Origin of the sequence: Hymenobacter roseosalivarius DSM 11622 (assembly GCF_900176135.1) — a bacterium.
Classification (GTDB): Bacteria; Bacteroidota; Bacteroidia; order Cytophagales; family Hymenobacteraceae; genus Hymenobacter; species Hymenobacter roseosalivarius.
In genome coordinates this window covers 1-56,613 of sequence record NZ_FWWW01000046.1, presented here as the reverse complement: position 1 = coordinate 56,613, position 56,613 = coordinate 1, and the positions used below count along the sequence as shown (strand labels likewise).

The window sequence follows — 56,613 nt, the reverse complement described above, 5'->3', positions numbered from 1 at the left end:
AGTTGGTTCCTTCCCTGAATACGCACCCACTTTGGGTAGAGGCTGTGACTGATATGATTCGTCAGAACTAGCAGGTACGCTAGCCTAAGAAAGTAACCTCTATGCCGCGGCAGCTAATAACTGCTGAGGTATAGAGGTTTTTTAGCGTTTTCAGTAAGCAGCAACGTGGCGTTTAGTGTACTATTGAGTATGAATGTGTTGACGCTTGCTATTTCCTGGGAGCATATATGGGAGATGGTCAGCAGTGCCCAGACATTCTACATTTTCGTCGCTATTGGGTTTGTGGCCCAACTCATTGACGGGCTCTTGGGCATGGGCTATGGGGTGGTGACGGCTATCAGTCTGATGTCGTTGAATATGTCGCCGGCTACGGTGAGCGCGAGCATTCATACGGCCGAAGTGTTTGCCAGTGGCGCTTCGGGCTACAGTCATTATCGGCTGGGCAACGTCAATCGGCGCTTATTTCGGGCGCTGCTGGTGCCTGGCGTGCTGGGAGCCGTAAGCGGGGCCTTTCTGCTTTCTTACTTTGGCGAGCATTTTTCAGCCTGGGTGAAGCCCACCCTGGCGGTATACCTACTACTGCTAGGATTGCGCATTCTGCGTCAGGCTTTTCAACAAATTGGCCCTTCCCGCCCCGTAAAGCATATCGGCTGGCTAGCCGGTGCGGGGGGCTTTTTAGACTCATTTGGGGGCGGCGGCTGGGGGCCTTTAGTAACCAGCACCTTGCTGATGCGGGGCCGCGCACCCCAATATGTTATTGGCTCAGTCAGCCTGACCGAGTTTTTTGTCACGTTTGCCAGCGCCCTCACCTTTTTTGCTACTCTCGGCTTTACGTACTGGCAAGTAGTGCTGGGCCTGATTGTGGGGGGCGTGGCCGCGGCTCCATTGGCTGCGCGCCTGGCGGGGCGTTTGCCCGTGCGCTGGATGTTTGTGGGCGTAGGCCTGATTGTTATCGTCTGGAGCCTTTGGGCCTTGTATAAAGCCTTCGGTTAGGTAACCATTGCGCCCAGTAAAATACCCCCCAGCACTAGCTAAAGGACATTATTATTCTGATCGCGGCGGCGAAAAGCATTTAGTTCAGCCGGCCGACGGTTTTGGTAGAAATGCTGCTCATCGTACGAAGACTGATTGTAAAAGCCTTCCGAACCGGCCTCAGGCAATGGCAGCTTCAGGGCCCGAAGCATGGCCTCTTCGTAGCCGCGGCTGATTTGAATCTCGGCATAAGGCGGATACTCCAGCACCGTTTCCAGCGTGAGAGCCGGCACAAACACATTGTCGCCTTCCTCATCCAATGCCGCAACGCCCACGGGCAGCAAAATATGACGTTCATGCTTGTTCACGCGCAGGTTGCTGCTCAACTCTATATCGAGGTAGCGTACTTTCAGCGCTTCTTCCTCCACTATCAGCTCCGCCACCTCGCCGAATTTCTGTCCATCGGCTCCGCGCACGCTCCAGCCGCGCACATCGGGGCTGCTATCGGCTACTTCGAAGTCGGCTAAGTCGCGCAGACGGCGCAGGTGCATCCCCTCGGCAGGTGGAATAGGGGTAGAAATTGGTTCCATCGGGAAAGAAGTGAGAGTCAGGTAAGGGAGTAAGATAATCCTGGGAAAAGCCTTTAGGCTATTCTTTAGGCATAATCAGGCAGCGGGCTTACTTAAGGTTCCGACCACGTCGGCGGCCCGCACCAGGAACTCGCGCACTGTGGGCACCTCGGCAGCCGTAACCTGATTGGGCAGCTCATCGGCTCGCTGTACCAGATCCGCAACCGGGCGCGCCAGCGCGGGATAGGCTTTTTGCTGCATTGCCTGCATTAGAGCGGCGGCGGCTACAAAGCCGGGCCGCAGGCTGGCATTAGCGTTGTCGGTCAGGCGGATGGTAGCACTGGTCAGGTCGTTGCGCTTTTCATTGATGTTGTTATCGCGCAAGTCGTCGCGGTCGGCTAGATCAACGAGAGTAGCCGTGAGCAACTGCAGGCCCCGACGCCCATAATTGGGGGTATCGTCCTCATCGGCCGCAAACCGGGCCAGCTCCTCAGCCGACGCTGGCGTTTCTTCGGCGGCCATATCTGTTACGGCCTGCGTGCCGCCATCGGCGGGCGGTGGCGTAGCGCGCGCTTGTGCCTCGGCATCAGCATCCGCAGGAGTGATGGCACCCGTTGCAGGCGGAGCGGTAGTGGCAGGCTCCGAGTCGGTGCGGAACAGAAAGTAAGCTCCTACCGCCAACGCCGCTAGCACCAGCAAAATCAGCAGCCACGGACTAAGTGAATTCTTTTTGCGCTGGATATTTATTTCGGCCATGAGTCAGGATAAAGCAAGTCTGTGGAAAACAGTACGAACGGCAGCCAAAATAGGTAATGAATGCAACTGGCAGTCATTAGCGTCCTGCCTTACCTTTAGTATTAACTTATTGCAATACCTATCCTTTCTGAATATACACTCGAAACCAGTAGTAAAGCAAAAAAGCCCCCTATGTGTACCTGGGGGGCTTTTTTGATTCAATAGGACACTATCAGTTTAAGCTGGCACCTTGCGGTACATCTTAGCCAGCTGCTCTACGGCAAATTTTACTTCTTCCGCCGTATTGTACTTACTCATGGAGAAACGAATGGCCCCCCGGCTGGGGTCACAGTTCAGCGCGCTAAGCACATGAGAACCCGCATTAGCCCCGCTCGAACACGCCGACCCGCCAGATACCGATACCCGATTAATATCAAGATTGAAGAGCAGCATCTCATTTATATCTGAAGGCGGCAGGCTTACATTCAGCACCGTGTACAGGCTTTGATCAGCTTCAGCTGACGTTCCGTTGAACTGCACATCCTCGATTTCCGCCCGTAGAGCGGTAATAAAGAGGTCTTTCAAGCCCTGAATATGACGCTGGTGGTTCGCCATATCGCGGTAGGCTATTTCCATAGCTTTGGCCAGTCCCACGATGCCATAGACATTCTCGGTTCCGGCCCGCACGTTGCGCTCCTGCGCGCCACCATGAATAAGGGGGGTAACCTGCGTACCGGAGCGGGTATACAGAAATCCCACCCCTTTTGGCCCATGAAACTTATGGGCCGACCCGACCAGAAAGTGCGCTTTGAGTTGCTGCACATCGTGGCGGTAATGTCCTATGGTCTGCACCGTATCGGTATGAAATATGGCATCGTGCTGCAGGCATAAGTCGGCAATGGCTTGCACGTCATTGATGTTGCCTATCTCATTATTAGCGTGCATCAGGCTGACAAAAGAGCGCGGCTGCGTGGCCAACAGCTCATCCAGATGTACCATGTCCAGACGGCCACGTTCATCGTGGCGCACATAGCTAAGCTGTATGTCGCCCGATTTTTCTAAAGCCTGCAAGGTGTGCAGCACGGCATGATGCTCCAGCGGAGAGGTAATAGCGTGGCGCAGGCCCAGCGTGCGAATACTCCCGAAAGCCGCGTAATTATCAGCCTCTGTACCGCCCGAAGTAAAGGAAATCTCCGCTGGGGCCGCATTAATCAAATGCGCTATAGTCTTGCGCGCGTTCTCGATGGCAGCTCGTACCTGTCGTCCGTGCCCATGAATGCTACTTGGGTTGCCGAAGTGATTTTGCAGAAATGGCATCATAGCCTCCAGCACCTCAGGGTCGAGGGACGTGGTAGCGGCGTTATCGAAATAAACGGCTTGTTGAGACATGAGTGCTGAGAGGTGAGTACGGAGAAGCGAGAAGGGAAACTCGTGGAGGCTCATGCAAGGCCAAAAAGCACAAAGAGTCTCACTTCTCCCCTCTCTGTACTCATGTCTGCTTCTACGCTTTAGCTGAAAGAATCTCTTTGATGTCCCCAATGATCTTGTTTGCCAGATGATCGGCGGTGGCGTTGGAATCGGACTCCGCGTAAATGCGGATAATGGGCTCCGTATTCGATTTACGCAGGTGTACCCACTCTTTATCAAACTCAATTTTGACGCCGTCGATGGTATTAATAGGCTGCTTCGCGTAGCGCTTTTGTACCTGCTCCAGAATCTTGTCGGTATTAATATCGGGCGTCAGCTCAATCTTGTTTTTAGAGATATGATAATTGGGATACGATGCCCGCAGACGCGTCATGGTAAGCCCGGATTTGGCCAGGTGAGTCAGAAATAAAGCAATTCCCACCAAGGCGTCGCGGCCGTAGTGCAACTCGGGAAAAATGATACCTCCGTTGCCTTCGCCCCCAATAATGGCGTTGGTTTGCTTCATCATGTTTACCACATTCACCTCGCCAACAGCGGCGGCGGCATAATTGCCCCCCAGCCGCTCCGTTACGTCGCGCAGGGCGCGGGTGCTGCTCAGGTTGCTCACCGTATTGCCCCCACCGCTCTGCTTGAGCACATAATCGGCGACGGCTACCAGGGTGTATTCCTCACCGAACATTTCGCCGTTTTCACTTACTAATGCTAAGCGGTCTACATCAGGATCCACCACAATGCCGAGGTCGTAGCTGCCTTTTTCGAGCACCCGGGCAATATCGCGCAGGTTTTCGGGCAATGGCTCGGGGTTGTGGGCAAAGTCGCCGGTGGGCTCGCAGTGCAGCTTCTCAATTTTTTCGACGCCCAGCGCTTCTAACAAGAGTGGAACCGCCAAACCGCCACTGGAATTCACGCAGTCAATTACTACCCGAAAATTCTTGGCGCGAATGGCCTCAGCATCTACCAACGGCAAGGCCAGCACGGCTTTCACATGCTTTTTAAGGAAGCTGGAATCAGTGCTGTACTGGCCCAGCTTGTTTACCGGCGCAAAATTAAATTGCTCTGCATCGGCCAGGGCTAATACCTGCTGCCCATCCTGATCCGAAATAAACTCGCCTATGTTGTTGAGCAGCTTCAGCGCGTTCCACTGCTTTGGGTTGTGGGAGGCAGTCAGGATAATACCGCCGCCAGCTTTTTTGGCGGGCACGGCAAGCTCCACGGTAGGCGTGGTGCTCAGGCCTAGGTCGATTACATGAATACCTAATCCCTGCAACGTTGCAGCTACCAGCTTGCTCACCATTTCGCCCGAAATGCGGGCATCACGGCCGATAATGATAGTATTGTTCTGCGTAGTGTCCAGCACCCACGTTCCGAAAGCGGCCGCGTACTTTACTACGTCGATAGGAGTAAGCCCATCTCCGGCTACGCCCCCGATAGTGCCTCGAATACCCGAAATTGATTTTATCAGTGCCACAAGCAATGGTTATTTTAAGTCGCAAAAGTAGACAAACGCGCTGCTTTCTCTATGAAAGTAGTTTTAGGGCAATGACAATTTTTAGTCCTTAAATACTTTCTTAACGCTGCAGCCTAGCGTTCTGGCCCGTGCTACGACTACCTTATGCAGAAAGTGACCGTATATTTGACTTAATGGAAAAGTCTTCTCCTTCCCGTCGTCCTGAGCAATTAGCTGCATTCAGCCGCTTACTGGATGTGCTTGACCGCCTGCGGGCTGAGTGCCCCTGGGATCGTAAACAAACCATGCAAGGCTTACGGCACCTTACTATTGAGGAAACATATGAGCTTTCTGACGCTATTCTGCGCGATGACTTAGCGGATGTGCAAAAGGAAATCGGAGATGTTTTTTTGCATTTAACTTTTTATTCAAAAATAGCCGCCGAAAGCGGACGCTTCGATATTGCCGATGTGTTGAACGCGCAATGCGAAAAACTAATTTTTCGTCACCCGCATATTTATGGCGACACGCAGGTGACAGACGAGGAGGACGTAAAGCGCAATTGGGAACAACTGAAGCTGAAAGAAAAAGGGAATACGTCGGTGCTGGGGGGAGTACCCGTATCATTGCCAGCGCTGGTGAAGGCCATGCGTATTCAAGAAAAAGCCCGTGGGGCTGGCTTCGACTGGGAAGAGCCAGCCCAGGTATGGGAGAAAGTACAGGAAGAACTAGGCGAGTTCGGAGCTGAATTTGCCCCCCAAAACGCTGATTCCATCGATTCTGAGCGTGCGGCGAGCGAGTTTGGCGACTTATTATTTTCGCTCGTAAATTTTGCCCGGTTCGCCGGAATCAATCCTGAGGAAGCATTAGAACGTACTAACCGAAAGTTTATTCGCCGTTTTCAATACCTTGAAACCGAGGCCGCCCGCGAAGGACATCGTCTCTCTGATTTAACCTTGGCCGAAATGGACACGTACTGGGAAAGAGCTAAAAGTTTGCCCGATTCCTCTGCCCCGTAAATAGCGAGAAATAGCTTTTTTTTAAGCCGCGCACCGTTTTAAACCGTTTAAACCCATATTCCATTTGGCGGCACGCTGGTTTTTATTTAGGTTTGCCAAGCATAGACCTTCTGAGAAACCAGGCCCCGCGCACGAGCAGACCCATATTTTATTCCCATACTGGGGGCAAATATGCGGGTGAGCGGGGCCGCCGTCGTCTTTGGGCTATTCTTTTTTTCACCCAATACCCTCTTCATTTTCTCCTTTACCTCTTCAACCTTTCACTACCAACCCCCTAATCCTCCGGCACAATGGAACAGAAGAATGCCATGAACAAGAACGTGCGGCCTGCCGCTCCCGCTGCTCCTACGGAAGAAGCGAAAGGCGGATCAGCGTTCGCCGCCATCGTAATTCCGTTGGCACTTGTAGTCTCGATTATTATTTACCTGTTCGTATTCGGCAATGGTGCCAACTTCCAGGGCGGTAATAATGAGAACAACCCGATTGAGGGTAACTATCTCGGCATCGTGTACAAAGGGGGCTTTATCGTGCCCATTCTGCTCACGTTGTTCCTGCTTGTTATCACTTTCTCCATCGAGCGCTATCTGACCATCGGCAAAGCCCGCGGCACGAAAAGTATCGAAAGCTTCGTTCGATCGATCCGTCAGAAGCTGAACGTGAACGATATCACCGGCGCTCTGGCGGTTTGCGATCAGCAGAAAGGCTCGGTAGCTAACGTGGTAAAGGCTGGCCTGCTGAAATACCAGGAAATGTCGCGTGAGCGCGGCATGGACAAAGACCAGAAGATCCTGTCAATCCAGAAAGAGATTGAAGAGTCTACTGCCTTGGAATTGCCTATGCTGGAGAAAAACCTGGTTATCATCTCAACAATCGCCTCTATCGCTACGCTGGTAGGTCTGTTGGGTACGGTAGCGGGTATGATCAAGGCCTTCTCGGCTCTGGCACAAGCTGGTAACCCCGATGCTACAGCACTCGCTAACGGTATCTCGGAAGCCTTGATTAACACGGCCCTCGGTATTCTTGGCTCAGCGCTGGCCATCATCTCCTACAACTTCTTTACAAGCAAAATCGACGAGCTGACGTACAGCATCGACGAAGCTGGCTTCAGCATTATTCAGACGTTCGCCGCTCAGCACGGCGAAAAGGAAACTTACACGGCATAAGTTGCAGTTAACGCACTAAAGCCTAGGCTTCCTACGTTTCTGAATTCAAACTAACTAAGCCAGAAATGCCTAAAGTTAAGCCCCATAGAACGTCCCCCTCGTTGGATATGACCCCGATGGTGGACTTGGCATTCCTGCTGGTGACATTCTTTATGCTCACCACCAAGTTTGCTCCTGAGGAAGTCGTTATGGTGGACACACCATCCTCTACCTCGGACCTTAAGCTGCCCGACACCAACCTGATTACTATTTCGGTTGATAAGGATGGCAAGACCTATTTCGCGCTGGACAGTGAGCCCGCCAAAGTGCTGATGCTGGAAAAAGTAGGTGCCAAATATGGTGTCTCTTTTACCCCTCAGCAAAAGAAGCGCTTCGGCCAAATGACTAGTTTTGGTGTACCGATTCAGCAGCTTGGCTCTCTTCTCGACCGTGATAAGGAGGAAGTAAAGAAAGTTCAGCAGCCAGGTATCCCAACTGACTCCACGAACAATCAAATCATTGATTGGGTGATACAGGGAAGAGCTGCTAACCAACAGCTTTTCAGAAAGCCGGTTTACATCGCCATTAAGGGTGATAACAACGCGGATGTACCGACGGTTCGCAAACTTATCAAGTACATGCAGGATAAGGATATTAATCGCTTCAACCTGATTACTGATTTGGAGATGAAACCCAAAACAGTAGCCGGAAACTAACCTCCCGTAGCGAAATGTCAGAAATACAACAAAAAGCCGACTCCGGAGGAAAAGGCGGGAAGAAACGGGCCAAGAAAATGTCGACCAAAATCGACATGACTCCCATGGTTGACTTGGCCTTCCTTCTTCTTACCTTCTTCATGCTCACAACTACGTTCAATAAGCCGAACGTAATGCAGGTGACGATGCCGGTAAAGCCTAAAGACGGTGACCCACCATCCGAGATTAAATCGTCGAATGCTATGACGGTAATTTTGGGCGAAACCAACAAAGTGTATTACTACGAAGGCCTGTTGGCCGACGACGTAAAGCCTGAGTTGAAGGTTACTAACTATGCGGCAACTGGTATTCGTAAGGTGTTGCTCGATCGTATGCGTGCCAATCCGAATACTGTAGTACTGATTAAGCCAGCACGGAAATCAGTCTACAAGAACATGGTTGACATTCTGGATGAGATGAACATCACTAACCAGAAGAAATACGCGCTGGTGGATATTGCACCAGCTGACACTGTACTTATAAGCAAGTCAGGGCTATGATGGACAACACACAACTGGCCCGTGCTTCCTTCGACGATATCGTCTTTGAAGGTCGCAACAAGGCCTACGGAGCCTTCGTACTCCGTCGCTTGTACAGCAAGCACTTAACCCGTGCTCTGCTCATCGGCATCGCCATCTTCGCGGTTCTGGTAAGCTTCCCTATCATTGCCCGCATGTTTGAGGGTAGCAGAGCAGAGGAAGATGCTAAGAATTTGAAGGTGAATGAGTTGATGGAAGCACCGCCGCTTGATAAAGCGGTACCGCCACCGCCACCGCCCCCACCACCGGAGGCACCGCCACCGCCGCCACCAAAGCTCTCCACGATTAAGTTTACGCCTCCCGTCATCAAAAAAGATGAAGAGGTAGTAAAGGAGGAAGAAATTCCGGATCAGGATGAGCTGAAGGACAAGGTAGTTGCTACCGTGACGGTAAAAGGTAACACCAACGAGGTGGACTTAAGCGGCTTGGAAGGTGACGGCAATGCTGCAGTAGCTGAAGTAGTAGACACGAAAGTGTATACCTACGTAGAGCAGATGCCGCAATTCCCGGGTGGTAATGATGCTATTGTTGGCGCTATTCAAAAAGCCATCAAATACCCAGCATTGGCACTACGCAACCAAGTGGAGGGCAAGGTTTTCGTAAACTTTACCGTAAACCCCCAGGGTGAGGTAACGGATGTGAAAATCACCAAAGGTATCGGAGCCGGCTGCGACGAAGAAACCGTTCGTGCCGTAAAAACCCTACCTAGGTTTGCTCCTGGTAAGCAAAATGGCCGTGCAGTAAGCGTATCATTCACTGTTCCGGTAACCTTCGCTATCAAGTAAGATTCTTGCTTTTCGAAGCTAAAAACCCCAAGCGGCCGCTGTGTCGCTTGGGGTTTTTATGTATATAAATAATTTTTGTCGGCATGCATACTAGTTAATATATATAGTGCGTTGAGAGTTCGAAAGCCAGAGCGGAAGTAATGGGAAGAGGATAGTGAATGGCTTGGGTAATGCGCGTTGCGGCCTTCTTTCACCTTTTAGCCTATACAACCCATGAAAACCCTCAATCTGCTCACCGCTACCCTCGACGACATCGTCTTTGATGGCCGCAATCAAGCGTATGGCGCATATCTGCTGCGCCGCCTTTATAAGCGGCACTTGGCTACCGCTTTGGCCGCCACACTGGCGCTATGCCTGGTGCTGTTTAGCATTCCCATGTTGGTGCAACGCCTCTCCCCAACTGTCGCCGATGCGGTTCTACCCGTAGATCGAGGCATTATTGATCTTGAGCTTATTACAATTTTGCCCCCCACACCCCCGGCAGTAGCTCCTCCAGTGGCACCACCCCCAACACGAGCAGTAGTGACAAAGGCAAATCCAGCTGATGTGATTTCGCGAGTGGTACCAGATGAGCTGGTCACAAAGCCCATCTCAATGGAAAAGGTTATCGGTGAGACAACCACGCCTGGGGCGGTTGTTGGTCCAGTCGCCATTCCAAGGAATAATACCGGCGTCGTCACCGACATTTCAAGCGCAGGTACTGATTCGGGCAAGACGGGCGCGGGTGCAATTACGAAGCCCTTCCTAACGGCAGAAGTAATGCCTGACTTTGTGGGTGGCCCGGAGGCGCTGCGCCGCTATATGCAGCGCAACCTGCGCTTCCCGAGCCAAGCGGCAAGTGCCGCGGTTTCTGGGCGTGTCTATATTTCTTTCACGGTAAATGCCGATGGCTCTATCTCTGATGTAGCCGTCATTAAAGGGCTAGGTTATGGTACGGACGAAGAGGCAATACGCGTAATAAGCAAAATGCCCCCCTGGTCGCCTGGCCGCCAAAACGACCATGCAGTTCCGGTGCGCTACACAATGCCTATTACCTTCCAGTACCAGTAAACCATTGCAGCAGCAAACAGGCTGAAATCAGCAAGAAATGCAGCTTTCTTACCAGACAGAAAATCCAGGGGGCAAAATTGCGCTTCCTGGATTTTCTGTATTCACTTGACCTCAAAATATCCGAGATGATATATATTTTGGGCAGTGAGGCGAACAATCTACCTACATTTATACGTTAAGGCACTAACTGAATACTTTTCCCCGTTAGATCACGCTTATGTTGAATCGCCAAACCACGGATGAACGCTTAGGAAAGCGCGGCGCTACTAATGTGATGCGCTACTTTTCGCTGTTCATGGCCTTCGCTTACATCAGCTTGGGCATTTTCCTTTGGTTTGCCTCACCTGAGGCTTTTTCGTTGTCGCCAACAGTACAACGTACACTGGGGGGCATTTTTGTCCTCTACGGAATTATTAGATTTGTCCGCACCTACCAGCAACATTTCAAGAAATCCAATGACAGTTCTGCGCGCTAACTGGCGAGCAGCCGGCGCTTTACTTCTGCTCTCCGGCTTACTCACTACAGGTTGCAACCAAGGAAATCCGGCTGACAGAGACACGCCTACGAGCGGCCGCCTCAATATCAGTGTGGACGAAACGTTTGAGCCTATCGTGCGGTCACAGGTCGACACTTTTCAGAAACTCTACCAGTCGGCTACCGTCACGGCAGTATATAAGCCGGAAGAAGCCGTCATGCAGGACTTGCTTGCCGATAAGGTTCGGGCGGTGATTGTATCGCGGCAGTTGACTGATGCTGAAAAAGCAACCTTTAAGCAGCAAACTATTACCCCCCGCGTCACTAAGATTGCTACTGATGGCTTGGCCATCATCGTGCATCCCAGCAACCCTGACTCGCTGCTAACAATGGCTCAGCTTCGGACTATTTTCACCGGTCAAACTGAGAAGTGGGCGCAGGTAAGCGGCAAAAAAGGCTTGGGAGATATTAATGTAGTGTTTGATGCGAACCGCTCCAGCACCACCCGTTATGTTCAGGATTCGGTAACGCAGGGAACGCCTTTAACCAAGCGCGTGTTCGCGGCAAAATCGAACCCTGAACTCCTTGATTACGTTGCTACGCATCCCGACGCAATCGGCGTGGTGGGAGCCAACTGGATAAGTGACCGTGACGACTCGTCGGTACAGAGCTTTCTGCGCAAGGTGCGGGTAGTGGGCATAAGCGCCCTCGACAACCCTAAAACACCTGACGACTATGTGCAGCCGTATCAGGCTTATTTGGCTCTTAAAACGTATCCTCTGCGCCGCGAGCTATTCGTTATCAACCGGGAGGCTCGTACGGGCTTAGGTAGCGGATTTGCCTCTTTTGTGGCTGGCACCAAAGGCCAGTTGATCATTCTGAAGTCGGGATTGATGCCGGCCATTGGCCAAACCCGCATCGTGACGACCTCAACCAAGTAGATTTTAACTCTTTTACTCACTCTTCTTCACTAACCCTTTTGCTCATGAACTTCAAGCCCTGGAAACTTTCGTTCCTCGTTGCCTTGTCGGTTTCCGGCTCTGCCGCTTTCGCTCAGAGTGCGCAGACCGCCCAAAAGTCACTCGAACTGGAGCGCTATAATGAAGCCCGTGGTGCGCTGCTCCGTCAAGGTCAGTCGCCCGAGGCCATGTATGAGTTGGGCCGCCTGTATCAGATGCGGGAAATGCCCGATTCGGCCGCTTTCTATTTCAGCAAAATCACCCCTAATTCCGATTCTCCCATGTCGTTGGTAGCCGCTGGTCGTGCTGCACTGGCGAAGGGCAACGAGGCCGAGGCGGCTAATCAGTTTGATAAAGCAGTAAAAGCCACCAAGAAAAGGGAGGCGTTCAACACGCTGAAAATGATTGCCCAGGCGTACGCTGAGTCTGATGTTAAAGATACCAGCAAGGCTATAGCCTATGTAAACGCTGCACAAGCTGCTAACAAAGGCAAGGACGATTTGGGCCTTATGATTGCCCGCGGTGACATCTATCAGAAGTCTGAGAATGGTGGCGGCGAGTCAATGGGAAGCTATGATCGTGCGTTGATCGTTGATCCGAATTCGGTGATGTCTAATTACCGTAAAGGTCAGCTGTATGTGCGTTCGCGCAACTTCAATGAAGCTCGTACTTCTTTCGAGAAAGCCATCAGCCTTGATGCGAACTTCGCTCCTGCCTACCGCGACCTGGCTGAAATGTATTACTTCGCTAAGCAATACGACTTAGCCCTTTCTACTTTTCAGAAGTACACGTCGATAGCGGAGAAAACTCCCAGCACGAACGCCAAATACGCTTCCTTCCTGTACCTGACGGGCAAATACCCAGAGGCGCTGACGGAGATACAAAACGTACTGAAGACAGATCCGAACAACCTGACAATGAACCGTCTGCTGGCTTACTCTCTCTATGAGAACAAGCAAAACGACCTGGCATTGCCAGCGATGGAGAAGTACATGAAGATGGCTCCTGCCAACAAGATTATCCCCGAGGATAACGTGTACTATGGCAAAATGCTGATGGGCGCTGGCCGTACGGATGAAGGCGTTGCCATTATCGAGAAGGCTATTCAGTCTAACCCCGATAAGGCTGGCGATCTGCAGAACGACTTAGCTCAGGCTTACTTGGCCAAGAAAGACTATGCGAAGGCTATTGCCACGTATCAGGCTAAAATTGCCGCTCAAGGCGCTACCCCTGAGCTAGCTGACCAAATCTATCTAGCCCGTGCCTACGAGCAGAACAAGCAGTTCGCTGAAGCTGATAAACTCTATAGCGCTGTAGCTACGGCTCGCCCAACCTACGTGCCGGTATACCTGATGCGTGCTCGCGCTAACTTTGGTCTAGACCCAGACTCCAAGCAAGGTACCGCCAAGCCTCACTATGAGAAGTTCATTGAGGTAGCCAAAGCGAACGACCCTACTAAGTACAAAGAAGGTTTGGTTGAGGCTAACAAGTATCTGGGTTACTACTACTACCAGAAAGGCGAGAAGTCTACTTCGCTTCCTTACTGGCAGGCAGTAATCGCCCTTGACCCTAATGATACGCAGGCCGCTACAGCCATCAGTGAAATTACGAAGCGTAAGAAGTAATTCGTTTCAATAAACAATAAAAAAAGCCTCCCAGCGTATGCTGGGAGGCTTTTTTTGCAATAAAGTACATCGAGTAGCTTATACTTGCTCATCAATGGTAAACTTCTCCCATTTTTCAAGTACGGCAGCAAAATCAGCTGGTAGGTCTGACTCAAAATGTACGTGCTGACCCGTGTCAGGATGCTCAAAGCCTAAAGATTTGGCGTGTAGTGCTTGCCGGGGCATTAGAGCGAAGGCTTTCTCAACGAACGCCTTATAGGCACCCGTACGCTGCCCATACAGTATTTTATCGCCGCCGTAGGTAGCATCCGAGAACAATGGATGACCAATGTGCTTCATATGCACCCGAATCTGATGCGTTCGTCCGGTTTCGAGATTACATTGTAGTAGCGCTACGTGCCGGAACGTCTTGAGCACCTTGTAATGCGTAACCGCCGGCTTCCCCTGCTCCCCATCAGGGAATACGGCTTGCACTTTCCGGTCTTTGACGCTACGGCCTACATGGCCCCGTATTGTGCCTTCCATCTCCCTTGGAACCCCCCAGACCAGCGCCAGGTACGTGCGCTCGATGGTATGATGAAAGAACTGCTGCGAGAGGTGCGTCATCGCCCACTCCGACTTTCCTATTACCAGCAAACCTGACGTGTCCTTATCAATGCGATGCACAAGGCCCGGACGTATTTCGCCATTGCGGCCCGTAGGCAGGTTTTGTAGGTGGTAGGCTAGTCCGTTTACCAGTGTGCCCTGCCAGTTACCAAAAGCGGGGTGCACCACCAACCCAGCGGGCTTATTCACGAGTAGCAGAGCCGAGTCCTCGTAAGGAATATCCAGTTCCATGGGTTCGGGCATAACCTTAAACTCGCGGGGAGGCTCGGGCAGCGTGATAGTGATAATATCGTGCGGCTTGATCCGGTAGCTGGCCTTTACGACTTTTGCGTTTACCTGCACAGCTTCGGCCAGAATAGCATTCTGAATCTTGGTACGCGAAGTATGCGAAAGCCGATGCAGCAGAAACTTGTCTAGGCGCAGCATTTCCTGGCCCCGATTTACCTGAATGCGGTGATGCTCGTATAGTTCGTCGCCGCCTTCGCCGAGTTCTTCATCAGCTAAATCATCGGGGGGCAAATTTTCAGTAAGCATTAGTGAATAGTATGCTGTTGGCAATTAAGTCTCAAAAACAAGAAAGCCGAAACGCTATGTTCCGGCTTTCTTGTAGATAAGGTGTCGAAGCCTTATTTCTTCTTACCTTTTTTGGCTGTGTTGCCAGCGGGTGCAGCAGTAGGTGCAGCAGGGGTAGTCTTAGCAGGAGCAGCAGCGGGAGCCTGAGCAGCACCTGGCGTAACGCCCATCTTCTTAAGAATCATATCGGAGATGTCACCTTCCTTAGGACCGTGCAACAGCACTGGGCTAGCACCATCCGAGTTCAGTACGTAGGTATAACCGTTTTCAGTGGCTACGGCATCAATCGTCTTTTGCAGCTTATCCAATGCTGGCTTTAGCAAGGTTTGCTGCTTCTGCTGAAGTGAGTTGTCGGCACTGCGCTGAAACTCCTGAATGGAGCCCTGAAGACCGGTCAATTCTTTTTCTTTATCGGCGCGAACAACCTCAGTCATGGCACTAGCGCCCTTCTGATAAGCCTCAGCCTTTGTTTGATAATCAGCAATCTTACTTTTTAACTGGGCTTCCAACTGCGAGCTGTATGCTTTCAGATCTGACTCGATCTGCTTGCTTTCGGGCATCTGGCTGAGCACATAGTCCACGCTAGTGTATCCGATCTTTAGCGGGGCCTGCGCTAGGGTAGCCGTAGTGGTGGTGAAGGTAAGAGCGGCCGCGGCCAAAGCAAGGCGGATTTTGTTCATGGTGGTCATTAAAAGGGAAGTTGCAAGTTAGAAAGTCAAAGTTAGTTTTTTCGTTTTACCGGCTGCGCCGGCTGTCGGGTGCGAGGGACCGGACGAGTGGCGGGAGGCACATCAGTAACATCAGCATTTACCCCATCGGTAGGCGTAGCAGGCGTTTCAACAGTCTGAACTGAGCCTTTTGTACCAGGTTGGTTTTTCTCCTCAGATGCTAAACCCATTTCCTCCAGCACAAATTCAGTATAGTCATGGACCGGATTGGTGTACAGCATGGTTAAGTCCCCAGCCTTATCAAACACAATCGCCAGCTGTTTCTTTTTAGCGACCCGCTCGATGGCCTCAAATACCTGATCTTGAACGGGTTTGGTTAGTTCCTGCCGCTTTTTAAATAGCTGGCCTTCAAAACCAAAAATCTTATTTTGATACGCTTTTATCTCCTGTTCCTTTTTCAGGATCTCATCCTGCCGCTTCTTCTTTGCAGCTTCTGTTAGCAACACCTCTTCCGCTTGATAAGTGCGATACAGCTTATCAAGTTCTTTCTTTTGATTCTCAATATCCTTCTGCCAGTTGCCAGACAGTGTATTTAACTCCTGCTGGGCAGCGGCATAAGCGGGCAACTTTCCCATCACAAATTCGGAGTCTACATACCCAAATTTTTGCGCTTGAGCCGCAGGAGTTGCTAGAAGTCCAGTTAGCACAACGATAAAAGAAGAAAGCAGCTTTTTCATAGCAACGACTTTAAGACCCTAACAAATTGACTAATGAATTAGCGAATCTGCTGGCCGATAATAAAGTGGAAAATACCTTCCTTCTTCGTCTGGCCAGGCACTGTATCAAGTGGCAAGCCGTAGTCGAAACCGAGTAACCCAAATGCCGACATGAATATGCGGGCACCCACGCCTACCGAGCGATACAGCTTATAGGGATTGTAGTTGGTATACTGATCAAAAGCGTTGCCTGCTTCCGCGAAGCTCAACACATACACGGTAGCCGCAGGGTTGAGCGATACCGGATAACGCAGCTCCATTACGTATTTATTGTAAGCTACGCCCCCACTGGATGCCTGCCGGGCCGTAGGAATGGAGTTAGCATCGCCGGGGTCACCATAGCCCCGCAGACCAATATATTCCGTACCAATCAGAAAGTTGGATGAGCCACCATAGCCCAAGCCAGAACCACCTAGCTTAAAGCGCTCGAAAGGCCCGATCTGCCGGTCGGAGCCATACGAGCCAATGTAGCCAAAGTGGGCCCGTGAGTTGAGCACTAGCTTTCCCACGATTGGCGTAAACCACGAAGCATCAAACATCCACTTATGGAACTCTACCCACTCATTTACGGAGGGATGGGCGCCATTGAACACCGAATAAGGAGGCGTCAAATTTAGGCTAAGCGACAGCGACGAACCACGACGAGTGTAAGTTGGATTGTCGATGCTATTGCGCGACAGCGTCGTATTCAGCGTGATGTTATTCGCGTTGCCAGTACCATTCCGGAAGAACTCCGTACCGAAAGCCGGATACTGGTTTAGCTTATATTGGCTAACTGATAGTGAGTTGCTCAATGTAAAGTAGTCGTCAGGGAAACGCAGCTGCCGTCCTAAACCAATAGAGGCGCTATTTACCTTAATGAAACGGTCAGTGCTAGCGTCCAGAGCCTGTCCTAGGCGCTGAATGCTCTTATTGAGGCTGAAGGTCAGCGAATTACGCTTACGACCACCTAACCAAGGCTCTGTAAAAGAGAAGGAATAAGCTTGATATTGTAGGCCATTAGCTTGCACGTTCAGGGCCAAACGCTGGCCGTCGCCGGCTGGCACCGGCTTCCAGTTGCGGAAGTCACCAGCTTTACGGAGGGAAAAATTGTTAAAAACCAGGCCTACCGTACCAATAAAGCCTGCATAGCCACCCCAGCCGCCCGAAAGCGTGATCTGGTCAGAAGGCTTCTCAACTACCGTGTAATTAATATCTACTGTGCCTTCGGCCTGATTAGGTACCGGCACCATTCCTACCTTTTCAGGGTCGAAATAGCCTAGCGTAGAGATTTCGCGCTGGGAGCGAATCAGCAACTCCCTATTAAATTTATCCCCTGGTAGTGTACGTAATTCGCGTCGCAACACATGGTCGCTGGTTTTGGTATTGCCCGCAATATTTATTTCCTTGATACGAGCCTGTACGCCTTCGCTGATGCGCATCTCCAAGTCAATAGAATCGCCTTCAATCTTCGTTTCTACCGCGTCGATGTTAAAGAACAAGTAGCCATCATTCATGTAGAGCGACTGCACATCTTGCCCCGTAGGATTGTAGCTGATGCGCTTTTCAAGCTCTTCCTTATTGTATACGCTTCCTTTCTTGATTCCTAGTACCGAGGCCAGCGTCTTATCATCATACAGATAGTTGCCGTTCCAAGTGATGTTGCGGAAGTAATACTTTGGCCCTTCATCTACCGTAATCCGCAGGGCTAGCCCATCCTCCTGACGAATTAGAGTATCCGAAACGATAACAGCATCCCGGTAACCCTCAGCGTTATAAAACTCCAACAGCTTAAGCTTGTCCTCTTCGTATTCAGCCCGTTGAAACTTACCCGCCGTCAGTAGCTTGTACGATTTTTTCGCCTTTGTTTTCTTTAGCTTCTTTTGAAGCTTTCCATCAGAAAATGCCTCATTACCTTCAAAAGCAATATCACGAATGCGGATTTTTTCACCCTTATCTACTTTGATTTTTAGTACTACGCTATTCGATAAGCTCGAATCCGGTACTTGCGTAATATTCACTTTAGCATCTAAGAAGCTCTTATTCGTATAGAATTTGCGCACTTGCGTGCGGGTGTTATTCAGTAAAGCATCCGTCACCACCTTGCCCCGGATAAGCTTGATCTTATCGCGCAGCTCATCACCCTGGCTCTTGCTAATGCCGACAAAGTCAAACTTAGATAATCGTGGACGCTCACTCAGGAAGAAATCGAGGAAAACACGCTGCCCGTCTATGCGGGTGATAGATACACTCACATCACCAAGGATGCCCTGTTCCCACAGTCGGCGAATAGCTTTACCAATATCCTCCCCTGGAATAGTTACTGGGTCGCCTACTCGAAGACCTGTTATTCCAATCAGTGTATTTGCATCCAGATAGCGTGACCCACTGATGGTAATGCCCCCCAACTCATAGCGCTGAGGCTCAGCAGGTCCTGGAGCAGGCGATTGGGCCCGCAACTGTCCGATGCCAACTATTCCCAGCGACACTACGAGGGCTAACAGCCTGATAAATTTATTAAGAGAAGCAATCATTCTAAAAACTTACGAAACGGTTAGTTGCTCACTGGTTTTGCCAAACCGACGCTCGCGACGCTGATAGGACTGAATGGCATCGTAAAAATGTTCGCGCCGAAAGTCAGGCCACAACAAATCAGTGATATAAAGTTCAGTATAAGCTAGTTGCCAAAGCAAAAAGTTGCTGATACGCTGCTCTCCACTTGTCCGAATAAGCAACTCGGGGTCAGGAATACCCCCCGTAGCAAGATATTGGGCTACGGTGGTCTCGTTTACAGCCGTGGGCTCCAATCGTCCAGCAGCCACTTCTTCGCTAATACGTCGCATGGCCTGAGTTAGGTCCCAGCGCCCGCTGTAGCTTAAAGCCAGTACCAACGTCATGCGGGTACCAGCGCTGGTTAGCCCCTTCGCCTCAGCCAATTCGCGCTGACAGGATGCTGGCAAACTATCAATCTGCCCAATAGACTCCAATCGAATGCCGTTTTTAAGTAAGGTCGGTGTTTCTTGGCGAATGGTATGCACCAGCAACTGCATTAAAGCTGTTACCTCATACGCTGGCCGAGCCCAATTCTCTGTCGAAAAGGCATAAAGAGTAAGATACGATATGCCTAGTTCTACCGCGGCTTCTACTGTATCCCGCACAGCCGTAATAGCGCTTTGGTGCCCAAAAATGCGCAGCCCACCTTTTTGCTTAGCCCAACGCCCGTTACCGTCCATTATGACGGCGACGTGAGTGGGTAAATTCTGAGAGTCAATTTCGGACCGAGCGGCCATTGGTATTTTTTGCGTAAAGAGGCTGCAAGTTACGCAAATGGTTGCATTTGCCTCCCGCCTGAATGTGCGCTGCCGATTCCTTCTGCTTTAGTCAGGGGCAATAGATTTTATAGAATGTATAGGACAGGCTCACCCCATTATAGAAATACCAGTCATTAGTATATCGGTTATTAATGAATGCATTCTGATCTTCTAAATGATCTAATTTATCCGTAAATGTTTTGCGGGCTCCAGCCTCTAATCCTAAGTTCCAGCGGGGCGATAGAGCATATTTCAATCCTATGCCGGCTGGAACTGCGACACCTACCATGCCTCCGTTGGCATTAAGACCAGTAAAGTTTTGGTTTCCATAAACAACCTCAGTATTGGCGTAGAAGCCAGCAATCCCAATAAACACGTAAGGCGTAAAGTGAATTTTATCCTTACGATTGTGGTAATTGAAAAAATTGTATTCGAGTACTCCTGACACTTCCGCCAAGCCACCCTTCATGGTAGCTTCTCGAAAATCATGTAATGGGGCAATAGCATCATTTACCCCTATCACATTTTTATCATTAGCCTGGAGCATTCCGCCCGTAAACGCCCCCCGCAACGTAATCGGCACGGAGATGTCTTTTCGATAGAAAATAGTTAGAACTGGTCTGTTGTTTTCAAATTGATAGTTAGGTGAAACCTCACCTTTGTAATTAAGCCCCCCAATACCGATGCCTAACTCACTGGTATTTTGAGCTTTAGCAGACGTAATAAAAAAAACACTCCCTATTTGCACTGAGCAAATAAGGAGTGTTTTACGGAGAATAGAATGCAACATTAGACTGACTGTTGGGTTGAATAGACAGCCAGATACTATCGGCTATCGGAATTTAGGACTTTTCACGCGTGGCTGAAGAATGTAGTTGAGCGTGATACCTGTAACGATATACCAGTCATCTTCATTGCTTTTACCACGCATATCGCCTGGGGTGTTGAATTGGGAAAACTCACCATCGGTACGAAGCGTGATATCACGACCGAAATACTTAGCCGCAGGGCTACGTAAATCAGCATCGGCAGCAAAGTTACCGCTTACATCGTCAAGGTAGTCGGTAAAGGTCTTACGCCAGCCGATCTCTAAGCCAATATCAAAATCCTTATTGATTTTGTAGCGGACGCCACCACCAAATGGAATAGAAATCTGAGTCTTGCTGTAGCCTTCTGTTTGACCTTCTGTGTTAAGCGATTGTAGCTCAATGTAATCGCCAGGAGTTAGACCTGCAGATGTGCCGTTGTCCTTTACCAAGCCTTTAGGACTGTGATAAAATGCTGCAACACCAGCAAACACATACGGTACAAAATCAGGCCGTCTTACGTACGTGTTGCGATTTTCAATCAAATCGAAAACACCGATTGCTGATAATTCAACTATGTCGTTGCGAAAGGCGAAGTTACGGTTGTAGCGATACTTGGCATCCGAATCGTTCTGATTAGCAGCTTTCGTGTCGTCGCCGGTAATACGACCGTACGATAGACCAGCCCGACCAGATATACGGGGGGCAAAACGGCGCGTAAACGTTAATCCTATGTTAGGTCGCGTGGCAGCGAAACGGAAGCTGGGTACACTAGCCTTCGGTACAATATCACCGAAATAGTTCATAGCGTTCAGGCTTACACCTACTGAATTGTACTGTTTCCGCTTGTTGAATTGCTGGGCGCTTGCCTCAGTAGCTACAAGTGCAAGCAAGAGCAACACAGCTAAGGTGTGGGTAAAGAAATGCTTCATAATCAAGCCAGGGTTAGAAATATCAGATTTTGAGGGAGCAAGGTAACCGGTAGGCACATTAGCTGTCAGCGACAAAAGTAGGGTTTGTAAGGAACTTTAAAAAACAAATATTACAAATAGCCTTTCATTTATACGGGTGTACCAGCGGGGTTGCGCCGATCCAGACCCCAATTCAACTTGCTGCGCAAGGTGGTCAGAAAATTAACGTGATTCAATTTTACCAGGCGTGCCCCAAAGTTTTCACGTCGCACAGCAATCTGCACGTTGGCCTCTACCGGAACTGAGCGGGAGTCGAGCGAAAGCAGAAAATTATTGCTTCTACCCTCTATTTCGAAGGAAATCACGCTACGATCTGACACGATAAGAGGCCGCACATTAAGGTTGTGCGGACACACGGGTGCAATAATAAAATTATTAGTTTGCGGCAACATTACGGGTCCTCCACAGCTCAAGGAATAGCCAGTAGAGCCAGTAGGAGTAGCTACAATCAGGCCGTCTGCCCAATAAGAATTCAAATATTCACCGTCGATATAGGTATGCACCACAATCATAGACGAAGTATCACGCTTAAGAATAGAGAATTCATTGAGACCGAAATTGATATTCCCAAAAACCTCTGGATCAGTTTCTACGCGGATCAAACTTCGTTCCTCAATTACGAAATGTCCTTTATATAAGGCATCTATGGCTTGCGCTATGTGCTCTGGGGTGATAGTAGCTAAGAAACCAAGCCGACCAGTATTGATACCTAGAATTGGGATTTGCAGGCTTCCTACATAGGTTACTGTATCCAACAAAGTCCCGTCGCCACCAATGCTCAGGATAAATTGTACGTTTCGTAAAGAATCACCACGTTGAAAAACCGTGATTTCATCAGTTAAGTGAAGCCGGGAAGAGAGAGATGAGTGGAATGACTCGGCAATAAGAATTTCAGTCTGACGATCTACCAGATTATCCAGCAATGCCTGAACGAAAGGTAAGGTAGAATCGTCGAGGGGCTTACCAATTATGGCGATTTTCATAACAAAAGAGTAACCTGCGGTAAACCGTTGGGATAAAGTTTAGATAGGAAAATCGGTGCGAAAGAAGAACCCACCTTCCCCTCGGCCATTGCGGGTGTACTCCACCGTTAAGACCCGGTCGTAGTAGGTGACGAAATGCAAACCTACCCCGGCGGCCCCCAATAGTTGGTCAGGTAATCTGTTTCTAGGGATAGTTGTACGAGCCAACACGTACCCGGCATCGGTAAAGGTATTCAAATAAATAACCAAGGGTAAGCTGTTTATCTTGGAATTGGCTATGCCCTGCAGTTTGATTTTGCCGGCATCGAGAAGCCGATACGATACACTTTGCCGCGCTAATCCATAGTGACGGCCATCAACGACGTAGGCATCATAGCCCCGCACATGCGCATCGTAGCCAAGGGCTCTATTATCAGCGTACCCCACGCGTTGGGCTAGTCGCAGTTGAGCCTGCACACTGAAATTGTAGTAGAAATTGCCCCCCAGCGCGAAATATTGAGCATAGCGCCCTAGCAGAGTAGTAATATCAGCGTTACCAGGTGTCAGGAAAATCCGATGTGATAAGGCCGCCTGGGCAAACCGGCCAGTGAGGGGATAGGCAAATGTATTGCGCTGATTTAAGGTACTGGTGATTTTAAGCTCCAGATACTCACGTCGTGAACCATTCAGAAAATACGCGGGATTGAGCTTAATAATTGAGTCCGAAACCTGCTCTTTATAATAAGCTACATCCAATGCGGAGAAACGCTGCACTGATTGGCGCCAGCGTAGCCCCAGCGAGCCATACTGGCGCATCAGTGGATAGCCATCTTCGGGGCGAAGCGTGACGAGCCGGTCGCGAAGGGTGGCATAGTCGAGGGCGCGGCTACGGGCAGAGGAGATGCCCGCGCCAAAGCCAATACGACGGCGCGGGCCGTAGCCCGGCGCTTCGTAAAACAACTCGTAGCGGCGGTTGAATCCTAGCTGTACATTAGCCCGCACTTCCTCATTGCGGCCCCGGAAGTTCTTGCGCACAACATACAGCCCGTAGTTGACCCGGCGCCAACGGTCGGGGCGGTCGAGCCAAGCGTTGAAATTGCGCTCGGCAAACGAAAGCGTTGGGATAGGAAAGGTGTACCACCGCTCCTGCACCGCAAACAGCACAGTGATTTCGCCGTCGCGACAAACAGTTTGCTGCGTGACGCTGTGGAAGAGCCGTAGGTTGAACAGCCGCAGGCGGTTACCTTCCAGACGAGCGGCCAACGTAGCAGCGTGCAGCGTATCTCCTTCGTGGAAGTCCAGTTCAGCTCGCAATACGACTTCCTTGGTAACCTCATTGCCCGCAAATAAGATAGTGCTGACGCGCACAACCGCGTATTGCGGACATTGCGCCTGCAGCAAACTATCAGCTGGAGCGCGTCTTAGAGAATCAGGAACCGGCCTGGGGGGCAAAGTACTGCTGCCCAACAGTAGGGAAAGTAAACAGACGAGCAGATTCAAGTACGTAACAGTAGAAATGGAGAACCGGGCGGCGCGCAATTCTCGTTCCGCAAGGTCAGGAATAGGCTTGATCCTGCAGTAATTAACTGCTGACCTATCATTCTCTGCGCATTCAATTCTCTTTCCTTCAAGGAATTATTGCTACCAAATAACTTGTCAGCGCTTAAAGGCTCAAGTATTTCAAGAGAGCATCGTAGCGGTCTTGCTCACCTTCGCCTACCTCGCTGGCTCCGCTAAACTGAGCGGTGATAACGTAACCAAACCGCTCCAATGTAGCCACGATACGGGTAAGCGAAGGAGTATTGAGCTTCAGCGTCAACCGAATTTTATAGGGGTCGCTTTCATCCTGCGCGACGTGGGCGCTTAGAATTTTGGCGTTATTCTCCTCTACATACCGGCTGATCTGGGTGAGAGAATAATCGCGCTCATCCATCGAAAGCACTAAAATACCCCCCTGGCCTACGGCGATAGGCATTTGGCCCAGCGCGGCCAACGTATCGCCTACCGTCACTACACCCATGTATTCACGCTGCTCGTCGAGGACGGGAACCAGCTGAATTTTATTCTGAATAGCTATTTCCATGATGCTGTAGAAATGTTGATCGTGCTGCACATGTACGTCGGCGTAGCCCAGCGTTAGTTGGCTGAGCAATTCCTCCGTCTGGTCGTAGTCCAGCAGATCAGATTCGGTAATAAGACCGCGGTACTGACGGTTATCGACGACGGGCAACTGGCCCACGTGAAACTCCTCCAGCCATTTGGCAGCCTTCCCGGTCGAATCCGTCACCTGTAGCGCCGGAATCAAATGGTTGAGCAATTCTTCGGCAAGCATAGAATGCATGTGTAGGCTGAGAAACGGAAGTAAACGTGGATAAGCTACGAACCAAAAGGCAAACAAGCGCCAAGAAGCAAACTTTGTTTAGGTGAGCCGACTCTGGCTTGTGATCAGAAAAGCAGTTTGCCTTCTATGATAAGGAATTAACGACTGACTGACGCCTAGTGCTATGCAGAAACTGACGGAGCCGGGCATTAAACGCCTCGGGGCGCTCCATCATGGGCGCATGACAACAATGGTCCAGAAAATGCAGCTCGGAGTTGGCGATGAGGCGATGAAACTCGTGAGCTACTATCGGCGGGGTAATCGTGTCATTCAGCCCCCATACCAAAAGCGTTGGCACCTGAATACGGCCCAGGTCTTTCGCTAAATTATGGCGCTGCGCTGAGCGAGCTATATTAATGATCCGCAGAACTTTGATGTTTGAGTTCGTAACGTTGAACACCTCATCTACCAGGTCTTTGGTCGCTAACGAAGGATCGTAAAACGTGTAAGCTACCCGCTGCTGCACGAAGCCATAGTTGCCCCGCTTCGGAAAAGAGCTGCCCATTGAGTCTTCGAACAAGCCACTGCTGCCGGTGAGCACCAGGCGCTGCACCTGCTGCGGGTTGTGCAGGGTATACACCAGCGCTACGTGCCCGCCCAACGAGTTACCGAGCAGGGTAAAAGGCTGTTGCAAAGCCATTTCGGCTACAAATTCCTCTACATATCCTACCAAACCGGGCACGCCTGCCTTGGTCAGGGGCATTTCATAAATCGGCAGCATCGGGATGATAACGCGGTAGTCGCGCGCGAAATCACTTATGACGTCCTGCCAGTTGCTCAGGGCGCCAAACAAGCCGTGCAGGAGCAGGAGTACCTCACCGGTGCCTTCCTCCACGTACTGAAATCCATTCTTTTCCTTAATCTGCAATTCCATCGTCTCAGCTTCTCAGCGGGCGGACGCGGGCGCGGCGGGTGCCGACCGAGCGTCCTTTGCAATGATACAACACTTGGCCCAATTGCCGAGCAAGGCCAAGCCATGGCTCGTCAGCAGTGCTTCGGGATGAAACTGTACGCCGTAGAGCGGTAATAAGTGGTGGCGCACGGCCATTATTTCCTGAGTTGAATCCGTAGTGCGGGCCAGCGGCACCAGCGTTTCGGGCAAGGCGCTGATTATTAAGGAGTGGTAGCGCGTGACTAGCAGTCTGGGGGGCAAATTTTGAAATAAAGGCTCCTGGGGGGCAATTTCGATTTCCGAAACCTTGCCGTGCATGGGCTGCGCGGCGCGCTGCAGTTTTGCCCCAAAAAATTCGCCCAGCGCCTGATGGCCTAAGCACACGCCCAGCATCGGTACCCGCTGATGATACGCTTGTATTACTTCGGGCATCACTCCCGCTCTGGCCGGTGTACCTGGCCCCGGCGACAATACGATGCCATCGAATTCGAGTGCTTCAATAGCCGCCAAAGGCACATCGTTGCGCACGACCTGTACCTGCACCTTCAACTGCTGAAAGTAGTCCAGCAGGTTGTAGGTGAAGGAATCGAAGTTGTCGAGCAGAAGAAGCCGCACCGGTTAAATGGCTATATGGTTGCAGGTTATATGGCTGGTTGTTTGACTAGCACTGATAGAACGACCAGTCGTTTAACCTGCAACCATATAGCCATTCGTTTTAAAATACCCCCCGCAGGCGGGTGAGGAGTGTGCTAGCGAACGGCATCACGAAACCTACAACCTCCAAAGCCACCGGAGTCGCCTGTCGCACCAGAGGCAGCACCTGCGAGTCACCGGTCAGGGCGGGCGAGAGTAGCTTTACACCAGCCAAGCCTAAGCCGTGCAAAAGCAGACTTAAGCCCAATATCCACTTTAAGGCCCCGGCCGCGCCGCCCAGCAAGTTGTCGAGCAGACCCAGCGGGGTAAGATGCACAGCGCTCTTCACGAAGCTGCCTAATAGATGAACTCCCCAGGCAATGAGCGCGCACACCAGCAGAAACGACACGATGGGCAGCAAGCCGAAGGCCTCGCCCACATAATGCCGCACCAGCGGAATGGCATCATTGAGCAGACTCAGCCCACCTACCACGCCCAGCACGAAGGCCAACAGCGACGCGACTTCCAGCACCAAGCCCCGCCGAAACCCTTTCACGGCACCCACGCCCACCACCAAAAGCAGAAAGAGGTCGAACCCGGACATTGTTTTGGAGGAGCTAGGAGTTGAGAGCCAGTAGACCGTCATGCTTTGACAAGCTCAGCATGACGGTCTACTGGCTCCTCAAAAACTACACGTTCGTGTTATTCAACAAGTGATTTACAACCTGCGAAATCATCCGGCCGTCGGCTTGGCCGCTTAGCTCGCGGGCCGCAACGCCCATTACTTTGCCCAGGTCAGAAGGGCCGGTAGCACCTGTCCGCTGGATAATATCGACGATGCGCTCAACCAAATCAGCTTCGGAGAGTTGCTGAGGTAAGTATTCCTCAATAATTGCGAGCTCAGCCAGCTCAATCTCTTCGAGGTCGGAGCGGAACTGCTTCTGGTAGGTTTCGGCGGCTTCGCGGCGCTGCTTGGCAGCTTTGGTGAGCAGCTTGATTTCAGCATCGGGGGTGAGGGCGGCACCGTGGGAGCCTTCAGCTGTTTCAGCCAGCAGTATTTGAGATTTGATGCTGCGCAGGGCCGTGAGGCGCACTTTATCTCTGGCAAGCATAGCCTGCTTAATAGCGGCGTCGATGGTTTCTTTCAGGGCCATAGTAGAGGAATCTTAAAGTAAAAAAAGCCGCCTGTAACAAACGGGCGGCACGCCAACGAACCAAGAAAGGTCCCGTAAAACCGGCGTACTTTCGCGGTGCGCTGGCTCCAGAGCAGAAGCCAATTTTCGCTTTCTAAAGAGATGACAAAACTAAGCGTAAACATAAACAAAATCGCTACCCTGCGGAATGCCCGCGGCCACAACCGCCCCCATCTGCTGCAAGTGGCCCGCGACTGTGAGCGATTCGGGGCGCAGGGCATTACGGTGCATCCGCGGCCCGATGAGCGTCACATTCGCTACCAGGACGTGCGCGACCTCAAAAGCATTGTGACCACCGAGTTGAACGTGGAAGGCAACCCGACGCCTGATTTCATCAATCTGGTGCGGGAAGTGCGCCCCGAGCAGGTGACACTCGTGCCCGACGCACCCGATGCTATTACCTCCAACGCGGGCTGGGACACCATCGAGCATCAGATTTATCTGCTGGGCGTCGTGACGGAGCTGAAGACGTTGGGATGCCGGGTTTCTATTTTTCTCGACCCCAATCCGGCCATGGTGAAGGCTGCTGTAGGTACCGGCACCGACCGCATTGAGCTATATACAGAAGCGTATGCCCAGCAATATCACACCGATCCGGCCGCTGCTATTGCACCTTACCGTACGGCGGCTATTCTGGCGCAGGAGCTTGGTATTGGCCTGAATGCCGGCCACGATTTAGACCTCAATAACCTGGCTCACTTAAAGCAAAACTTACCCAGCCTGGAAGAAGTGAGCATTGGGCACGCGCTGGTATGTGATGCGCTTTATTTGGGGTTAGAAAACACGATTCAGCTGTATCGGCGGCAACTGGTGTAGGAACGCATTACAGCGCTTTTGGCGTTAGACCCTGCGCTTCCAGCTTACTTTATCATGCCACCGCGAGCTGCGAAGCCGAGCGCCCCTGCTGCGTTTCTACCAAATTTTACTACATGCCTCGTCTTTCCCTCTCCGATTTTCTGCAAGGCCCGCCCGACGCGCCTATTCTGGATGTGCGGGCCCCGGTAGAATATGCCCACGGCCACATTCCGGGGGCAGTGAGCTTGCCACTCTTTACGGATGAAGAGCGGGCCCGCATTGGTACCGCTTACAAGCAGGTCAGTCAGGAGAAAGCCATCCATATTGGTCTCGATTTCTTTGGGCCGAATATGAGTAAGATGGTGAAGCTGGCCCAGAAAATTGCCCCCCAGAAGGAAGTGCGCCTGCATTGCTGGCGGGGCGGCATGCGCAGCGGCGCCGTACAGTGGCTGCTGGAACTGGCGGGCTTCAAAGTTTATCTACTGGATAAGGGCTACAAAGACTACCGCCGGTGGGCGCTGGCCCAATTTGCCGAGCCGCGCCCGCTATTCGTGCTTGGTGGCCTGACGGGCAGCGGCAAAACCGATGTACTGCATGAGTTAGCCCGCCGGGGTGAGCCTATCGTGGACTTGGAGGGTTTGGCCAGACACAAAGGCTCGTCGTTTGGCAGCATTGGCTTGCCGCCCCAGCCTACGGCCGAGCAATTCGAGAATGAGCTGGCATTTGAGTTAGCAAATTTACCCCCCAATGCCGTGCCATGGTTCGAAGATGAGAGCCTGGCCATCGGCCGCGTTACGATTCCGAAGCTGCTTTTCGAGCAGATGCGCCTGGCTCCGCTTATCGTGCTCGATATTCCACGCGCAATACGCACCAGCAAGCTAGCCGCTGAGTATGGTCGCGAAGACCCCGCCGAGTTAGCGGGCGCCATTCAGCGCATCAGTAAGCGCCTGGGCGGCTTGGCGACGAAGGAAGCCTTGGCGGCCATCGAAGCGGGCGACATGGAAAAAATGGTGGATATCGCGCTCGAGTATTATGACAAAACCTACGGCCACGGATTAAACACCAAAATCAACAGCACCATCGTGCGCGTACCATCTGCTACTTGCGACCCGGTGATAAATGCGGAGCTGGTGCGGGCAGTGGCGCAACCTTTATTTATTTCACGCAGGGTTACGCAGGGTTAGCGCAGGATTTCGCAGTGTTCAACCGTCAGCACACTGCGCGACTCTGCGCTAACCCTGCGTAACCCTGCGAGAAACCACACCCTGAACAATATGACATCCGAAGAAACCGATCAAATCCGCCTCACCCAGTACAGCCACGGGGCGGGCTGCGGCTGCAAAATCGCGCCCAAAGTGCTCGACCAGATTCTGCACACCAGCATTCCACAGCCCCAGAACGATAAGCTAATGGTGGGCAACAGCTCCCGCGACGATGCCGCCGTGTTTGACATCGGTGGCGGGCAGGCCCTCATCAGCACCACCGACTTTTTCATGCCCATCGTGGATGATGCCTACGACTTTGGGCGCATCGCTTCGGCCAACGCCATCAGCGACGTGTATGCTATGGGCGGGCGGCCGGTTATGGCGATTGCCGTGCTGGGCTGGCCCATCGATAAATTGCCCCCTGAGGTGGCGCGCCGCGTGATTGAGGGTAGCCGCAGCATCTGCGCCGAGGCGGGTATTCCGTTGGCGGGCGGCCACAGCATTGACTCGCCAGAGCCCATTTTTGGCTTGGCGGTGACTGGTATGCTCGCTATTGCTAACCTCAAGCGCAATGACACGGCCACGGCTGGCTGTGAGCTATATCTGACCAAACCATTAGGTGTAGGCATGATGACAACGGCGCAAAAACGCGCTATTCTGCGGCCCGAGCATGAGCAAATTGCCCCCCAGCAAATGATGCAGCTCAACAAAATAGGCTACGAGCTAGGCCAGCTTCCTGCCGTGCATGCCATGACCGACGTTACGGGTTTTGGCCTGCTCGGGCACCTCGCCGAAGTGTGCGAAGGCAGCAACCTGATGGCCGAAATCGAGTTCAACAAAGTGCCTTTGCTGAAGGAAGCAGAGGAATATCGGCAGCAAAAAGCGGTACCCGGCGGCACCATCCGCAACTGGGACAGCTACGGCCACAAAATCGGGCCGGTGACGGACGAGCAGCGCCAGTGGCTGTGCGACCCGCAAACGTCAGGCGGCTTGCTGGTGTGCGTAGCGCCGGAAGGACGCGAGGCCGTGGGGGGCATTTTTGCCCAGTACGGCCTTGACTTGCAACCCTTTGGCACATTGCGGTCCCATACGCCGGGCGAGGCCTGGATTCAGGTTCGGTAAGCGGTGAAGATATTCCAGATCCTGCGGCCTTTGCTGGAAATTGGGGTGGTCGTGTTTGCCATTGTCTTTGGGCTGCGCTTTATCACCAGCTTTTTCTCGCAGAAGAGTAAGGTTTACCGACCCACGTTTCTGCGGCAATTCTACCTGCTGTTCTGGCCGTTGCTGTGCCTGGGCGTCGGCTTGCCCAATCTGGGCTTTTACTTTTACACGGGGCACTTAGCCCCCCATGAGGCCGTTTTGCTGCTGGCCCTGTCAGCTGTCCTGCTGGGCTTTTCCATGCCGGCGCTGCTGCTACATGCGCAGTATTATGCCCACAACCTGCACACAACGTTGGTTTTCGACCCCAAGGAAAACCGGCTGGAAGTGTATGAGGGCCGCGTGCGCATTCCGTTCCGTCAAAGCGAATTAGTACGCGTGGAGCGCGTCACCTGCAAGTCGAAACGGCTGTTCTGGAGCAACTACGACTTTCTGCGTCTGCACCTGCAAACCGGCGAAGTACTCACGCTTACTTCTTTGCTGCTTAACCTCGCCCCCCTGACGGAGTTCCTGCGCAATACGCCGCTGGAGCACCGGCAGCGCTGGTTTTGCTGGACCTGAGCTGCCAGTTTCGCAACGCGTCAGCGCCAAGCCGCGTTTGCTCATCAGATGATATAAGCTTCAATCCTTATGCAACTACACTACCGCGAACAAGGCCAAGGTGCGCCACTGGTTATTCTGCACGGCCTCTTTGGCACCCTCGATAACTGGCAAACCCTGGCGAAGCGCTGGGCGGAGCACCACTGCGTTATTGCCGTGGATCTGCGTAATCATGGCCGCTCGCCTCACACGCCGGAGCACACGTATGAGTTGATGAGCGAGGATGTGCGGGAGCTTTTCGTCCAGCTTCAGCTCGAAGCCCCTACCCTGCTCGGTCATAGCATGGGGGGCAAGGTAGCCATGCGTTTCGCCCTGGATTACCCCGATTTGCTGGCGCGCCTGGTGGTAATGGACATTGCGCCCAGCTTCTCCGATATGCTCCACCAAGATAGCATCCTAGCGGGTTTGCACGCCGTCGATCTGCCCCACGTAGAAAGCCGGCAGCAGGCCGATGAGATGATGGCCCAGCATATCAGGCATGATTCGGTGCGGCAGTTTTTGCTAAAAAACCTTTACCGCCGCGAAGATCACTCGTTTGCTTGGCGCCTCAACCTTGAGGCGCTCACCGCGCACATGGCCCTCGTTGGGGCCGAGATAAAAGCCCCCCAGCCGTTTCTGAAGCCTGCTTTATTCGTTCGGGGGGGCAAATCGGATTACATCACGACGGAAGATAAGCTCCACGTCATTCCGGCGCTTTTCCCCAATTCGCAGGTCGAAACCATCCCCGAGGTAGGCCACTGGCTCCACGCCGAAGCCCCCGACAAAGTGTTTGAGTTGGTCAATGCCTTCATGCAAGGCTAAGTAGCTGACCTCTTGCATCACACTTTAAACCTGCTTTCTCTTGTCTGGCATCCTCTATCTTATCCCAACTATTCTGGCCGATGATACGGCTGCCCAGGTGCTGCCGGCGCAGATAGCTACGCATGTGGCCGCGCTCTCGTATTTTCTGGTAGAAAATGCCCGCACGGCACGGCGCTTTGTGAAGAGCGTGGCCCCAGCGCACGTAATCGAAGACCTGCGCTTCACGGTAATTAATAAGGACTCCTCCGAAGCAGAAATCCGGGCGGCGCTGCAGCCTGTAACTGCGGGCCAGGATGCGGGCATCTTATCAGAGGCAGGCTGCCCCGGCGTAGCTGATCCGGGAGCAGAGTTGGCGCGAATAGCGCACCAACTCGGTATCCGGGTAGTGCCGTTGGTTGGGCCCTCGTCCTTATTGCTGGCTCTGATGGCCTCGGGCATGAACGGGCAGAGCTTTGTCTTTCACGGCTATTTGCCCATCGAAAAAGCAAAGCGAATCGCGGCGTTAAAGCAGTTAGAGCGGGCAGCTCTTACGCAGCATCAAACCCAGCTTTTTATCGAAACGCCTTACCGCAACATGCCGCTGCTGGATGATTTGTTGGCGCATTTGCAGCCTTCTACTCACTTATGTATTGCCGCCAGTCTCACGGCACCTAATGAGTTTGTGCAAACTCATACCGTAGCTGGCTGGAAGGGCAAGCTACCGGAGATTCACAAGCAACCAGCTGTGTTTTTACTTGGAAAGTAACGCTAGCTGTTACTTAAACAGCTGATATACAACCAGCGACGACACGTAAGCCAGCCCTGTCATGTAGACCAGCTGCATCAGAGGCCATTTCCAGCCTTTGGTTTCGCGGTATACAACAGCGAGCGTGCTCATGCACTGCATAGCAAACACGTAGAATACCAGCAACGAAAATGCTCGCGCCGGCGTGAAAAATGGCTGACCGTTTTCGTCCTTCTCGGCGGCGAGCTTCTGCTGCACCGTGCGCATGTCCGCGTCTTGGCCTACGCTATAAATCGTGGAAATAGTCCCCACGAATACCTCGCGGGCGGCGAATGACGTGATAAGGGCAATACCGATTTTCCAGTCGAAGCCCAAAGGGCGAATGGCTGGCTCCAACGTGCGGCCAAATAGTCCGGCATAAGAGTTTTCAAGCTTTTCAGAAGCAACCCGGTTGTCGGTTTGCTCAGATGAAAGCTGTTGCTGGGCGGCGGTGGCACGCGCCCGCTGCTCGGCTTGCTCCAGTGCCTCGCCCGGACCATAGGAAGCTAATACCCATAGAATAACGGATATGGCCACAATGACTTTCCCGGCCTGAAACACAAAGGTTTTTACCTTCTCAACGATGGTGATACCAACGTTTTTCCAGCGCGGCCAGCGGTACACTGGGAACTCCATAATAAAGTAGCTCCGCTCCTGCGTCTTAAGCAGCAGCTTCAGGGCCAACGCCGAAAACATAGCCGATAGGAACCCTAGCAGGTACAAACCCATCAGCACCACACCCTGCAAGTTGAAGAAACCAAGCACCTTCTCATCGGGCACAACCAAAGCCGTGAGCACCGTGTACACCGGAATCCGGGCCGAGCAGCTCATCAGCGGCGTGACAAAAATGGTAATGATGCGGTCTTTCCAGTTCTCAATGGTGCGGGCGCTCATAATGGCCGGCACGGCGCAGGCCACGCCCGAAATGAGCGGCACCACGCTCTTACCGTTCAGGCCGAACTTGCGCATGATGCGGTCCATCATAAACGTAACGCGGGCCATATAGCCCGTTTCCTCCAGCACCGCAATGAAAGCAAAGAGCAAAGCAATCTGCGGAATGAAGATCAAAACGCCCCCCAGACCCGCGATAACCCCCTCCGTGAGCAGATTAATCAGCGGCCCATTAAAGTTGGTTTGAATGAGCGAGTTAATCAGGGCTATGCCCTGGTCAATCAAATCCATGGGATAGCTGGCCCAGGCAAATACCGCCTGAAACATCATAAACAGCACCCCAAAGAAAATCATGTAGCCCCAAACCCGGTGAGTCAGCACTTTATCCAGCTTGTTGCTGTACGGCTCATTGCGCTCGGTACGCGTCACCGACACCGCATTAAGCAGAATCTCGTTGATGCGGGCGTAGCGGGCAATCGTTTCCTGGGCCTGGCGTGCAGTAGGCTCGAAGCCATACTTTTCTACCAACCCCTGCACGTACTGCCGCTGATCCGGCGTCAGAAAGCTGATATGCCGAAACTGGTGCGCGTAGTGCAGCGCCAGGTAATCATTGTGCAGATCGAAACGCTCCCGGATCTGCCGGAGCATGGGCAGCAGGGCTGCGTCGGGCGCGTAGAAACGCACTGTTGGCGCGTCCAGGTGCTGGGCCATCACAATCTTAAGCGCTGCTACCCCAATGCCCTTACGAGCATTCATGGGAATGACGGGAACGCCTAGCTCCTGCTGCAACTCAGCAATATCGATGTGCACGCCGTGCTGCTCGGCTACATCCATCATATTGAGGGCAAGCACAGCGGGCAAGCCCAAATCGGCAAGCTGCGTGAAAAGCAGTAGGTTACGCCGCAGGTTGGAAGCATCTACCGTTACCACCACGAAATCGGGATACTGCGCCGAGTCACGGTCGTAGAGCAAGTCAGCAATAACCTTCTCGTCCAGGCTTTTCGGGTATAGCGAATACGTACCCGGCAAGTCAATAATTTCGGCGCGGTGCTGGGGCGTAAGCTGGCTGATGCCGGTCTTCCGGTCAACCGTAACGCCCGGGAAATTGCCAACCTTCTGATTGAGGCCTGTGAGCTGATTAAACAGCGAGGATTTGCCCGAGTTAGGATTGCCCACCAAGGCAATGCGTGTCAATCCCCGACGGGAATGAGGCGCAGGTATGCTATCAACGCTTGAGGCGACGGCCATCGGAGCGGGCACAGTAGATATAGTTGCCAGGCGAGCCATCCGCGCCGGTTATTTTTTCAATAAAATGGTAGCCGCCTCGCTAACCCGCAACGAAAGCGTATAATCTTCGTCGCCAAGTACCAGTGTAATGGGGCACCCCAACGGAGCGCGGCTATTCAGGCGCACTTGCGTGCCCGGAATGCAACCCATTTCTAATAATTTCAACGCCATCTCGGGATCCTGTAGGCAGCAAATCGTCCCGCTCTCGCCCAGACGAAGGTCTTTCACACTACGTTGGGTCGTAGGGGCAGCGGTAGTAGAACGGATAGCCACAGGCAGGATTGGTTATTTAGACAAGATTCAAACAAAGGTACGTCCCATTTAGGTTTCGGCCAAAAGATGGTTTTCTTCAATCACTCATAAGAAGTGGTTTAGACCAGCTTAGAATTATTCCATCAGAAAGTTGCACAGGTATAACTATTCGAGGAAAATACGGATGACATTGGCACATTCATTGTAGTTTTGGGGTACAACTACTCATTTTTGCTATGTTCAAACGTGTACTTTCTTTAGTCGTCTTTGCCTTGATGCTGCCCTATTGCAGCTTCGCGCAGGCCGACCGAATTTCAGGTCGAGTAGTTGATAAAGAAACGCAGGAGCCCATTCAGTACGCTTCTATTGGTTTGAAAGAAGAGCAGGCAGGTGCTTTGACCAACGAATACGGCTACTTTCAGATAGCCATGCCGGAGAAAAATCAGAAGGACTCGCTGATTGTGATGGCGCTAGGCTTCAAGCGTACGGCCATTCTGGTAAGAAAAAGCGATAAGAATCTGGATGAAATCATTATTGAAGTGCCCAAGCGCGAATACTTGCTGAGTGGTATTAAAGTTGAAGCCAGCAAGGTAAAACCCATCGGATTAGGCGCCCGCTCCAATACGCCCGGCGACGGCATGATTCAGGGCATGCCCGGCACTCAATATGCCTTTTATGTCAAGAATGACAAAGGCAAGAAACTAGGATTGGTGCGCACGGTGTCATTCTTTATCGGTGAGCACGGCTTCCCCCGCGAGCCTTTCCGGGTGCGCATCTACGCTCCCGACGGCAATTACAGCTCCCCTAATTCCGACCTGCTGACCGAGAACGTCGTGGTGTCGGCCGTGAAGGGCGGCGCCTGGTACACCGTTGATTTGACCCAATACAATATCGTAGCCCCGGATGAGGGCTTTTATGTGGCTATGGAATGGATAGTGACGGGTGATAAGTTCTATACCACCAACTTCATGGATACCTATACGCCCTACGGTCAGATTCTGCGGCCGACGTTCGAGTTCAAAGAAAGTCGGACTTGGAATTATACCATCGGCCGCGGCTGGAGCCTGATAACCCTGGCCAATAATGGCATGCGCTACAATGCCATGATCAAGGCCGAAGTAGATATGTATAAGTAAGGCGTGGCTTAGCTGCTTTACGCTTTTTGCCAAGCTATATCAAAGGTTGATCTCTACCCGGAAACTGGTCTTTAGTTATACGGAACCACGCTTTCCGACCGCTATTTGGCGTTTCTAACAACTATCTCTCCCAGCCCTATTTCTCTTACAAACTTGTTTTCTGGTCTGTAAACTCCACTTTATGTTCCAACGCGTACTATTCACCTTCACCTTTTGTCTGCTGCTTCCGGGGCTAAGCATAGCTCAGGAAACGCGGCTATCTGGTCGTATTATCGACAAGAAGACGAAAGAGCCCATTCCCTTCTCTTCCATTGGGCTGAAAGAAGAGCAAAGTGGCGCTCTTACCAACGAAATCGGCATCTTTCAGATGAGCGGCCCCACCAAAAATGCGCAAGACTCGCTGATCGTTCTGGCCTTGGGTTACGAGCGCACGGCTGTGCTGGTAAAGCGCGGCGCTAGCCAGGCCGACATGGTAATTGAAGTCTCTAAACGGATTTATGAGCTGGCCGAAATAAAAGTACAGGCCAGTAAAGTGAAGGATCTGAAGCTGGGCGCGCGCTCCAATACGCCCGGCGACGGCATGATTCAGGGCATGCCAGGTAGCCAGTATGCCTTTTTCGTAAAAAACGAAAAGGGCAAGAAGCTGGGTAACGTGCGCTCCGTATCGTTTTACATCGGGGAGCACGGCTTCCCCCGCGAGCCTTTCCGGGTGCGCATCTACGCTCCCGACGGCAACTATAGCTCCCCTAACTCCGATTTGCTGACCGAGAACGTCGTGGTATCAGCGCCAGGCGGCGGGCAGTGGTTCACCATTGATTTAACCCAATACAATATCGTGGCTCCGGATGAAGGCTTTTATGTAGCCATGGAATGGATTGTAAGTGGCGACAAGTTCTATACCACCAATTTCGACGACAACTATACACCCTACGGTCAGATCATGCGGCCGACGTTCGAGTTCAAAGAGAGCCGAACCTGGAGCTATACACTCGGCAAAGGCTGGACGCTGATGACGATGTCCGGCGCGGGCGGTTTGCGCTACAACGCTATGATCAAGGCCGAAGTAGATATGATTAAGTAGATCTTATATTAAGTCGATCTTATTTTTATTCAATCGTTATCTGAGTACTACAAAAAAGCCCCCCAGACTAATCCTGGGGGGCTTTTTTGTGCTAGCTGAATTTGCAACAAGTAGCTATCCGCTACTTGTTGAGCACGGCGATTTCAACGCGGCGGTTTTGCTGACGGCCAGCAGCCGTGGCGTTGGAGGCCACCGGTTTCGACTCGCCCATGGGCTGAACAGCCACACGCGAAGCCTCAATCTTACCGTTCTGAACCAGCCAGTTTTTCACCGCCTCGGCGCGCTGCTCGCTCAGCTCTTTATTGTATGATTTGGTATCGCGCGAATCGGCGTGGCCAATGATGCGCATTTGCTTTCCAGCCGAACGCTGACCGATAGAAGCGGATATTTGCTGCAAGGCTTTGGCTGCGCTGGGCTTAATTGTGGCTTTGTCGGTATCGAAGAGTACGGTTTCTTCAAGGCCGTACACACTGTATTGGTCGTTGCCGCGCACAGAGACGTCTGGAAGATTAATCTCGGGGAAATCGACGTCAGGCAGATTCAGCGCGTCCGTATCGATTAAATCACCGTCGGCAACGGCAACGGCAGGACCAGCCTCGCCCTCCCGATAAACTATCGCTGTATCGGCAGTGGCTTCTTCAGGCTCGTTTTTGTTGGCCGGATTTTTCAGGTTGTCGCAACCAGTCAGCAGGACAGCGGCACTAAGAATTGTAAACAGTGATTTTTTCATAGCAGGAGAGAGTAGTGGAGCCCTGTTCTACGAACACGACCCCACAACGGTTCATCTAGCCTATTAGCTCAGCCTATACCTGCTTTACTTTTTCTACTTCGCTTTCTCTGTTGCCTGCACGATAATCCACTGCCGGATGGCCTCTTGGGCCTGGGGCGAGAAAGTAGGCTGCTTCTGACCATTTACGACTGTCCACTGTGCCGGGTCGGCCTGAAACATGTGATTAACGCCTATCAACTTGCGGCTATTTACAGAGCTATTGTGTTTCAGACCTTTTTGCAGCGAGTTAAGATTAATATCAGCTTCGATGTAAGAGTCGGCGGTACCTGAAAGCAACAGTACTGGGCAAGTTACCGCTGACAGCTTATTAACAGGGTCAAAATCCAGGAAGTAGCGGTAACGATCCGTCGTTAATAGACCGGCGCTAACCCTGGCTGTAGCCACGTCAATAGATGGATTCGTTTCTCTCAGCATAATAGCGACCAAGCGTTGCGCTTTTGCATTGTCGGGAGTCTGACGAATGACATCCAGAATTGCCTGCCGACGCATCACGCCAATTTGCATTTGCGTGGTGCTGGCACCCATAGAGCGGTGCAAATCGGCCTGCTGGCGCAGTACCAGGTCGCGGCCTGATAAGCCACTGGCGGCCATAGTAACCACAAAATCAGGAGCCTCTTCCTGGGCGGCGGCCAGCAGAGCAATATTACCCCCCTCTCCGTGTCCAACAACGCCAACTTTGGAAGAATTAATCTCAGGGCGACTGCGCAGCGCACGCATAGCTACCTGTAAGTCGGTTACTAAGCCGGGAGGTGTAGCCTCGTTATAGTCGCCACTCGATTTGCCCACGCCGCGGTCGTCGAAGCGCAGCACGGCGATACCGCGGCGGGTAAGAAAGTCGGCCAGTACGCCCATGGGCCGATAATCACCAACGGCGGCATCACGATCTTGCGGTCCCATATCCGAAATCAATACGACAGCCGGGAAGGGGCCCTCACCGGCCGGAATCGTGAGCATACCGCCCAAGGTTAAGTTGGCGGCAGTATTACTCACCGTTGTTTCCTCCTCACGATAAGGAGGGGTGAGCCGCGCACTCTTAGCGGTACTTATCTGTGCCGACGTGTAGCCAAGGGTTAAGGCCACCTGGTAGCCAGGCTGTTGCCAGGTACCCGTCAATGCTTTGCCATCAGCCGAAACCAAGCCCATAAACTGGCTGCCCGCTTCGGGGGCCACGAACACAATCGTATCGCCGCGCACTTCAACGCTGACGGCCATGCGGCTGATCTTTTGCTGCGGGACATCGAGCGTAGCGAAGAAAGAGCCGCCCGTAAGAGCTACCACTCTGAATACCACCTCTAACTGACCTCCTGGTACAGGTAAAGGCCCCTTCCACAAACCATCTAACGCGGGAGACGCTGCCCGTGCCGGAACTGACATAAGCAGCGCAATAACCAGACAGAGGCCTAAACAAGTCGAGTAGAGAATTTTCTTCATGCACAAGAGAGTGAGGAATGAACGGGTAGTTTGGGGTAAGCGTGTGATAAACCAAAGACGTATGGAATCACTACAGCAGATCGGAAATTTTGCCCTATACAAAACGTGCACCAGAGGCACACAGAAATGGCATTAAGGCCAGAAAAAAACTTTTCCCGGCCTTGATGCCATTTTATACACAAAACAAGATTAACAAACCAGCCTACTGCTTAAGTATCGTCGCAATTTAAGCGGATATTTTACTTATAGAAAATGACATAAATGCATTTAAAAAACGCTACTATGCTTATTAGAGAGTAATAAATTTCGCTTCATTCTCTTACCATATTCTGGCTTATACATCCACTCCTTGATAGTTTAGGCTCAGGCTTTGCTTTTAAATTATACCAATAAATAGCTGCAATAAAAACATGGATATAACTAAAATTTAATTATTCTGTTATGAATATCCGTTTCACCCGTTCGCTCACATTCGTTAGCAGCTCGTAGGCGATGGTGCCAATGCGGGAAGCCAGCTCTACCAACGGTAACTCCTCGCCAAATACGACTACTAAGTCACCAGCCTGCGCATCAGGAATGTGGGTGACATCGACCATGCACATATCCATACATACGTTGCCTAGGATGGGAGCCCGCAGTCCGCGTATTACTACTTCGCCCACGCCGTTGCCAAAGCGCCGGTCGTAGCCATCGGCATAGCCAATGGCTATAGTAGCGATCCGCCGCTCAAAATCAGTGGCAGCTCCACGACGACCGTACCCAACCGTTTGACCAGCAGGCAGTTTCTTAACCTGAGAAATGATTGTTCGCAATGTACTGACTGGGCGCAGGGCAGCTGTATCCTTGCCCGAGGCCTCCACTCCATACAGGCCAATGCCCAGACGCACCATGTCCAGATGAGCCTCTGGAAACCGCACGATGCCAGCGGAGTTCAATGCATGCCTCAACACAGAATAGCCCAGGGCCGCTTCTACAAGCGGAGTCATCCGTTGAAATGCAGCTAGTTGCTGGCGCGAAAAATCGTTATGCTGCTCTTCGTCGGCGCCCGCCAAATGGGTCAGCATACTGGCTACGCGCAGCTGGGGGGCTTTTTTGCGCAGCAGCGTACATAGCTCATCCAAGTCTTCCTCAGCAAACCCCAACCGGCGCATGCCTGTGTCGAGCTTCAGATGAATGGCCGGCATCGGCTGGTCCTGGGCAGCTAAAAGATAATCGTGCAGGCGTTCGAACGAGTAAATTTCGGGCTCCAGATGATACTGCCGCAGCTTCTGGAAGCTGTCGGGCGAAGGATTCATCACCATAATCGGCAGACTAATGCCGTGTTGCCGCAGCTCCACGCCCTCATCGGCGTAGGCCACGGCCAGGTAATCGGCCCGGTGAAACTGGAGCAGGTTGGCCACTTCGTAGCTGCCGCTGCCATAGGCAAAGGCTTTTACCATCACCATCAGGCGGGTGCCGGGCGCGAGACGGGCGCGGTAGTAGTTGAGGTTATGCACCAGCGCATCGAGGTTTACTTCCAGCACCGTACCGTGAATTTTTTGCTGAAAAGCCGCTACGATACGCTCAAACTCAAAGCGGCGGGCACCCTTCACCAGAATCGTTTCGTGGCGAAACTGTTCGGGCTGAAAATTGGCCAGAAACTCTTCTGTTGTCGCAAAAAATGCCCCCTGGAAAGCTCCAAACAGGTGTTGATATTCGCTAATGGCTGGCCCGATGCCGATAACGCGTTCCACGCCGTGGGCCGGCAGCTGAGCCGCAACTCTGGCGTACAACTCCCCGGCCGGCTGGCCCGATTCGAGCACGTCGGAGAGAATGAGCGTGCGCTGCCCGCGGCGGGGCTGGCGGGCCAGGGCATCGAGGGCGAGGGTGAGGCCCGCCAGGTCGTTGTTGTAGGTATCATCGAGAACGTAGCAGTCGTTGAGGGCCTGCTTCATCTCCAGGCGCATCGCTATGGGCAGCAGCCGGTCGAGGCGGCGCTGAATCTCGGCGGTTGGCACGGCGTACCACAGCAGCACGGCTAAGCAATGGAGGGCGTTTTCCACCGAAGGCTCATCGGCGAAGGGCAAGGTAAACGTGTATTCCTCAACTCTCGGGCGAACCAGATTCACATGCACCACCGTGCGCTCGGCACTGGCTTCTGTTACCGTAACGCCCAAATTTGCCCCCTGCTGGTGTTGCCGACTCCAGATAAAGGTGCGAGCCGGACCAAGCATCTGCTGGGCAGCCCTATGAATGGCGTCATGGTCGCGGCAGTAGAAAAGCGTGTCTACCGCTGCAAAAAGCTGCATTTTCTCGTTTACCTTTTCTTCCGCCGAGGGAAAGCCGGCATCGTGGGCCGTGCCGAGGTTGGTGAAGATGCCGAGCGTGGGCTGAATAATATGGGCGAGCTTCACCATTTCACCCCGCTCCGAAATTCCAGCCTCAAAAATCCCGAGCGTGTGCGTTGCGTTCAGTTCCCACACTGATAGCGGCACGCCCACTTGCGAATTGTAGCTGCGCGGGCTTTTACAGATGAGTTCGTCGGAGCCTAGCAGCTGGGCCAGCCACTCTTTCACAATGGTCTTGCCGTTGGAGCCCGTAATACCAATTACCGGAATTTCAAACTGCCGCCGGTGCCAGGCCGCCAGCGCCTGCAAAGCCACCAGACTGTCTTCCACTAGCAGAAAGCCCGCTTCGGGAAATGCCAATTTGCCCCCCGGAATTTCCTCCACTCTATCGACCACAAACAAGCGCACCCCACGCTGATATAGGTCGGGCAGGTAGCGGTGGCCGTTGTGCTGAGCGCCGCGAATAGCAAAGAACAGCGACCCGGCCGGCTGTCCCACGCGCCGGCTGTCGAGCAGCAGGTACTGAACACGAGTTGCTTCGGGGGGCAATTGGAGCAAAGTGCCGCTGGTAAGAGCGGGCAAATCGGTGAACAGTAGCATGGGGAGCAAAGGTACGGCGTGTGGTATCTTTGCGGTCTTTACCGTTTGTTTCTTCGTCGTGCAACTTACTCGCTACCACCTGGCCGCACTCGCGGCTTTTCTTATTTGGGGGTTTTTTCCCATTCCGCTCCGTATGCTCACGAGTTACAGCAGTGGGCAGATTCTGTTCTTTCGAGTGCTCATTTCTCTCCTTATTTTACTGATCATCAACCTGCTTCTCCGCTTTTCGGCCGTGCGGGCGACGTGGCAAAAGTGGCGGAAAGCGCCGATAGGTGAGCGGCGCGGGGTGGCTGGCAGCACCTTGCTGGGGGGTATTTTACTGACGTCCAACTGGCTGCTGTTTATTTATGTCATTAATAAAGTGAGCGTGCAGGCGGGCTCCTTCGCTTACCTCATCTGTCCTATCCTGACGGCGCTGCTGGGGTTTCTGGTGCTGCGCGAAAAGCTGCGGCGCAACCAGTGGCTGGCCATCGGGCTGAGCGCGTTGAGCTGCGCGTTGCTGGGGACGGGCGCGGCGCGCACACTACTCATGAGCCTGGTCGTCGCGGCCACCTACGCCCTTTACCTCATCACCCAGCGCCGCCTGCAAGGCTACGACCGGCTGGTATTACTTACCGTACAGCTTTCCTTGGTTGCTGCCTTTATTCTGCCTACTGCCAGCTTTCTGGGGGCTTCTCCTCTGGCCGGTTTTCACGACACGCATCTGCTCCTGATGACGGCCATATTGAGTGCTGTATTCACGGTGCTACCGCTGTTTCTGAACCTGTATGCCTTGAATGCCCTGCCTTCGGGTACGGTAGGTATTCTGATGTATCTGAATCCGGTCGTAAGCTTTCTGCTGGCTTTTCTTTATTTCAACGAGGCCGCTACTACCCTACAGGCGGTAGCGTACGCTGTTATTCTGGGCTCGGTCGTGCTATATAATATGCGCTTTGGAGATAAACCAGCCATTATTAAGCCCATCCTTTGATCCTTTTGTGCTTAGGCTAAGTTAAACTGTATACGGTACCAAACACCTTTTCACAACGCATGCAGCAGCCCGCCAAAAAGTTTTATACGCCGCCAGAAGCGCTTCAGAAAATAGCCTCTTTCTGCACTTATCAGGAACGCACGTTCAAGGAAACCGAAGACAAGCTCCGCAGCTACGGCCTCACGGAGGACGAAGCCGGCGAAATCATCATCCGCCTGAGTCGGGAAAAACTGCTGGATGAGGAGCGCTACGCCAAGAGCTTCGTGCGCGGCAAGTACCGGCTCAAGAAGTGGGGTCGCCGCCGCATCCTGCAAGACCTCAAGTTTAAAGGTATCTCCGAGTACTGCATCCGGGAAGGCATGAAGGAGATAGACGGCGACGAGTATTACCAGAATCTAGTGGACGTGCTGGAAAAGAAGGACCGCCAGGAAAAGGAGAAGAATTCACGAGTGCGCCGCCAGAAGCTGCAACTTTTTATGACCAGCAAAGGCTATGAGTCTGACCTGATCAAGATGGCGCTGGATGATCTGGGCAAGGAAAAGACAGATGAAGACGAGTAATACTGGTTCTTCGCCCACAGAAAAAGCCCCCCAGAACTGTTCTGGGGGGCTTTTTTAATCAATTCTAACTCGGCCTTAGTAAGGCTGGGCCTCGTGGGCACGCTCTTCAGCCTGCGCTACTGCATCCGATTCTTTCTTACCATTCATGCCGGCCTGGCCATTAGAATTCGACATTTCAGCATGTTTTTTCAAGCCTTCCGCCACGCGCTGACCGTACTCGGGGTCGCACTGGGTGAATAGCTCGACCATCTTATCCTGAATGTGCTGCTCGGCGGCCGAGATGGCATCAACCAAGTTGTTTACCAAGTCTTCCTTTTCCCACTCCTCGTGTAGGCGCCACCGCTCACCGGCCTGCTTGAAGTTGTTCTGCCGATCGATAGTCTCACGAATCAGCACACCATTGTAGTGCGGCTTATGATCCGGGGCCGACCGGGGGGCTTCTTTCAGGCCGTTTAGAGAGGATGGCTCGTAATTCACATGCGGGTTCTGACCGGGGGCCGTATCCACATGGTAGGTCATCTGCCCATCGCGCTGATTAGTAGCAACGTGCTTTTTAGGCGCGTTGATGGGCAGTTGCAAGTAGTTTGTTCCCACGCGGTAGCGCTGGGTGTCAGAGTACGAGAACGTACGACCCTGCAGCATCTTATCATCGGAGAAGTCGAGACCGTCTACCAGAACACCCGTACCGAAAGCCACCTGCTCTACTTCCGCAAAGTAGTTTTCTGGGTTCTTGCTCAGAGTCATTTTGCCGATGGGGTACATCGGGAACTGATCCTCGGGCCAGATCTTGGTGTCGTCCAGCGGATCAAAATCCAGCTCGGGGTGGTCACCATCGGGCATTAGCTGCACGCGGAACTCCCACTGCGGAAACTCGCCTTTGGCAATATGATCGTACAAATCCTGGGTGGCGTGGTTGAAGTTCTTGGCTTGAATCTTCTCGGCTTCCGGCTGAGTCAGGTTTTTGATGCCCTGCAACGGCTCCCAGTGATACTTCACCAAGTGCCCTTCGCCATCGGCATTCACCCACTTATAGGTGTTTACGCCAGAACCCTGCATCTGCCGGTAGTTGGCCGGAATGCCCCAGGGCGAAAACAGGAAGGTGAGCATATGCATCGCCTCGGGCGTGTTGCTCATGAAGTCGAAAATACGCCCCCCATCCTGCCGATTGGTAATCGGATCGGGCTTCAGAGAGTGAATTACGTCCGGGAATTTGAGGGCGTCGCGAATAAAGAACACCTTCAGGTTGTTGCCTACGAGGTCCCAGTTGCCGTCTTCCGTGTAGAATTTTACGGCAAAACCACGCGGGTCGCGCAGGGTTTCGGGGGAGTGGCTACTGTGGATTACGGTAGAAAAACGCACGAATACGGGCGTCTGCTTGCCTTTCTCCTGAAACAGTTTGGCCCGTGTGTACTTGCTGATGGGGTCGTTGCCAACGGTGCCGTAAGATTCAAACACACCATGAGCACCGGCGCCACGAGCGTGCACTACGCGCTCCGGGATACGCTCCCGGTCGAAGTGGCTGATTTTTTCCAGCAGCTGATAGTTCTCCAGCGTCACGGGGCCGCGGTTGCCCACGGTGCGTGAATTTTGGTTGTTGGTAACGGGGTGGCCCTGACGGGTGGTGAGGGTCTGGGCGTTTTCGCCGGCCGCGGTGCGCGTGTCCTGCGAAGAGCCAGCGCCGGTAACGGCCGTACCCGTACCGTTGCCGGACGTGGGATTTTGGTCTTGGTCCATAGGAAAGCTTTGTTTAGGTGATGATTACTTATACGAGAGATGTCGGGAGACAATCTTATATAATTACTGTCAAAGATGCTGCTGTTATAAGTATAAATCAAATCATTTTTTTTGATAATAGTATCAGCAACGCTTATAGTGTATCTTCGGACGGTGAATCTGCAACAGCTTGAATACCTCCTTGCGCTCGACACGCACCGGCAGTTTGTGAGTGCTGCCGGCAGCTGCCACGTAACGCAGCCGGCGCTGAGTATGCAACTCCAAAAACTGGAGGAAGAGTTGGGTGTACTCCTATTCGACCGCAAGAAAAAACGCCTGGAGCCTACTGCCGTGGGCGTTAAAGTAATTCAGCAGGCTCGCCATGTGCTCCGCGAAGTGCAGCTGCTGCGCGAAGTAGTGCAGGTGGAAAAGGGGGAGCTAGTGGGCGAAGTGCGGCTCGGCATTATTCCAACGCTGGCCCCGTACTTGGTACCTTTATTTTTAGTGCCCTTGGCTGAGCGCCATCCCCAGCTGCGGGTGCGGGTGGAGGAGCTGCAATCAGAAGAATTGGTAAGCCGGCTCAAAGCGCACCAGCTCGATATAGGACTCCTTATCACGCCCCTCGACGACGGGCAGCTGCGCGAAGTGCCGCTATTGGAAGAACCATTTTTGGGCTACGTATCAGTATCGCACCCGCTGTATGCGCACGCCACCCTGCGCCCCACCGATCTTTCGGGGGCCGGCTTGTGGCTGCTACAGCAAGGCCATTGCTTTCGCAATCAGGTACTTACTATTTGCGCGCCACCAGATGGCGTACATCCGTACAGCTATGAAAGCGGCTCTATTGAAACCTTAAAGGAGCTGGTACGCCGCAACAACGGCTACACGCTGGTGCCAGAGCTGTCTGTACTGGGGGAGGCGGGTGACAACCCGATGGTAAAGCGCTTCGAGGCGCCAGAGCCGGTGCGCGAAGTAAGCTTAGTAGTGCATCATGGCTTTGTACGCACTCAGCTGCTTACCAATTTGCGCCAGCTGATTCTGGAGCAGGTGCCCGAACGGCTGCACGCGGGCAGAGCGACGCAGAAAATAAAATGGCAGTAAAAAAGCCACCTACCGCTTAGCCGGCCGTTGGGGCGGAGCCATTTGCTGCGTCAGCACCACGCGGCGCCCGGTCATGGTTTCGAGCATAGGACGCAAGATTTTCTCCGCGTTTTGCGTGGTCTGGGGCAGAATACCCGATTGCAGAGCCGTTCGGCGCACGTTGCGCTCGGCGTAGCGGTAGCCTTCGTCGATGAGCTCGGCATCCTGAAAAAACGAGTTTTCGGTGCTGTACACTTTGCTCTGGCTGTGATCGACGCGCCATGTACACAACTCGGGCGCGGGCAAAGCCACTCTCAGGATGGAGTCACCCTCAAACACGACATCCTGGGGGCGCACTTTGGTCATGTCGAGGCAGCCGACCGCCTCCCCGGCCACGATAAGAGCTACTTTGGAGTCGGGCAGAAAGCGGTAGGTGCTTTTGCGATATTCCACCACATCCTTGAAGCGAAAGCGCACCAGCTCCATGCGGCCCAGGCTTTCCACCTTGGTAAGCACCGTGTTATGAGTCACGGTGATTTGCGGCGTGGGCCGCAACGGGTTTTGCAGCTCCGCCAGCGTGGGCTGCACCTTCTCCCACAAAAACCAGCCTAACCCCACCAAAAACAACAACGGCAATAAGCGGCGGAGCAAGCGGATCATGCGGTGAGATAAAACGGCGGGCAGAAAACAAGGTCAATGGCTGGTCTGAATACGTGGCCAACTCATCTTAGGCACTGTTGAGTCGCAACAAATATTCGCTTGCTTTTAATTCGCCGCGCCGAAATCCCCGCTGCTTATTGATCAAGCTACTTCCGGCCACCAGCTGCTTCGCTTCTCAAACCGGGCTCGAAAACCGGCCCAGGCCTGCAAGCCGCCCGTATGCACGGCCACTACGGCACTGCCAGCCGTGAAGTAATCTTGATTCAGTAAATCCAGGACGCCATACAATAGCTTGCTCGTGTACAGGGGATCAAGCAGGACGCCGTGGCGCTGCTGGAATTGCCGGATAAACGTCATTAGATCGGGCGAAAACTTGGCGTATCCCCCGAAATGATATTGCGTCTGCACTGACCATTGGGCCGCAATAGTTTGCCCGGCGGCAGTTGTCAACACGTTAATGTCATCTTGTAGAAAACCGCCGTTCTTCAGCGCTGCCACGCCTACGGCTTGCTGCTGGGGCTTCAGCGCTGCCAAAAAGCCTCCCAGCGTGCCGCCGGTACCGCAGGCTACGCACAGTGTATCGAAGGAAGTTTGGGCGTTCAGCTCGGTTACTAACTCGGCGCAACCGCGCAGAGCAAGCTCGTTTGTGCCGCCTTCGGGCAGTATATAAGCGGGGCCCGTTTGATGGAGCAAGTCAGCTTGGAAACTGGGTTCCTGCTTATAGTGGTACGTGTCACGGTCGAGGTAGCGCAGGGTCATACCGTCGGCCACGGCTTGGACCAGCGTGGGATTCAGTGGGCTTGTTGACTCGCCCCGCACTACGCCAATTGTGCGGAAGCCATACAAACGCCCCGCAGCCGCTACGGCCGCCAAATGATTGGAAAAAGCCCCCCCGAAGGTCAGGAGCGTGTCGTGACCCTGGGCCCTGGCCTCTAGTAAGTTGTACTTGAGCTTGCGCCACTTGTTACCCGGCAGTTCGGGGTGCTTTAAATCATCGCGGAGCAAAATCAGTCGAATACCGTGGTGGCGTGCGGTGGGTTCGTCTAGTTCTTGAAGAATTATCGGGTCGGCTGTGGTCATGAGACGTAGTTACCAAGCTGGAGCTTGGGGGAACTGTGCAGTCGTCTGCCTGTAGCGCGAACTTTTAGTTCGCGTTTCGTTGCGCGACACTCAGAGGCATTGAGCAACGACTTATGCAACGTCAGCGACGATACGCGAACTAAAAGTTCGCGTTACAGGCAAAGTAACTCAGCTGGAGCTTGGTTACACCGCTACCAAATCCTGATTAGCCAGCACCGGCCGCTTTTTCCAGATGTAAAAAGCCACACCTATCAAGCCCAGAATCAAGATGATAGATGAAACCAGCGACACGGTGTTGCCAATGGCGTAGGCCTGCGGCTCAAACTTGAACTCAATGGTATGCTGGCCAGCAGGCACGGGCAGGGCGCGCAGCACATAGTTGGCCCGCAGGTGCGGCACCAGTTTGCCATCGATGTAGGCGTTCCAGCCGTCCTTATAATAGATTTCGGAGAAGACTATAAAGCCATCCTGGGCAGCACTGGCCTGATACTTCAGCGCGTCCGGCGAATAGTTGGTGAGGCGAATGGTGGAGCCGGCGACGTTGTAGGCGGTTTTGGTGAGCGGGAATTTTGAGGCATCCACAACGGCCGTGGTGGCGGGATTGAAGCTGCTGAGGGCCGCAATTTCCTGGTTGGGGCTCTGCACTTGCTGGATTTCAGTAATAAACCACGCGTTGCCGAGGGCACCAGGGTTACGGGCTACCTGCTGAGGCTGCTTCTCGGCGGCCGGAATAATGAGGTAGCGAGTGTTTAGCATGTTGAGGACCGGGGCCGCATCGGGCTTGCTCTGGGCGAAGATTTGCTGTATCTGGGGAGTAATCTGGCGCTCAATTAAATCCTGGTAGCGGCGCAGCTTGGCCCCATGGTAGCCCCCAATGCTTTTGTGGAAGTAAGAGGTATTGGCTTCGTTGAAGGGATTATTCAGGTTCAGCACGCGGTAGCTCAGATCCTTATCCTGCAGAATCTGCTGATCCTGCGGCGTTGGCACAAACTGCTGCGTCACGGTCTCGCGCTGAAAGTTAGAGTCGTTGAGGTAGCGCTTATCTACCGCCCACAGGTCAACGAGGGTGAGGGCGCCGATAGTCAGCGCGGCGGCCGTGGCCGAGATCTTGCGCTGCAAAAAGAAGTACAAAACGCCCCCCGCGGCCAGAATAAAGAACAACGAGCGCAGCACATCAGCCCGGAGCAGGCCAGCGCGGTCCTGGCGAATGGCATCGAGCGGAAAGCCGCTTTGCTGCAATTGCGCATCAATAGGCGAGGCAAAATCGGCCCCCAGACTCAGCAGCCAGGCCAGGATGCATACGCCCGCCGTGCCGGCTACGGCATAGAGCAGCTTGCGCTTGAGGTCGGACGTTTCGGCTAAGTCGACAGCAGGAAGCGTGAGGGCCGGGGGGCCAGCCAATGGTGCCGCAGCCGTGCGGTGGGCGCGCAGCACGCGGGCCAAAGCCAGCACGGCCAGCAATGGCATAGCCAATTGGGCAATGACCAGTGCCATACTCACCGACCGAAACTTATTGTAGCCGGGGAAATAATCGAACATCAGGTTGTTGAAAACCTCGAAGTTCTTACCCCAGGCCAATACGATGGACAACATAGTACCAATCAATAACCAGGCTCGCAAGCGGCGGTCGGCCACGAATAGTCCCAGCACAAACAGCAGGCACACCACCGCGCCCACGTACACGGGGCCGCTAGTGCTGGGCTGATCACCCCAATAAAGCGGCAATTGGCTTAGATAATCACGCAATTGCACCGGCGGCACCCCGAGCTGCGTCAGCGCTTTGCCGGTTGCTGAGCTTTCACTTAGTGCCCCTTGGCTGGCACCACCGAAGTAGTTGGGAATGAGCAACGTAATCGTTTCGCCTACGCCGTAGCTCCAGCCGAACGCATAATCGCGGTCCAGGCCCGAGCCGCTGGGAGCATCATCGGCAGCAGCGGCGGCTGGGGCGCCGGGCGAAGGGGTCGTGAGTTCGGAGCGGCCTCGGATAGAGTACTTGCCATATTCGGCCGTGACGTAGAGGCGGCCAAAGCTGACGCCAACGGCCAATAGAGCCGCAGCTCCTAACAAAGCCGTGCGTCCCAGAAAGTCGGGCAGGCGCTTTTCGCGGAAGGCATAAATCAACTCTACAATCCCAAACACCAACACCAACAATAGCAGATAATAGGTGATTTGCAGGTGATTGGAGCGCACATTCATGGTCAGTCCTAGGGCAAACAAGGCCCCGCCCAGCCAGCGGTTACGCCGAAACGTGACCAGCAGCCCCGCCAGCACCAGCGGCGCGTATGCCAGCGACAGGGACTTGGTATTGTGCCCAGCGGCCAGAATAACGAGGTTGTAACTAGTAAAGCCCAGCGCAATGGCACCCATTACCGCCACCAAAGGCCGCACCCCCAGCGCTACGAACAGAATATAGCCGCAGAGCAGTGCCAGAAACAGATTAGCTACCACCGCCGGCATATTCAGGGTAAGCACCTGGTGCAGATACACCGATAAATCGCCGGGAAAGCGAGTACTGATGAGGTAGGTAGGCATCCCGGAGAACATGGAATTGGTCCAGAGCGCCTCCTGCCCAGTCGCGTCGCGGAAGGTGGCTGCTTCCTGCGAGCCGCCCCTGAACTGCACGATGTCGTGCTGGGCGAGGGTTTTGCCCTCCAGCACCAGGGGTGAGAAGTATACGAACACCAGCACCAGGAAAAACAACACGGCCAGCAGGTGAGGCAGCATCCGCCGCCACAGCGGCACGGCAACGGGAGAAACAGTAGTCATCAGCAAACAAAAGAGTCGATAATCAGCCAAAAAGCCCCCTAGGGCCCGGCAAAGCCTGCCGAAGGTAGGTCGTTTATTTTATTCGGGGAAACGAATGGCGTTCGAGAACGATTTTGGCGGACATAAAAAAGCCCCCCAGCCGCCCGGTTTTGAAACGAGGAAAGCTAGGGGCTTTTTTGCGGGTTTACTACTTATAAGCCAATACCAAAGCAGGCAAACGAATCAAGCAGGTTACTTATGTTGCTTTCTCGCTTTCATCTAGGGCAAGCACCGTAGCCATGGCAGCCGAAATTTGCTTGTCTAGTATCTGAGTAATCAGATCAGCTTCATCCTCAATAGATTGCTGATACTTAAGTGCATCGGTCGTGTGCACCGACTCTTCCCAACGGGCCAACTCGGCCAACGTATTCAGGCGCGTGAGCGATTCATCCAGGTGATGATAAAGCTGTAACCACAGGGCGCGGGAATGGGTCGGATGCGGCTTCAGGGCCAAGCGCAGGTCAAGCAGCTTCATCACTACGGCCGCTAGTGCCTGCAAGCGCAACTGTTCAGTAATGGAAAGTGTGCGGGGCTGACGGTCAATTACGCATAAAGTCCCGATATGGTGGCCATCGGCACTGCGCAACGGATGCCCGGCATAAAAGCGGAGCTGCAGAGCCTCCGCCACATCGGGCTTGGTAAGCTGGCAGGGCGCTTGGAGCAAATCTTCATAGATAGTAGTCCCATCCTGTAAGATGGCCACTGAGCACATACTCTCGTTGCGAGCTACCCGCTCGGCGCCGGCTAAGCCGAAGTTAGCTTTAAACCAAACACTACCCTCTTCCACCAGCGAAACCAGGGCAATAGGTGCATTGAACAACTTGGCCGTAAGACGAACAACCTCGTCAAACACCGCGTCGGGCGCGGTACCTAGCACCAAGTAAGGAGCTAAGGCTTCCAGTCGCTGCGGCTCATTAGCAGGCACATGCGAGCTAGAAGTAGATAACGTCATAAGAAATTAAGTATGGTACTACCGGAAGCGCGCAAAGGCATCCAGCAAGGCAATCTTTTAGTTTATCAAGATGAATTATTTTACCTCCTCGTACTCCACGTAGTCGCCGCCTTTGAACTCGGTATCCGGGCGGGCTTGGGGCTGGGGTGGCACGTACTCGACGCGCACCTCGCCGGGCGCCGGAGTCGGGCCGGGCGGGCGGCTGAAGGGTGAGGCCTGCCCAAACGGCGGAGCTTGTCCAAACTGCTGGCCGTAGCGGCGGACTTGCTTTTTGATGAACATCCCCACCACCAGCCGCAACACCACGGGCAGCACAAAGCGCACGAGCAGCGAAATAATGAGCAGAGTGAGAAGAAACTTGGTCATGGGCGGGAAGGCGAGGACTCGGGTTGAAAGTAGAAGTCGGCCGTAACGGCGCTGGTGAGTTGCTCGGCCGAGCAGGGTACAAGTTCAGAACGCACCGAGAGCACAAATGGTTTATAGCCCAGCTCAGCGAGCAATTTTACTACGCTCTGGCGGTTTTCCAGGCCATTCAGCTCCGTTTGGATAAGGGGCCGGCAGCGGCGCAGCGTGGCTTGCAGATGGCGAAACACCTCGTGCTCAAAGCCTTCCACGTCGCATTTTACAAAATCCAGGCGGGGCAGATCGGCCAGCAGCTCGTCGGGCACGCGCATGGGCACCTCGTAGGTGCGGGCGTAGGTTTCGTTGGGGTTGGAAGCCGCTACTTTGGTCATGCCGTGGTGCAGCAGCCCATCGCGCTCGGGCGTACCCATTCGCACGGTGGTATTTTGCCCCCCAAGAGCGTAGGGCAGCAGCGTGAGGTTATCGAGGCCGCTGAGGCGCACGTTGTCGCGCCATATTTTCTGGAAATCCGGGATGGGCTCTACGGCCAATACCCTTCCTTCCGTGCCTACCAGGCGCGACAACGCCACGGAGTAGTAGCCCAGGTTCGCGCCAATATCCAGGCACACGAAGCCAGGCCGGATAATCTTCTCTAGAAAAAACAGTTCGGGATACTTGGCCCGCCCCCAGCCCGCCCCCACCAGCCTCAGGTACACGCGGCTCACGAAACGAATGTAGCGCTCAAAGCCGAGGGCCTGGACCAAGAGTTTGCGGAGTTGTTTTACCATAACGGCGGCAAAGGTAGCATGTCCGGTTACGTGGACGCACTAAACTGAGCCGCGTCAAGCATAGCCGTTTACTTTCTCCGCATGCGCGTTGCCCACGCTGCGCCCGCTGCGGTCAGCCCACCAATCAGGTACCAGGCCACCGTCATCAGCTTGGTTTGGGGAGTACGGCTGCTGGGAGCTTTGCCTAAGCCCATCGGGCCGGGTAGCACCACACCGCCTATGCCTGCGGCTAAGCCAAGCAGGGCACCGCGTTGCCAAGCATTTTTGCCGGCGCCTACCAAGCTGTAGTACAAGCCGTTGGAAAGTAGGTCGCCGGCCATTGTTAAGTTGAACAAGGTATCGTGGTCGGGCTGGGGGGCATTTGCCTTGCCCAGCAGCTTGCGCAGGCCGCGCATACCCAGCACGTCCATGCGCGGCGCAGTAGCGGGTAATATGTGGCGGACGGTTTCGTGCACGGCCGTCAGCACAACGGCGCCCGCAAGGCCATTACCTAAAGCGCGAACTACGGTAGCAGATTTCATCTGGTATGGGGGTCAAATTCAAACGAACGCCGGCTATTATGTCGGCTATCTTTTTCCAAACGCATAACAGCTACGGCCTGTTGTTCGCTTTTGCTAATGGTTGAGGTTAGAAAAAAGCCCCCCAGCATTGCACTAGTTTCCGGCGCCTGCCTATCTTTGTTCTTCCTGGCGGCTACGGCCGCGGAGAATACGCCTCTTTAGCTCAGTTGGTAGAGCAGCTCATTCGTAATGAGCAGGTCGTTGGTTCGAGTCCAATAAGAGGCTCTTCGTAAAAAAGGCCCCCAAAGTCGCAGATGCGACTTTGGGGGCCTTTTTTCTTCCGCACTTTGCTAACAGGGCTGAAATCCACAATAGCAGCGGCCGATATCAGCACCTGAAGTAAACGTGGAAGGTGGAGCCAACTCCGAGCTGGCTTTCCACCTCAATTTTGCCCCCCGCGTTGTCAATTATCTTTTTAACAATGTATAGCCCAATACCTGAGCCCTCTACGTGGGTATGGTAGCGCTGAAACATGACAAACAGCTGTCCTTCCCGCATCAGGTCGAGTCCCAGTCTGTTATCCTAAACCTCCAAAATAGCATAGCCGGCTTCGAGACGGCAGCTGATCCGCACATGGGCCGGGCGGTTGGGTGACGGTATTTGAACGCATTGCTCAACAGATTATACACGATCGAGCGCAGGTTTTTCTTGGAAAAAGATAGCGTGGGATATGCCTCTACATCCACCTCCAGCTACGCCTGTACTTGCTCCATCAGCGGCATCAAGTCCAGGCGGATGTCTTCAATAACCTCCGCTAGATCAACGGTTATGGCGGGCTGATCGTGCTCCTTTTGCAGCTTTGACACCTCGGTCAGGTGGTCGATGGTATTTTTGAAACGATCAACCGCGCCCTGCATCAATGACAGAATGAAGTTCACGTCGCCTTCCTGACTGCTGGGGGGCAATTGTTGTTGCAGCGCATGTAGCAGGCCCTTGATGTTAATAATAGGCGCTTTCAAATCATGCGAGGTCGTATAGATGAAGTTGTCCAGATCCACGTTCGTTCGCCGGAGCTAGTCATTGCTGTTACCCAGCTCCGCGTTGGCGGCGGGGGCCTGACTAAACAGCGTGTCCAACTGCTGACGCTGGGTTTCTAATCGGTCCAGCCCTTCCCATTCGCGTACCTGGCTTTCGCGCAGGGCTGGCTCTACCATACTACGGTCCTGATCGGCGGTATCGGTGAAGCTTACCACCAACAGCTCGCCACTGCGCTGGGCTGCCAGATGAAAGTAGTTGTCGAGTCCGTCGGCCTGGTAATTCAGCTTATACTGACCGGCTTCGCCAGTTTCAAACGCCCGTCGGTAGAAGTCAAAGACTCCGTTAGATAGGGAGCCAGGGAAGCGGGTTGGTATGGTTCCACCTGGCCGCTCTGGTAAACTGACCATCCGCTGCCCGGCCGGATTGACATAGTCAATCTGGAAGTTCACTATTTCACTGCCGCCCGCTCCATACACGGGGAAGGCAGGTTCACAGCTATCAGGGATATATCGAGTAGGGTGTAAAGCAGGTCGCTGGGGATAGATAAGGCAGCCAACGGCGCGCACGAATCGCGCACAGCATTACGGTTAAGTTCTAGGCTGTGCTGTGGGATAAGGTGGATAGGGTAGAAACAGCGCGATACTAAGGAAAGCAGATTCGGTGACACGGTAGAGCACCCCCGCCAGCGGTAACTCACGGATTTTACCCGAGGCAGTGTTTTAGCTAAGGCGGGGGTTTCTTTCATCTCTCAGCGAATTGATACGACACTTATTGACTGACACCGCACTGCTGACAAACGCCCGTCAGTAGATATTCGCGCGATGTAGCCTGAAAACCCCCTGGCAGCGCCACGGCCGGAATAGCCACATGATTGAGGCAGTACGTGCGCAGGCAGGCGGAACACTTGAAGTGTACATGATCATCGGCGTGCGCGTGGGGGGGGCATTCGCGTGAGCAAAGTGCGAAGCGGAGGATATCGGTATTGTCGATAACGCGGTGAACCACGCCCTTTTCCTCGAACGTTTTCAGGGTGCGGTACAAGGTAATCCGGTCGGTGTTGGAGTCCAGGCTTTGCTCCAGATCATGGCTGGACTGCGCGTAGGTTTTGGCCAGAAACGCCCGCAAAACAGCCTGTCGGATGGGCGTTTGACGCAGCCCATGTTGGGCAAGCAGAGTAGCGGCAGAATCGGCAACGGACATACGGGTTCGAAAACGTAAACGGAAAAGCACCAGTGCCGGCAGCTTTATTTGGCCAGGGCATTGTAAAAATACGACCGACCAGCGTTGTGGAGCCACCCGAACTGATTCCAGGGCGGCATTCGCACGGCCAGCACCACCAAAAAGGTCCTCCCTCCATGAAGCAGGCCCTTTTTTACTTTATACCAGCAACGCCTACTTAGTAGGCATTAGTACCGCGTCGATGGAAGGAACGGTACCGTTGGTGGCTTTAATGTCGAGAATGGTTACGGTTGCCGAGCCACCTTTGGCATCGCGAATCGTGAAGGTGCCGCCCTATAGGCTCACGGCCAGCGACTCGCCCCGCCCCGTTTTGATGGTTTGACCGTCTTTCAAGTCAGCAGCCATCGTGTTGCCGGGCATCACATGGCAGGTCAGAATATTGCTGAGCTGCTGCTTATTCGCCTCTACTTGTAAGCAGCGTTTTCACTTTAGTCTTCTTCCCGAAGCACTCATTTATTCGGGGCCGAATTTCCCAGAAAAGCCCCCCAGGGCACAAAAAAAGCCGGACGTGAGAGCGTCC

The 56,613-nt window shown here is 53.2% G+C and carries 57 protein-coding genes, 1 tRNA gene and 1 pseudogene (1 of these 59 only partly in view); 23 read left to right on the top strand and 36 right to left on the bottom strand.

What is annotated here, in order from left to right; translation table 11 throughout:
• Both hemH and B9A24_RS04310 read left to right on the top strand, forming a co-directional pair.
• Positions 1-71 carry the 3' portion of a ferrochelatase gene (hemH, locus tag B9A24_RS04315; protein ID WP_084443943.1) on the top strand. 970 nt of this gene lie to the left of the window's left edge, so only the last 71 of its 1,041 coding nucleotides appear in the window; its start codon lies beyond the left edge, outside the window; its stop codon occupies positions 69-71.
• 118 nt (positions 72-189) lie between these two features.
• Positions 190-993, top strand: a complete 804-nt coding sequence (locus tag B9A24_RS04310; RefSeq protein ID WP_084443942.1) for a sulfite exporter TauE/SafE family protein — start codon at positions 190-192, stop codon at positions 991-993.
• A 38-nt stretch (positions 994-1,031) separates the two neighbouring features.
• On the opposite strand, the gene B9A24_RS04305 is transcribed toward B9A24_RS04310, so the two are convergent.
• The 4 genes from B9A24_RS04305 to glmM form a co-directional block, all read right to left on the bottom strand.
• Positions 1,032-1,562, bottom strand: coding sequence for a PRC-barrel domain-containing protein (locus B9A24_RS04305; RefSeq protein ID WP_084443941.1), 531 nt, complete (start codon positions 1,560-1,562; stop codon positions 1,032-1,034).
• Positions 1,563-1,637: 75 nt separating this feature from the next.
• On the bottom strand, positions 1,638-2,297 hold the full coding sequence (locus B9A24_RS04300; protein ID WP_084443940.1) for a hypothetical protein: 660 nt from the start codon (positions 2,295-2,297) through the stop codon (positions 1,638-1,640).
• A gap of 216 nt (positions 2,298-2,513) precedes the next feature.
• A complete protein-coding gene (locus B9A24_RS04295; protein WP_084443939.1) occupies positions 2,514-3,665 on the bottom strand; it encodes a cysteine desulfurase family protein in 1,152 nt (383 codons plus the stop codon).
• Between the two features lie 112 nt (positions 3,666-3,777).
• The gene (gene glmM / locus B9A24_RS04290; protein ID WP_084443960.1) at positions 3,778-5,172 is read right to left on the bottom strand and encodes a phosphoglucosamine mutase; all 1,395 of its coding nucleotides are present in this window, start codon (positions 5,170-5,172) and stop codon (positions 3,778-3,780) included.
• A 173-nt stretch (positions 5,173-5,345) separates the two neighbouring features.
• Here glmM and mazG point away from each other — a divergent pair, with 173 nt between their 5' ends.
• The 9 genes from mazG (at position 5,346) to B9A24_RS04245 (ending at position 13,499) form a co-directional block, all read left to right on the top strand.
• Positions 5,346-6,170, top strand: coding sequence for a nucleoside triphosphate pyrophosphohydrolase (gene mazG / locus B9A24_RS04285; RefSeq protein ID WP_084443938.1), 825 nt, complete (start codon positions 5,346-5,348; stop codon positions 6,168-6,170).
• Positions 6,171-6,460: 290 nt separating this feature from the next.
• On the top strand, positions 6,461-7,333 hold the full coding sequence (locus tag B9A24_RS04280) for a MotA/TolQ/ExbB proton channel family protein (RefSeq protein WP_200813860.1): 873 nt from the start codon (positions 6,461-6,463) through the stop codon (positions 7,331-7,333).
• A gap of 65 nt (positions 7,334-7,398) precedes the next feature.
• Entirely contained in the window at positions 7,399-8,028 is a 630-nt protein-coding gene (locus B9A24_RS04275) for an ExbD/TolR family protein (protein ID WP_084443937.1), read from the top strand.
• A 14-nt stretch (positions 8,029-8,042) separates the two neighbouring features.
• Positions 8,043-8,567 carry an ExbD/TolR family protein gene (locus B9A24_RS04270; protein ID WP_084443936.1) on the top strand — a complete coding sequence of 175 codons (525 nt, stop codon included), beginning with the start codon at positions 8,043-8,045 and terminating at the stop codon, positions 8,565-8,567.
• Positions 8,564-9,391 carry an energy transducer TonB gene (locus tag B9A24_RS04265; protein ID WP_234996969.1) on the top strand — a complete coding sequence of 276 codons (828 nt, stop codon included), beginning with the start codon at positions 8,564-8,566 and terminating at the stop codon, positions 9,389-9,391. The genes B9A24_RS04270 and B9A24_RS04265 overlap by 4 nt, the downstream gene beginning before the upstream one ends.
• 213 nt (positions 9,392-9,604) lie before the next feature.
• Positions 9,605-10,441 carry an energy transducer TonB gene (locus B9A24_RS04260; RefSeq protein ID WP_084443934.1) on the top strand — a complete coding sequence of 279 codons (837 nt, stop codon included), beginning with the start codon at positions 9,605-9,607 and terminating at the stop codon, positions 10,439-10,441.
• A gap of 217 nt (positions 10,442-10,658) precedes the next feature.
• Positions 10,659-10,916 (top strand): hypothetical protein, encoded by a 258-nt coding sequence (locus B9A24_RS04255; RefSeq protein ID WP_084443933.1) that lies wholly within the window; start codon positions 10,659-10,661, stop codon positions 10,914-10,916.
• Entirely contained in the window at positions 10,897-11,856 is a 960-nt protein-coding gene (locus B9A24_RS04250; RefSeq protein WP_084443932.1) for a PstS family phosphate ABC transporter substrate-binding protein, read from the top strand. The genes B9A24_RS04255 and B9A24_RS04250 overlap by 20 nt, the downstream gene beginning before the upstream one ends.
• A 44-nt stretch (positions 11,857-11,900) precedes the next feature.
• Positions 11,901-13,499, top strand: coding sequence for a tetratricopeptide repeat protein (locus B9A24_RS04245; protein WP_084443931.1), 1,599 nt, complete (start codon positions 11,901-11,903; stop codon positions 13,497-13,499).
• Positions 13,500-13,577: 78 nt separating this feature from the next.
• On the opposite strand, the gene B9A24_RS04240 is transcribed toward B9A24_RS04245, so the two are convergent.
• From B9A24_RS04240 to B9A24_RS04175, 14 genes are all read right to left on the bottom strand, one after another.
• On the bottom strand, positions 13,578-14,639 hold the full coding sequence (locus B9A24_RS04240; protein WP_084443930.1) for an RluA family pseudouridine synthase: 1,062 nt from the start codon (positions 14,637-14,639) through the stop codon (positions 13,578-13,580).
• Between the two features lie 92 nt (positions 14,640-14,731).
• Positions 14,732-15,367, bottom strand: coding sequence for an OmpH/Skp family outer membrane protein (locus B9A24_RS04235; RefSeq protein ID WP_084443929.1), 636 nt, complete (start codon positions 15,365-15,367; stop codon positions 14,732-14,734).
• 32 nt (positions 15,368-15,399) lie between these two features.
• A complete protein-coding gene (locus tag B9A24_RS04230; protein ID WP_084443928.1) occupies positions 15,400-16,083 on the bottom strand; it encodes an OmpH/Skp family outer membrane protein in 684 nt (227 codons plus the stop codon).
• Positions 16,084-16,121: 38 nt separating this feature from the next.
• Positions 16,122-18,635, bottom strand: a complete 2,514-nt coding sequence (gene bamA, locus B9A24_RS04225; protein ID WP_084443927.1) for an outer membrane protein assembly factor BamA — start codon at positions 18,633-18,635, stop codon at positions 16,122-16,124.
• A gap of 9 nt (positions 18,636-18,644) precedes the next feature.
• A complete protein-coding gene (locus B9A24_RS04220) occupies positions 18,645-19,391 on the bottom strand; it encodes an isoprenyl transferase (protein WP_084443926.1) in 747 nt (248 codons plus the stop codon).
• Positions 19,392-19,482: 91 nt separating this feature from the next.
• Positions 19,483-20,202, bottom strand: a complete 720-nt coding sequence (gene porG / locus B9A24_RS04215; protein ID WP_084443925.1) for a type IX secretion system protein PorG — start codon at positions 20,200-20,202, stop codon at positions 19,483-19,485.
• 42 nt (positions 20,203-20,244) lie between these two features.
• Complete coding sequence (locus B9A24_RS04210; RefSeq protein WP_234996967.1) at positions 20,245-21,225, bottom strand: DUF6089 family protein; 981 nt, start codon at positions 21,223-21,225, stop codon at positions 20,245-20,247.
• Positions 21,226-21,278: 53 nt separating this feature from the next.
• On the bottom strand, positions 21,279-22,172 hold the full coding sequence (locus tag B9A24_RS04205; RefSeq protein ID WP_084443924.1) for an NAD kinase: 894 nt from the start codon (positions 22,170-22,172) through the stop codon (positions 21,279-21,281).
• A 39-nt stretch (positions 22,173-22,211) separates the two neighbouring features.
• On the bottom strand, positions 22,212-23,519 hold the full coding sequence (locus B9A24_RS04200) for a BamA/TamA family outer membrane protein (RefSeq protein WP_084443923.1): 1,308 nt from the start codon (positions 23,517-23,519) through the stop codon (positions 22,212-22,214).
• A 295-nt stretch (positions 23,520-23,814) separates the two neighbouring features.
• Positions 23,815-24,492, bottom strand: a complete 678-nt coding sequence (locus tag B9A24_RS04195; protein WP_084443922.1) for a CBS domain-containing protein — start codon at positions 24,490-24,492, stop codon at positions 23,815-23,817.
• A gap of 124 nt (positions 24,493-24,616) precedes the next feature.
• On the bottom strand, positions 24,617-25,405 hold the full coding sequence (locus tag B9A24_RS04190) for an alpha/beta fold hydrolase (protein ID WP_084443921.1): 789 nt from the start codon (positions 25,403-25,405) through the stop codon (positions 24,617-24,619).
• A gap of 12 nt (positions 25,406-25,417) precedes the next feature.
• Positions 25,418-26,038, bottom strand: coding sequence for an anthranilate synthase component II (locus B9A24_RS04185; protein ID WP_084443920.1), 621 nt, complete (start codon positions 26,036-26,038; stop codon positions 25,418-25,420).
• A 100-nt stretch (positions 26,039-26,138) separates the two neighbouring features.
• Entirely contained in the window at positions 26,139-26,660 is a 522-nt protein-coding gene (locus B9A24_RS04180) for a CvpA family protein (protein WP_084443919.1), read from the bottom strand.
• Between the two features lie 85 nt (positions 26,661-26,745).
• Positions 26,746-27,210 (bottom strand): GatB/YqeY domain-containing protein, encoded by a 465-nt coding sequence (locus tag B9A24_RS04175; RefSeq protein ID WP_084443918.1) that lies wholly within the window; start codon positions 27,208-27,210, stop codon positions 26,746-26,748.
• Between the two features lie 141 nt (positions 27,211-27,351).
• On the opposite strand from B9A24_RS04175, the gene B9A24_RS04170 reads away from it, so the two are divergent.
• From B9A24_RS04170 to B9A24_RS04145, 6 genes are all read left to right on the top strand, one after another.
• On the top strand, positions 27,352-28,065 hold the full coding sequence (locus B9A24_RS04170; RefSeq protein WP_084443917.1) for a pyridoxine 5'-phosphate synthase: 714 nt from the start codon (positions 27,352-27,354) through the stop codon (positions 28,063-28,065).
• A 113-nt stretch (positions 28,066-28,178) separates the two neighbouring features.
• Positions 28,179-29,228 (top strand): tRNA 2-selenouridine(34) synthase MnmH, encoded by a 1,050-nt coding sequence (mnmH, locus tag B9A24_RS04165; RefSeq protein WP_084443916.1) that lies wholly within the window; start codon positions 28,179-28,181, stop codon positions 29,226-29,228.
• Between the two features lie 90 nt (positions 29,229-29,318).
• Positions 29,319-30,371 (top strand): selenide, water dikinase SelD, encoded by a 1,053-nt coding sequence (gene selD / locus B9A24_RS04160; protein WP_084443915.1) that lies wholly within the window; start codon positions 29,319-29,321, stop codon positions 30,369-30,371.
• 3 nt (positions 30,372-30,374) lie between these two features.
• A complete protein-coding gene (locus tag B9A24_RS04155) occupies positions 30,375-30,968 on the top strand; it encodes a PH domain-containing protein (protein ID WP_143434750.1) in 594 nt (197 codons plus the stop codon).
• A 69-nt stretch (positions 30,969-31,037) separates the two neighbouring features.
• Positions 31,038-31,808 (top strand): alpha/beta fold hydrolase, encoded by a 771-nt coding sequence (locus tag B9A24_RS04150; RefSeq protein WP_084443913.1) that lies wholly within the window; start codon positions 31,038-31,040, stop codon positions 31,806-31,808.
• A 40-nt stretch (positions 31,809-31,848) separates the two neighbouring features.
• Positions 31,849-32,553 carry an SAM-dependent methyltransferase gene (locus B9A24_RS04145; RefSeq protein WP_084443912.1) on the top strand — a complete coding sequence of 235 codons (705 nt, stop codon included), beginning with the start codon at positions 31,849-31,851 and terminating at the stop codon, positions 32,551-32,553.
• 9 nt (positions 32,554-32,562) lie between these two features.
• Here B9A24_RS04145 and feoB read toward each other — a convergent pair whose 3' ends face one another.
• Both feoB and B9A24_RS04135 read right to left on the bottom strand, forming a co-directional pair.
• A complete protein-coding gene (gene feoB, locus B9A24_RS04140) occupies positions 32,563-34,710 on the bottom strand; it encodes a ferrous iron transport protein B (RefSeq protein WP_143434749.1) in 2,148 nt (715 codons plus the stop codon).
• Between the two features lie 48 nt (positions 34,711-34,758).
• A complete protein-coding gene (locus B9A24_RS04135) occupies positions 34,759-34,977 on the bottom strand; it encodes a FeoA family protein (RefSeq protein WP_234996965.1) in 219 nt (72 codons plus the stop codon).
• Positions 34,978-35,237: 260 nt separating this feature from the next.
• On the opposite strand from B9A24_RS04135, the gene B9A24_RS04130 reads away from it, so the two are divergent.
• Together B9A24_RS04130 and B9A24_RS04125 are read left to right on the top strand one after the other, a co-directional pair.
• A complete protein-coding gene (locus B9A24_RS04130; protein ID WP_084443910.1) occupies positions 35,238-36,137 on the top strand; it encodes a carboxypeptidase-like regulatory domain-containing protein in 900 nt (299 codons plus the stop codon).
• 181 nt (positions 36,138-36,318) lie between these two features.
• Positions 36,319-37,218, top strand: a complete 900-nt coding sequence (locus B9A24_RS04125) for a carboxypeptidase-like regulatory domain-containing protein (RefSeq protein ID WP_084443909.1) — start codon at positions 36,319-36,321, stop codon at positions 37,216-37,218.
• 121 nt (positions 37,219-37,339) lie between these two features.
• Here the strand turns inward: B9A24_RS04125 and B9A24_RS04120 are convergent, their stop codons facing one another.
• The 3 genes from B9A24_RS04120 to B9A24_RS04110 form a co-directional block, all read right to left on the bottom strand.
• The gene (locus B9A24_RS04120) at positions 37,340-37,948 is read right to left on the bottom strand and encodes an OmpA family protein (protein ID WP_084443908.1); all 609 of its coding nucleotides are present in this window, start codon (positions 37,946-37,948) and stop codon (positions 37,340-37,342) included.
• 93 nt (positions 37,949-38,041) lie between these two features.
• Positions 38,042-39,286 carry an alpha/beta hydrolase gene (locus tag B9A24_RS04115; RefSeq protein ID WP_234996963.1) on the bottom strand — a complete coding sequence of 415 codons (1,245 nt, stop codon included), beginning with the start codon at positions 39,284-39,286 and terminating at the stop codon, positions 38,042-38,044.
• 584 nt (positions 39,287-39,870) lie between these two features.
• Positions 39,871-42,366, bottom strand: a complete 2,496-nt coding sequence (locus B9A24_RS04110) for a bifunctional UDP-N-acetylmuramoyl-tripeptide:D-alanyl-D-alanine ligase/alanine racemase (RefSeq protein WP_084443906.1) — start codon at positions 42,364-42,366, stop codon at positions 39,871-39,873.
• Here B9A24_RS04110 and B9A24_RS04105 point away from each other — a divergent pair.
• Together B9A24_RS04105 and B9A24_RS04100 are read left to right on the top strand one after the other, a co-directional pair.
• Positions 42,365-43,336 carry an EamA family transporter gene (locus B9A24_RS04105; protein ID WP_084443905.1) on the top strand — a complete coding sequence of 324 codons (972 nt, stop codon included), beginning with the start codon at positions 42,365-42,367 and terminating at the stop codon, positions 43,334-43,336. The genes B9A24_RS04110 and B9A24_RS04105 overlap by 2 nt on opposite strands.
• Positions 43,337-43,395: 59 nt before the next feature.
• Entirely contained in the window at positions 43,396-43,896 is a 501-nt protein-coding gene (locus tag B9A24_RS04100) for a regulatory protein RecX (protein WP_084443904.1), read from the top strand.
• Between the two features lie 75 nt (positions 43,897-43,971).
• Here the strand turns inward: B9A24_RS04100 and B9A24_RS04095 are convergent, their stop codons facing one another.
• Complete coding sequence (locus B9A24_RS04095; RefSeq protein ID WP_084443903.1) at positions 43,972-45,630, bottom strand: catalase; 1,659 nt, start codon at positions 45,628-45,630, stop codon at positions 43,972-43,974.
• Positions 45,631-45,783: 153 nt separating this feature from the next.
• On the opposite strand from B9A24_RS04095, the gene B9A24_RS04090 reads away from it, so the two are divergent.
• Complete coding sequence (locus tag B9A24_RS04090) at positions 45,784-46,710, top strand: hydrogen peroxide-inducible genes activator (RefSeq protein ID WP_084443956.1); 927 nt, start codon at positions 45,784-45,786, stop codon at positions 46,708-46,710.
• 9 nt (positions 46,711-46,719) lie between these two features.
• Here the strand turns inward: B9A24_RS04090 and B9A24_RS04085 are convergent, their stop codons facing one another.
• The 7 genes from B9A24_RS04085 to B9A24_RS04055 form a co-directional block, all read right to left on the bottom strand.
• Entirely contained in the window at positions 46,720-47,349 is a 630-nt protein-coding gene (locus B9A24_RS04085) for a DUF4230 domain-containing protein (protein ID WP_084443902.1), read from the bottom strand.
• A 141-nt stretch (positions 47,350-47,490) separates the two neighbouring features.
• A complete protein-coding gene (locus B9A24_RS04080) occupies positions 47,491-48,429 on the bottom strand; it encodes a 1-aminocyclopropane-1-carboxylate deaminase/D-cysteine desulfhydrase (RefSeq protein ID WP_084443901.1) in 939 nt (312 codons plus the stop codon).
• Between the two features lie 183 nt (positions 48,430-48,612).
• Positions 48,613-51,195, bottom strand: a complete 2,583-nt coding sequence (locus tag B9A24_RS04075; RefSeq protein ID WP_084443900.1) for a YfhO family protein — start codon at positions 51,193-51,195, stop codon at positions 48,613-48,615.
• A gap of 235 nt (positions 51,196-51,430) precedes the next feature.
• Positions 51,431-52,186, bottom strand: a complete 756-nt coding sequence (locus B9A24_RS04070) for a GAF domain-containing protein (RefSeq protein ID WP_084443899.1) — start codon at positions 52,184-52,186, stop codon at positions 51,431-51,433.
• 75 nt (positions 52,187-52,261) lie between these two features.
• Positions 52,262-52,552 carry a DUF4834 family protein gene (locus B9A24_RS04065; protein WP_084443898.1) on the bottom strand — a complete coding sequence of 97 codons (291 nt, stop codon included), beginning with the start codon at positions 52,550-52,552 and terminating at the stop codon, positions 52,262-52,264.
• Positions 52,549-53,316, bottom strand: coding sequence for an FkbM family methyltransferase (locus B9A24_RS04060; RefSeq protein ID WP_084443897.1), 768 nt, complete (start codon positions 53,314-53,316; stop codon positions 52,549-52,551). Before B9A24_RS04060 ends, B9A24_RS04065 begins: the two co-directional genes overlap by 4 nt.
• A gap of 68 nt (positions 53,317-53,384) precedes the next feature.
• Positions 53,385-53,837 carry a hypothetical protein gene (locus tag B9A24_RS04055; protein ID WP_084443896.1) on the bottom strand — a complete coding sequence of 151 codons (453 nt, stop codon included), beginning with the start codon at positions 53,835-53,837 and terminating at the stop codon, positions 53,385-53,387.
• Positions 53,838-54,028: 191 nt separating this feature from the next.
• Between B9A24_RS04055 and B9A24_RS04050 the strand changes: the two genes are divergently transcribed.
• Positions 54,029-54,101: transfer RNA gene (locus B9A24_RS04050), tRNA-Thr, on the top strand.
• A 102-nt stretch (positions 54,102-54,203) separates the two neighbouring features.
• Here the strand turns inward: B9A24_RS04050 and B9A24_RS23175 are convergent.
• The 5 genes and pseudogenes from B9A24_RS23175 to B9A24_RS22575 all read right to left on the bottom strand — a co-directional run.
• A complete protein-coding gene (locus tag B9A24_RS23175; RefSeq protein ID WP_084443895.1) occupies positions 54,204-54,374 on the bottom strand; it encodes an ATP-binding protein in 171 nt (56 codons plus the stop codon).
• 194 nt (positions 54,375-54,568) lie between these two features.
• Entirely contained in the window at positions 54,569-54,874 is a 306-nt protein-coding gene (locus B9A24_RS04040; protein WP_084443894.1) for a histidine kinase dimerization/phospho-acceptor domain-containing protein, read from the bottom strand.
• 15 nt (positions 54,875-54,889) lie between these two features.
• Entirely contained in the window at positions 54,890-55,303 is a 414-nt protein-coding gene (locus B9A24_RS04035) for a hypothetical protein (protein WP_143434747.1), read from the bottom strand.
• Positions 55,304-55,622: 319 nt separating this feature from the next.
• Complete coding sequence (locus B9A24_RS04030) at positions 55,623-56,054, bottom strand: Fur family transcriptional regulator (protein ID WP_084443892.1); 432 nt, start codon at positions 56,052-56,054, stop codon at positions 55,623-55,625.
• A 312-nt stretch (positions 56,055-56,366) separates the two neighbouring features.
• Positions 56,367-56,489, bottom strand: a pseudogene (locus tag B9A24_RS22575) (fasciclin domain-containing protein); the annotation flags it as partial.
• Between the last annotated feature and the right edge of the window lie 124 nt (positions 56,490-56,613).

What these genes read in the sequence shown, in the direction of transcription:
- B9A24_RS04270 (WP_084443936.1), top strand. Translation starts at nt 8,043, where the DNA reads ATGTCAGAAATACAACAAAAAGCCGACTCCGGAGGAAAAGGCGGGAAG.
- B9A24_RS04205 (WP_084443924.1), bottom strand. Translation starts at nt 22,172, where the DNA reads ATGAAAATCGCCATAATTGGTAAGCCCCTCGACGATTCTACCTTACCT.
- B9A24_RS04070 (WP_084443899.1), bottom strand. Translation starts at nt 52,186, where the DNA reads ATGACGTTATCTACTTCTAGCTCGCATGTGCCTGCTAATGAGCCGCAG.
- B9A24_RS04250 (WP_084443932.1), top strand. Translation starts at nt 10,897, where the DNA reads ATGACAGTTCTGCGCGCTAACTGGCGAGCAGCCGGCGCTTTACTTCTG.
- B9A24_RS04100 (WP_084443904.1), top strand. Translation starts at nt 43,396, where the DNA reads ATGCAGCAGCCCGCCAAAAAGTTTTATACGCCGCCAGAAGCGCTTCAG.
- B9A24_RS23175 (WP_084443895.1), bottom strand. Translation starts at nt 54,374, where the DNA reads ATGCGGGAAGGACAGCTGTTTGTCATGTTTCAGCGCTACCATACCCAC.
- selD (WP_084443915.1), top strand. Translation starts at nt 29,319, where the DNA reads ATGACATCCGAAGAAACCGATCAAATCCGCCTCACCCAGTACAGCCAC.
- B9A24_RS04305 (WP_084443941.1), bottom strand. Translation starts at nt 1,562, where the DNA reads ATGGAACCAATTTCTACCCCTATTCCACCTGCCGAGGGGATGCACCTG.
- B9A24_RS04300 (WP_084443940.1), bottom strand. Translation starts at nt 2,297, where the DNA reads ATGGCCGAAATAAATATCCAGCGCAAAAAGAATTCACTTAGTCCGTGG.
- B9A24_RS04280 (WP_200813860.1), top strand. Translation starts at nt 6,461, where the DNA reads ATGGAACAGAAGAATGCCATGAACAAGAACGTGCGGCCTGCCGCTCCC.
- B9A24_RS04105 (WP_084443905.1), top strand. Translation starts at nt 42,365, where the DNA reads ATGGGGAGCAAAGGTACGGCGTGTGGTATCTTTGCGGTCTTTACCGTT.
- B9A24_RS04260 (WP_084443934.1), top strand. Translation starts at nt 9,605, where the DNA reads ATGAAAACCCTCAATCTGCTCACCGCTACCCTCGACGACATCGTCTTT.
- B9A24_RS04065 (WP_084443898.1), bottom strand. Translation starts at nt 52,552, where the DNA reads ATGACCAAGTTTCTTCTCACTCTGCTCATTATTTCGCTGCTCGTGCGC.
- B9A24_RS04110 (WP_084443906.1), bottom strand. Translation starts at nt 42,366, where the DNA reads ATGCTACTGTTCACCGATTTGCCCGCTCTTACCAGCGGCACTTTGCTC.
- mnmH (WP_084443916.1), top strand. Translation starts at nt 28,179, where the DNA reads ATGCCTCGTCTTTCCCTCTCCGATTTTCTGCAAGGCCCGCCCGACGCG.
- B9A24_RS04120 (WP_084443908.1), bottom strand. Translation starts at nt 37,948, where the DNA reads ATGAAAAAATCACTGTTTACAATTCTTAGTGCCGCTGTCCTGCTGACT.
- B9A24_RS04275 (WP_084443937.1), top strand. Translation starts at nt 7,399, where the DNA reads ATGCCTAAAGTTAAGCCCCATAGAACGTCCCCCTCGTTGGATATGACC.
- B9A24_RS04190 (WP_084443921.1), bottom strand. Translation starts at nt 25,405, where the DNA reads ATGGAATTGCAGATTAAGGAAAAGAATGGATTTCAGTACGTGGAGGAA.
- B9A24_RS04175 (WP_084443918.1), bottom strand. Translation starts at nt 27,210, where the DNA reads ATGGCCCTGAAAGAAACCATCGACGCCGCTATTAAGCAGGCTATGCTT.
- B9A24_RS04030 (WP_084443892.1), bottom strand. Translation starts at nt 56,054, where the DNA reads ATGTCCGTTGCCGATTCTGCCGCTACTCTGCTTGCCCAACATGGGCTG.
- B9A24_RS04195 (WP_084443922.1), bottom strand. Translation starts at nt 24,492, where the DNA reads ATGCATTCTATGCTTGCCGAAGAATTGCTCAACCATTTGATTCCGGCG.
- B9A24_RS04220 (WP_084443926.1), bottom strand. Translation starts at nt 19,391, where the DNA reads ATGGCCGCTCGGTCCGAAATTGACTCTCAGAATTTACCCACTCACGTC.
- B9A24_RS04150 (WP_084443913.1), top strand. Translation starts at nt 31,038, where the DNA reads ATGCAACTACACTACCGCGAACAAGGCCAAGGTGCGCCACTGGTTATT.
- B9A24_RS04245 (WP_084443931.1), top strand. Translation starts at nt 11,901, where the DNA reads ATGAACTTCAAGCCCTGGAAACTTTCGTTCCTCGTTGCCTTGTCGGTT.
- B9A24_RS04125 (WP_084443909.1), top strand. Translation starts at nt 36,319, where the DNA reads ATGTTCCAACGCGTACTATTCACCTTCACCTTTTGTCTGCTGCTTCCG.
- B9A24_RS04095 (WP_084443903.1), bottom strand. Translation starts at nt 45,630, where the DNA reads ATGGACCAAGACCAAAATCCCACGTCCGGCAACGGTACGGGTACGGCC.
- B9A24_RS04235 (WP_084443929.1), bottom strand. Translation starts at nt 15,367, where the DNA reads ATGACCACCATGAACAAAATCCGCCTTGCTTTGGCCGCGGCCGCTCTT.
- B9A24_RS04060 (WP_084443897.1), bottom strand. Translation starts at nt 53,316, where the DNA reads ATGGTAAAACAACTCCGCAAACTCTTGGTCCAGGCCCTCGGCTTTGAG.
- B9A24_RS04230 (WP_084443928.1), bottom strand. Translation starts at nt 16,083, where the DNA reads ATGAAAAAGCTGCTTTCTTCTTTTATCGTTGTGCTAACTGGACTTCTA.
- B9A24_RS04240 (WP_084443930.1), bottom strand. Translation starts at nt 14,639, where the DNA reads ATGCTTACTGAAAATTTGCCCCCCGATGATTTAGCTGATGAAGAACTC.
- B9A24_RS04310 (WP_084443942.1), top strand. Translation starts at nt 190, where the DNA reads ATGAATGTGTTGACGCTTGCTATTTCCTGGGAGCATATATGGGAGATG.
- feoB (WP_143434749.1), bottom strand. Translation starts at nt 34,710, where the DNA reads ATGGCCGTCGCCTCAAGCGTTGATAGCATACCTGCGCCTCATTCCCGT.
- porG (WP_084443925.1), bottom strand. Translation starts at nt 20,202, where the DNA reads ATGTTGCATTCTATTCTCCGTAAAACACTCCTTATTTGCTCAGTGCAA.
- mazG (WP_084443938.1), top strand. Translation starts at nt 5,346, where the DNA reads ATGGAAAAGTCTTCTCCTTCCCGTCGTCCTGAGCAATTAGCTGCATTC.
- B9A24_RS04170 (WP_084443917.1), top strand. Translation starts at nt 27,352, where the DNA reads ATGACAAAACTAAGCGTAAACATAAACAAAATCGCTACCCTGCGGAAT.
- B9A24_RS04130 (WP_084443910.1), top strand. Translation starts at nt 35,238, where the DNA reads ATGTTCAAACGTGTACTTTCTTTAGTCGTCTTTGCCTTGATGCTGCCC.
- B9A24_RS04080 (WP_084443901.1), bottom strand. Translation starts at nt 48,429, where the DNA reads ATGACCACAGCCGACCCGATAATTCTTCAAGAACTAGACGAACCCACC.
- B9A24_RS04255 (WP_084443933.1), top strand. Translation starts at nt 10,659, where the DNA reads ATGTTGAATCGCCAAACCACGGATGAACGCTTAGGAAAGCGCGGCGCT.
- B9A24_RS04085 (WP_084443902.1), bottom strand. Translation starts at nt 47,349, where the DNA reads ATGATCCGCTTGCTCCGCCGCTTATTGCCGTTGTTGTTTTTGGTGGGG.
- B9A24_RS04180 (WP_084443919.1), bottom strand. Translation starts at nt 26,660, where the DNA reads ATGTCCGGGTTCGACCTCTTTCTGCTTTTGGTGGTGGGCGTGGGTGCC.
- B9A24_RS04295 (WP_084443939.1), bottom strand. Translation starts at nt 3,665, where the DNA reads ATGTCTCAACAAGCCGTTTATTTCGATAACGCCGCTACCACGTCCCTC.
- bamA (WP_084443927.1), bottom strand. Translation starts at nt 18,635, where the DNA reads ATGATTGCTTCTCTTAATAAATTTATCAGGCTGTTAGCCCTCGTAGTG.
- B9A24_RS04055 (WP_084443896.1), bottom strand. Translation starts at nt 53,837, where the DNA reads ATGAAATCTGCTACCGTAGTTCGCGCTTTAGGTAATGGCCTTGCGGGC.
- B9A24_RS04075 (WP_084443900.1), bottom strand. Translation starts at nt 51,195, where the DNA reads ATGACTACTGTTTCTCCCGTTGCCGTGCCGCTGTGGCGGCGGATGCTG.
- B9A24_RS04265 (WP_234996969.1), top strand. Translation starts at nt 8,564, where the DNA reads ATGATGGACAACACACAACTGGCCCGTGCTTCCTTCGACGATATCGTC.